Genomic DNA, 54519 nt, shown 5'->3' with positions numbered 1-54519 from the left:
CATAGCGACCATTTTCAGCAAAGCACTTCGCCAAAAGCATGAGGCGCTTATCCGGGTCCGTTTCTTGCCAGGATGCACCGTAATCAGCGATGGTTTTTTGCCACTCCATATTGTCCGCGCTCCCTTAGTCGGTTTGCTCTATCACTATAGCGGGTAAGGCAGGGCAGGGGTAAAGGCCCATATAGTTGGGGTAAAATAATACCCATTTTTTAAGTCGTTGAAATTACACGATTTAAAAGACATTACTGTTGTTGACCTGCGCAGCACTCCCCTCTAAATACGCTCCATCGAATTCGGGCCGCTCTGTCTTTGGGCGGTCTTTCACATCAAACAGGACTATCCTGCCATGAAAACCTTTTCTGCAACACCTGCAGACATCGACAAGAAATGGATCCTGATCGACGCCGAGGGCGTTGTTCTGGGCCGTCTTGCTTCGATCGTCGCCATGCGTCTGCGTGGCAAGCACAAAGCGTCGTTCACCCCGAACATGGACATGGGCGACAACGTCATCGTGATCAACGCTGACAAAATCCAGATGACCGGCAAGAAGCGCGAAGAGAACTTCTACTGGCACACCGGCCACCCGGGCGGCATCAAGTCGCGCACCAAGCAGCAGATCCTCGAGGGCGCACACCCCGAGCGCGTCGTGACCCAAGCGGTCAAGCGCATGCTGCCGGGCAACCGTCTGGCACGCCAGCAGATGACCAACCTGCGCGTCTACGCCGGTGCCGAGCATCCCCATGAGGCGCAAGCGCCCGAAGTTCTGGACGTTAAGTCCATGAACAAGAAAAACACCCGGAGCTAATGACCATGGCTGATCAGATCAATACTCTCGAAGAGCTGAGCGCCGTCGCAGGCGTTGAAGCCGTGGCCGAAGAAGTCATCGTGCGTGAACCCGTACGTGACGAGCTGGGTCGCTCCTATGCCACCGGCAAGCGTAAAGACGCTGTTGCCCGCGTTTGGATCAAGCCGGGTTCCGGCAAGGTCACCGTGAACGGCAAGGATCAGGACAAGTATTTCGCGCGTCCCGTTCTGCAGCTGATCCTGCGCCAGCCGTTTCAGGTTGCCGGCGTAGAAGGTGAGTTCGACGTTGTTGCAACCGTCAAAGGCGGTGGCCTGACCGGTCAGGCCGGTGCGGTCAAGCACGGCATCTCGAAAGCTCTGCAGCTGTACGATCCGTCATTGCGCGGCGCGCTGAAAGCTGCTGGCTTCCTGACCCGCGACAGCCGCGTTGTGGAACGTAAGAAATACGGTAAGCGCAAAGCGCGTCGTTCGTTCCAGTTCTCGAAGCGTTAATCGCTGCGGAATACGAATTTCAAACGGTCGCAAGAAATTGCGGCCGTTTTGCTTTGTCGGGTCAAACGACGACCTATGATAATAAAGCTCCTATGCCTCGGTTTTCTCAGCCGACATTTTGTTCAACGCCGTCTCGGCAACACTGATGAACCTTTCCCTGATCTGATTGATCTTGCGTCTGTTCAAGAACCCAAACCAGCGGCGCACTGGAATGATCTGCTTGCAGCCGAAACTGTCTATCCAAACCCATCGTGCCGATCCGTCAGGAAACGTCTGGTACACAATGTTACCGGTGTTCTTGTTGCTGATCAGAACTTGTTGCTCGATCAACTGGTCAAAGTGTTTGTGCAGTGCGGTCAGATGCACACGTGTGAGGCGCCCACTATTTGCCAGTTCTTTCAGGCTGGGTGACAACTGCCCGTTCGGCTCGGAAATCCGTTCATACATAAGCGCAAGGCCCATATCCGTTTGAACGACGCCACGAACCTCGCAAACCGGAATAGGATCATCTCGGTTTTGATAGCGAACCATCAGGTCAAATGACTCGTGAAACTCGCGCAGGAACCCTTTGAAAACCGTTGATCGACGAAATGTTCGATCAAACCACGTGTCCGTCACAAGATTGGCCCGACCATCCATTGTGTCAGGCTGAGGTATCTTCAGAAGCGTATCCGGCGCCTCAGGATGTTGGTAAACAAACTGCCGGTTCCCTTGCGCAATGACTTCGCAATTGGTGAGCTTCAACATGTTTTCTATTCCAGCGGTTGTCATGCTGCCTGATTATAACAGTTTTGTGACAGCGTAAACTGAGCCGACGCTCGGACAGGCGCCATGAACGCACTGGCAATCCCGCCGGGGATCGACGGGCGCAGTTTCCTGGAAAAGACTTTGAGTGCTGGGGCTTATTCCTCGTAAACCAACTTCCAGGCCCCGCCTTCCACCACGTTGACAAAGACAATATCCGCGCCCTGGTGATCATCCGGACCGTAGGTGAGGCGGTTTCCAACCAATTCGTCGTCATAGTCCAGACTTTCCATGGCCGCGATAAAGCTTTCATGAGTCAGATCGGGGCCTGCGGCCTCCAACGCCCTGACCATCATTTCAGCGGAGGAGTAGCCCAACATGGAAAACCCGACGGGGTCTTCGCCGGTTGCGGCTTTGTATTCCTCGATAAACGCGGCCGGGGCGGGATCATCGGCACGCGCCCATAAATCCTGCCAGGAGGCGGCCGCATAGAACCCGTCCGTCACACCACCCGGAACCTGCGCCACAACAGTCAGGAAACTTGCAGCTGTGCCAAGAAACTTCATATCTGTCAGGCCCATCTTTTTGGCCGTGCCCACAACCGTGATCGCCTGACGCACACCCAGCGCTATCGTGACTATATCGCAGCCTTCTTCCCTGAGTTTGCTCAACGAGCCGACAAAGTCGGTCTCATCCGGTTTGTGCGTCGTCTCAGCGACAAAGGCGATGCCGGCCTCTTCGGCACCGGCTTTGCTGCCTTCCAGAATTTCTTCGCCGAAATCCGTCGGCAGATACATGGTGCAGACGTTTTGCGAGCCGAACTGATCGGCCAGATATTTCACGCCAATACGGCTTTGGTCGAAATAGGTGGAAAACGAGATGAACTTGTTTTTCATCGGTTCCTGCAACATCAAGCTTGAAGCCGTCAGGGGGGCGACGTTCGGAATGCCCTTGGGATCCAGAAGCTTGAACCCGGCAAGGTTCATCGGGGTGCCTAATGATTGCAGCATGGCGAACACCTTGTCGCGGTTCAGCAGCTTGTTATAGCCCTGCATCGCGCGCGGCATCTGATAACCGTTGTCCTCGACCACATAGCGGATGGTGCGACCGTGTACGCCGCCGGCCGCGTTAACCCGATCAAACACCACATTTGCGCCCTTGGTTGCCGGAACGCCAACAGCGGCAAAAATACCGCTCAGGTCATTGACCGAACCGATGACGATCTCATCATCCGTGACGCCCTGCGTCTGGGCATTGGCCACGGTTGCGGACACCGCCAGAGCGGTCGCGGCTGCCAAGCCTTTGATCCCATTGATCATGATTACTCCTCCCTGTGAATTTCATTATTTATACATGTCTTCAATAAGATGCGCGTGCTTCTGTTCCACGAAGCTGCGTTTCAGCTTCATCGTCGCGGTCAGTTCGTCATCATCAGCGGTCAATAAAACGTCGATCAGGCGGAAATCCTTGATCTGCTCAACGCGCGCGAACTCTTTGTTGACCGCCGAGACTTCGACCCCGATCTGATCTTTGACCTCGGGTGCCGCGCAGAGCGAGGCGAAATTTGAGAACGGGATTTTCTGATCCTGCGCGTATTTCTCGACGTTTTCCTGATCAATCATGATCAGGGCGGTTAAGTATTTCCGGGCGTCCCCGATGATCACAGCGTCCGAGATATAGGGACTGAACTTCAACCGGCTTTCGATCTCGGCCGGAGTGATGTTCTTGCCGCCGGCGGTGATGATGACGTCTTTAAGCCGCCCGGTGATGGTGACATATCCCTGATCGTCGATATGCCCCAAATCACCGGTCCGCAGCCAGCCATCGGCGGTGAAGGTCTCGGCTGTTTTAGCATTGTTGCGCCAATAACCCTGAAAGATGTTCAGACCTTTCAGCTGAATTTCCCCGTCGTCCGAGATACGGATGTCATTGCTGGCGATGGCCTGCCCGACAGTGCCGATCTTGTTGGTCTCGACGCTGTTTATCGTCCCCAGCCCCGAGGTTTCGGTCATCCCGAACCCTTCGATCAACGGTACGCCGATGGCCCAGTACCATTTCAGTAAATCGGGTGAGATCGGCGCCGCACCGGTACCGCCCCGCCGAATTTTGTCCAGCCCCAGCATTCGCCGCAGGTTTCGCAGCACAAGACGATCCCACAACCAGAACCGCGCCGAAACGCCTACCGGAACGGATTGGCCCGCGCACAGATACTTAGCCCGCGCAACCCCGGCCTTCAGCGCCATCTGATACGCGGCAAGGCCCGTTGGCGTCGCGTCCTGCGCCATGATCTGGACGTAGGAATAGATCTTCTCCCACACGCGTGGCACGGCAACGAAGGTGGTGGGGGAGACCTCTTGCAGGTTGGCAAAAACGGTCTCGGGGCTTTCGGCGAAATTAACGACGCATTTCGCGGCCAGAGGGAAATAGATCGAAACCGCACGTTCCAGGATATGACAGAGCGGCAGGAAACACAGTTGTTCGTCGGTTTCAAAGGCGGGCAGGGCGCGGGCACCGCTTTCAATGGCGGCCAGAATGTTCTCGTGGCTCAGCATGGCGCCCTTGGGCTTGCCGGTGGTGCCCGAGGTGTAAATCAGCAGGGCCGTGTCCTGGGGGGATGCCAGCGCAAGTTCCGCCTCGAACCGCGTTGGATCATCGGCCTCGGCCTGTTGGCCCAGCTTATAAAGATCGTCGATCATCATGCAGCGGGGATGGGTCAGGTCGTGCAGGCCCTCATCCTCAAGTATGACAACTTTGCGCAGACCGGGCACCTCGGATTCGATCTCAAGAAACTTGTCCAGCTGCTCTTCGTTTTCGACGATCAGGAAGCGGCTGTCGCTGTCATTGATCAGGTATTCCAACTGGTGGCACGAGTCTGTTGTGTAGACGCCCGAGGCGATACCACCGACGGCCTGAATGCCCATGTCGAACCACGCCCATTCCTTGCGGTCTTCGGACAGGATCGAAACGACCTCGCCGCGTTTCAAACCTAGTTTGCGCAGGGCCAGACCGATCCATTTGGCGTGTTGCCAATAGTCAGTCCATGAGTAGGACTTCCAAATCCCAAGGTCTTTTTCGCGATGCGCGGTGCGGTCAGCCAGCGCGGTGCAGCGTTTCTGAAACAGTTGAGTGATGGTGGTGCACTCATCCACATGCACCGGACGCTGACCGGCGGTGGCGTTGAACCAGACGCCGTTGATATTGGCCTGAGGGGGCAGGGTGCTGATATTCAACCGCTCACCTCCACGTCTTTCTGCGTTTCCAGCGGCGGGTTTCCCGCGCGCCTTCCTCCTGTACGCCCAGATAGAAGTTCTGGATGTCCTCGGACTGCATCAACACATCCGCCGCGCCGTCCATGACGATTCGGCCGACCTCCATCACATATCCGTGCTGAGCCAGTTCCAGCGCGGCCTTTGCGTTCTGCTCGACCAGCATCATGGTCATGTTCTGCTCGTCGTTCAGGCGCTTCAGGATGCCAAAGATTTCCTGCACCAGCAGCGGGGACAGGCCCAGTGACGGCTCGTCCAACAGCATGATCTTAGGGTTGGCCATCAGGCCACGGCCAATGGCCAGCATCTGTTGCTGGCCGCCCGACAGAGTGCCAGCCTCTTGCCTCCGGCGTTCTTTCAGGATCGGGAAGTAGGTAAAAACCAGCTCTTGGTGGTGATCGATCCGGGATTTGTCGGCCAATGTATAAGCGCCGAGGTTGAGGTTTTCTTCAACGGTCAGAAGGGGAAAGACCTCACGTCCTTCGGGGACGTGGACGATGCCCATTTCGACGACATTGTGCGGCTCCGACCCCTGTATTTCGATGCCATCAAACGTGATTTTGCCCTTTTCAGGGTCCATCACACCAGAGATGGTTTTCATCAAGGTCGTCTTCCCAGCACCATTGGCCCCAAGGATCGAGACGATTTGCCCGTGATGCACGTCCAGAGACACACCCCGGATCGCCATGATAGGACCGTAAAAGCTCTCGACATTTCGGATGGTCAGGACAGGATCGCTCATGAGGCTTTCCCCAGATAGGCCTCGACCACCGCAGGGTGGGATTGCACCTCTGCGGGCGTGCCAAGCGCCAGTTTCGCGCCATCGGCCATGGCCAGAACCCTGTCGGACACGCCCGAAACCAGTCCCATATCATGTTCGACCATCAGCACGGTGATGCCCATTTGCCGCCGAATGTCGTCGATCCACCAACGCATGTCCGTGGTTTCTTCGACCGACAGCCCCGAGGCCGGTTCGTCCAGCAACAGCAGTTTGGGATCGGTGGCCAGTGCGCGGGCGACCTCAACCACCTTGCGCACGCCATAAGGTAGGCCCGAGATCATCTTGTCGCGATAAGCCTGCAGATCTAGGAAGTCGATAATCTCTTCCACCTTTTCTCGGTTTTCGACCTCTTGCCTTCGGGCGGAGGGTAGGAACAGCACCTCTGACACCATGTTGGTACGGCGATGCCGGTGCCGCCCGACCAAGAGGTTCTGCAGGACGGTGGCGTGTTCGAACAGCTCGATATTCTGGAATGTGCGCGCCACGCCATAGGCCGCCACGCCCGACGGTTTGACCTGCAACAGGTCGTGGCCGTCAAAACGGATCGCCCCCACAAAAGGCTCATAAAACCGCGATATCAGGTTGAAGACGGTGGATTTGCCCGCACCGTTCGGGCCGACGATGGCAAAAACCTCACCTCGGTCAACCGAGAAGGACAGGTCGTTGACGGCAATCAAGCCCCCGAACTTCAGGGTGACGTTTTCGAACTCCATCAGGCTCATCGCAGACGTTCCGTCTTGAGGTAGGATTTCTGTCGTTTGAACATGTCCTTTCGGTAGAAGGGGAACAGCTCGAACCATGTGCGAATTTTCAGCCAGCGACCATAGAGGCCCATCGGTTCGAACAGGATGAAGGCAATCAGGATCATCCCGAAAATGCCGAACTCCAGCCCCGGAATGGCGACCGTGTTGCCGCCAAACAGTGCGCCCACGTATTCCTTCGAGATCGACAGGAACTGCGGCAGAAATCCGATCACGATAGCGCCCAGAAATGCGCCGTGGATCGAACCCAGCCCGCCGATCACAATCATCATCAGCAACTGGATTGAAATCAGGACGCTGAAAGTTTCGTTGTTGAACGCGCCCGCGTACATGCCCATCAGCGCACCCGCCCAGCCCGTGACGGCGCAGGAAAGGGCAAACGAGATCATCTTGGTGCGCGCGATATCGATGCCCATCGCCTGCGCCGAAATCTCGGAGTCACGCACCGCGATGAAGGCCCGCCCCAATGGTGCGCGCAGCAGGTTGATATAGCCGAGGGTGACCAGAACGGCCACGCCCAGAACCAGCCAGAAAAACTGATCGGGTGTGGCCCAGCGATCGACCAGATGGCCGAAAATCTCGACACCGCCCAGATACTTGCCCGCCACGCCACCGGTGAGCGGTTCCGCCAGAACGATCACGTCATCCATCAGGATCGACAGCGCAAGGGTGAAGATCGCTAGATAGATTCCGTGCAGTCGCAGGGCAGGGATAGCGACCGTCACACCGGCAATCCCCGTCAGGACACCGGCCAGAGGGAAGGCGACCAGAAATGGAACACCCGCTTCGATCAGAATGACGTTCGCATAACACCCAAAGGCCAGAAAGGCGGCATGGCCCAGGCTGACCTGCCCGGTATGGCCGGTTAGAACCATCAAACCCAGCCCGGCGATGGCCCAGATTAGGACGTTCGTCAGTTCTCCGAGGTAGAAATCATCCAGCCACCTCGGCGCCAGGGCGACGAGTGCCAGCAGGATCAGGTAGAGGATGAGCTGATAGCGATCCTTCCAGGGGCGGATATCCTGCATATAGTCGGTTTTGAACACGATCCGCATGGGCCTAGACCTTCTTGACCCGAACCTGACTGAACAGCCCGTTGGGGCGGAAAATCAGTACCGCCAGCAGCAGCGCGTATGGTGCGATCTGACTGTAGCCCGCAGCGATATAGCGGCTGGCAAAGGGTTCGATGACGCCGACGATCAACCCTCCGGCTAACGCGCCCGGAAGGCTGCCTAACCCGCCAATTACAGCGGCAGCGAAGGCTTTGATCCCCAAAAGGCCGGTTGTCGGGTCGACCGCGCCCTTGGCGGCGAATAACACGCCCGCAATACCGGCCACCACTCCGGCCAAGGCCCAGATGAACCCCTGAACGCGTTTGACAGGAATACCCATGTAGTAGGCCGCTAACTGGTTCTGCGACGCACCCTGCATTGCCAGCCCCAGCTTGGTTCGGTTGAAGAACACGTACATCCCCCAAGTCAGCAATACGGTGACAATGATGACCGCCACATCCTCCATTCCCAGAACAATACCTCCGAAACGGAATTCCTTTCCAGCCAGAGGGTTCTGCAAAGTTTGCGGCTCATGTCCCCAAATCAGGCCCGCAGCAAACCGGATCACGAAGCCCAAAGCGATTGTCAGGATCACCACTGCGGTCTGGCTTTCCCCAAACAGGCGGCGGATGATCAACCGGTCTAAAAGATACCCCAGCGCCCCCATGATCCCCAGCGAGATCGGAAGGGCCAGCCAGAAGGGCAGTCCCATATATTCGGTATTGGTAAGCCCTAGGGTGACAAAAGCGCCCAGCATCATGAAATCGCCCTGCGCGAAGTTCACCGCCTCGGTTGCTTTGTAGATCAACACGAAACCAAGCGCGATCAGGCCATAGACACAGCCATTTGCCAGCCCGCTGATCAGCAGCTGCGCGTTGTCCAATTTCACCCTCCCACGCCGGTGCGCCCGGCGTATTGAACGCCCCGGGGGTCCTCCGTCACCCGGGGCTTTGTTCTACTATGGCGTGATAATCACCTTCCCGTCACTCTTTTTCAGCGCTTCGGCCAGATTTGGGATTAAATCCTTCAACGCAAGTCGTTCGGATATATCGGTTTTCCAGCGACCATCAGCAAACCGGGCCTGCACCTCGGCCACGACACGCGCCTGATCTTGCGGTGGGGTTGAGGTGACCCAATTGGTAAGCCAGAACCCTTCGATCTGCTTGCCCATAAAGATCAGCTGGCCCATCTGCGTCAATTGCGGCAGTTCGGCGCTGAGCTTACCGTAGCAGACCCAGCGCGCCTGGTTGGGCATGGCGCAGAACACCTGCTCGGATAATTGGTCGGCCACGGCATCCAGGAACACGCGGGGTTTCAGTGCCTGGCTGACTTTGGCAAAGTTCTGAGCAACGTCCGGATCGGTGGTCACCAAAACCTCAGCAGCTCCGAGATCTTTCAATGTGTCGACAGTTTCCCCGCGCCGGACCAGCGCGATGGGTTTCAGCCCGAGGTCGCGCCCGAGACCGCACATCAGCTTGCCCAACTGGCTGGTGGCGGCCGAGATCACAAATGCATCCCCGGCGCTCCGCGCGATATCAACCATGGCCATGGCGGTCAGAGGATTCACGATCTGCGCCGCACCATCTTCGTCGGAAATCTCGGGGCGCAGAGGGATGCACATCATTGCCGGAGCAAGAACGTATTCCGCCCAAGCGCCTGAACTGGCGGTGATAAATGCAACGCGGTGACCCTGCAGCGCCTCTGCGCCTTTTCCGGTTGCAACCACGTCACCACAGCCCTCAAACCCGGCGGCGGCCCCTTTGAGGCGGGGCTGCCCGTATTCACCTTTGATAAAGTGGATATCGGACGGGTTCACCGATGCCGCGCGCAGCTTGACCAGAACCTGTCCGGGGCCGGGTTCAGGAACCGGCAGCTCGGCCTCGGCCAGCCAGTCAGCAGCGTCACGGATATAAGGGCCGGTGGCTTCGCCGGAATAGCCGTCGTGCAAAAGAACAGTTGCGAACATAGTCGAGGGCAGGGTGGTCATAGTCGTTCCTTGTTTCTGAACTGATCGTATCGTTGATGAAACCCGGCCACTGGCGGCTACTCATAACCGCGTCGTGAAATGCATGGATTTGGGTTTGTTCCAACTTGATGACAGCCAAACAAATGAGCCGTTGCGCGTCAATCGGCCGACGCCCTGACGTGGATGGAACCTGCGCCACGCCCGCAAGGTGGGCCGCCCGAACCGGGCGACCCGACTGCTTCACTGTCCCGACAGCAGGTCGCGGAGTTCCTGAAACTTCACCGCGATTGTCTCTGGCGAAGCCTTGATGTCGTCCAGAATTTTGATGGCCTGGGTTTTCAGGTCCTGCGCCAGCTCGCTTTCCTGAATCGAAGCCACCATCGTGTCATAGTCGAAATTCTCAAGGCTCAGCGCGCCGTTCTCGACCCACGAATTCAGCAGGTCCTGACCCTGGTTCGCCAATGCAGCAACTTCTTCACCGGCCTGATTGGCCAGATCCGTGGCCGCTTGACCGGCCTGCTCGGCCGCATCATTGGCCTGTTCCGCGATGGAGGAGGCGCCTTCGGTTGCTTGATCCGCGACCGAGCTTGCGGCCTCGCTGACAGCATCGGTTGCATCCTGGGCTGCCTCGCTGACCGCGTCGCCAGCGTCTTGTGCCGCCGATTGCAATTGCTCGGCTGGTGTGGGTTCAGGTTGAGTAAAGTAATAATACGCGCCAGCGCCGATGGCGGCGATGGCTACAGCTAATAGGATAGTGCGCGACATGTGTCTCTCCTTTGGAAAATGTGTCGCCGAGATGGGTTAAATCTAACCGGATGCAAAGGGGAAATCCCGGAAGTTCTTTTCAAATCCGTGGATTGAGCCATGCTATGCCTATCCGTTGAACCGCAATGGCAATAACATGCCACAACACTTTGTCCGAGCACGGGCTGCTTGTGATTGTTGGAAATGTACTATCGGTTCCGTTGCCACTTTGGTGATCGGAAGCGCCGTTCTTCTCGAAGATCGCGCAAACTTCTTGCGCTCTTGGACGTCAGCCGATCTCAGAACGGCGTTCGAAGTGAGTGTTCCTGCCTCGAACAAGCAGCTTTGGCTTGATGCCTTTCGTACGAGCGTATTGCGCATAGTATGGATAGCCTGTTTTGACCGAGTAAACTCAGAATCTATTCCTGACTCAGCCCGCATACTTCCTCGATTTCGAAGCCAGTTCACTAAGCGCGATCAGTTAGCCAATTGAGATTGGCATTGCACGCGTAGTCAAAAGCAAAGTGATCACCGGATCGCGTCTCATCAAACCCCATCCTGATTGGGACGCGGCGGGCTGGTCGGACGCCAGTGTACGAATCCACGGATTAAGCCGCGCTTATCTTGAAGCAGAGGGCGACGATCCCCAGAGGGTTGCGCAATGGTTCAAGGCAAAAAGCACCGGAATTGCTGTAACGGACAATCCAGAGTTTGAGCGGCGGTGGCTCATACGGCTGCTGGAACCGGATACCCTTCTCTGCATCTGTTGCCTTGCGGTTCCTGTCGGGCCTGATGCTTATGGGCGCCGCGCGCCGAACGGCGGGAAACACAAGCCATGATCAAGATGACGGTGCGACCCTACAGATCATCGGTCTGTTCATAATCGCCCTGATCTATCAGCTGTCCTTCCGTTGGTTTGGCTACTTGCCGCCCACGGCCGTGGTTGCACCGATCATCCTTTACTTCTTCGGTGTACGCAGCTGGATAGGGCTGGGTTTGTCTGTTGTTCATTGCCCGCCGGTCTTCCACTTCATCTTTTTCGTCTTGCTTGGCGTCTTCCCGCCCTACGGCAAGGTTTTTGACCTGCCCACCTGGATTCAGGGGTAAAACACCATGGAAATCTTTCCTGCACTTCTTTCGGTGATTACCAATCCCACGCTGCTCTTTGCCATCGTCCTCGCCGCAGTTGTGGGCAAGATCGTCGGCGCCACGCCCGGCCTGACTGCTTCGGCGGCTCGATCGCAGCCATTCTGTTCAATACGCCCGGGACTGCGGCCAGCGCCGCAACGCAGATCGACGGTTGCCGGTTTGCGCGTGCCGGTAAGGCTGGCAAGGCAATGAAGGTCGCCACGATCTCGTCGATCATCGGTGACCTGATGGGGGATATTCTGCTGGTCATTGACGTCGGTTTCATCGCGGCCATCGCCCTGAAGTTGGGTCCTCCCGAGACCTTTGCAATCTACTTTGCCGCCTTCGTCGTCATCGGCTCTGTCATCGGGAATTTCATCGTCAAGGGTCTGGCATCGGCGCTGATGGGTATCCTGATCGCCATGGTCGGGATTGATCCCATCTCGGGTGAAGAGCGCTATACGTTTGGGCCGTTCGAGCTGTCCAACGGCATTGGCCTTGTGCCACTGATGATCGGCGTGTTCGTTCCGGGCGAAGTCTTTGTCCAGTTGGAAACGCGCCGCAAATCTACAGGCGAGACCGAAGAGAATGAAAGCACCGAAGACGGTAACACACCGACCTGGGAAGAATATCGGCTCTGCCTGCCGCATGCTAATCGTGGCGCCTTCATCGGTGCTGGCATCGGTGTATTGCCCGACCTGGGCTCGGCCATCGCAGCATTCATCTCTTACGGTGAAGGCAGGCGGCGCGCAAAAAATCCCGAGATGTGGGGCAGGGGTGCACTGGAAGGTGTCGCCGCGCCCGAGGCCGCCAACAACGCGGTTTCCGGTCCTTCGATGGCGCTGCTGCTGTCGCTGGGCATTCCGGGCTCGACCATCGGGGCGATCCTGCTGGGTGTTTTCCTGATCCATGGTGTTCAAGTTGGCCCGACCCTGTTTTTGACCGACAAGGAACTGGTCTACAAACTGTCCGCCTGCGGTATGCTGGGAATCCTGGCCTACGGTCTGATCGGCTATTTCGGCGCTACTCAGGTCGCGCGTCTGATCCTAAGGATACCGACCAATGTTTTATATCCACTGATCTTCCTGACAGCCTTTGTCGCGGCGTATTCGGCGCGCGGATCCAAGTTCGACTTGACGGTCATGACAATTGTGGGATTTGCCTGCTGGTTGATGCGATAATACGACTTCAACATCGCGGCTTTCGTGATCTCGTTCGTGCTGCCAAAGGGCCGAGGAGACCTTCCGCCAGTCGCTGCTGATGTCCGAGGGCGGCGCAATGATCTTTGTTAAGCGCCCGATTGCCTTGGCCTTCCTGATTGTCGGGCTTGCCGCCATGGCGTTCCGAATCCGTGGGATCCTCAAGGAACGGCAGATCGCACAAGGAGGACTGGAAGATGCTTGAGTATGGTATCTATCGGGACTGTTTTTCCAGTGCCTACACGCGCGCCATCTGGTCGGAACACGCCACGATGTCTGCCTGGCTCAAAATCGAACAGGTTCTTGCCTCGCATCAGGCCTCATCCGGGCTGATCCCGAATGAAGCTGCTAAGGCGATCGAAGCGGTTTCAATCTGTGAGCTAAACCAGGCCGAGTTGCAGGCAGAGATGAAGCTTGTCGGTCGCCTAATCGTTGGGCTGATCCAGCAGTTGCGCAAATTGCTGCCGAATTATGCGGCTCATGTACATTTTCGCGCGACAACGCAGGACATTTTGGACACCGCGATGGTCCTGCAGATGAAACTTGGGCTTGAGCCAGTCCAAAGCAGTCTTTCCAACGTTGTGGCGTTGATCGACGATCACATCTCAGCCGGGGCGCACCAACGGTAAGCACGCTGTTCCAATCTATTTGGCGACGAAGCTCAAGGTTTGGCGATCCGAACTGGAACGCCGATCTCAGGCGTTGGATGCAACGGCGGAACGTAGCTTGAATGTTCAGATCGGTGGCCCCGTGGGTGACCTGCGCGGGTACGAAAACGGCACTGGCCCGCAAGTCAAACAGGGTGTTGCGGCCTCACTGGGGTTGAACGTGATCGAGCCACATTGGCAGAACGCGCGAGACGGGGTGGCTGACATCATCAAGGCTATGGGGGGGGCTGTGCGGGACTCTTTGCAAAATCGCTCATAACGTCAATCAGCTTTCATCGTCCGACATTGGTGAGTTTACCGAAGTGTGTGAGCCGGGCAAAGGTGCATCCTCTGCGATGACACACAAAAAAACCATCGGGCTTCGGAATTCGGCGAAGCGGTTGCCCGTCTGGGACGCCAACGTGCTGAACAGATTGGCGACCAGACCCTGCAAGAACATGAGCGGTCTGGCGGCGTCTGGATCGGAGAGCGGGTCGTCGTACCTGAGACGTTTCTTTTGACTTCGGGCGCATTGCAGTGGTCCGAACGGATGTTGAAGTCGCTGGTTGTCGACCCCGTCGCGATGCAGAGGTTGGTAGCAGGTAAACCTCGCTTGAAAACCTCCAATGCATAGTTTCGGCTTAGCTTAGCAGGACTTTTCTGTTCCTAGGACGGTTTCGCCTTAGTAGCTGGTTCAAGAAGTTTATTGTCACCATTGACAAAGTAGCATTGATCGTTATTTGTCAATGGTGACAGTTTATGAGGCCGAAATGCCAAGACCTTCGCTGAAAGACCAAAGATCACAAGAGATTCTGGACGCTTACCTCACATGTGTAGCGCGGTTCGGGCTCGATGGTGCGACTCAGGAACGGATTGCAGAGGAAGCTGGCGTCAAGCGTCCTCTTTTGCGTCATTACCTTGGAAACAAGGATGAAATGATAACCGCACTGGCCGACCACACCATCGCCGGCTTTGCCGCTTCGCTGGAAGGGCTACGTCAGGCACTGCCAAACAATGCAACGCCTTCAGATCTTGTGGACGCTCTGTTTTCAGAAGGGGTTGGAACCGATCCCCGATTGATGCTGGCCTATCAGGCGTTGGTAACGGTGGTTCCTGACCGGCCGGATCTTCGCCACGGCCTGATGGACAGCCTCACGGATTTCTTTGATTTGGTCGAAGCAATCCTTGCGCGGGCAGCCCCTACGGTGCCTGACACACGTATCCGCGCGGTCACTCAGGGAATATCGGCGATCTTTGTGAGTATGGATGCTCTGACCCCACTGAATCCGCCTGAAGAATGGCGCTCTGAATTGAGACAAGCCGCCACGCTTCTGGCTTCGGTTCTGGAGGCCAAGCAATGAGTCTCGCGAGAACCACTAACTACATTGCCTTGCCCATCCTGTTGGTGGCCGCAGCGCTTGGTCTCTACTGGGTATGGGGGTTGCTTTTCCTTTGGTGGGTCGCCCCGTCACTAATGAGCGGACGGGCTTTTTTGATGTTTGAGATTAACCGGGACGACGACCCGTTTCTCTACTGGGCCATTGTCTGCCTTTGGGCTTTGTCGGGGGTGATGATGATCGCCGCAAGCCTGTTTCCCAAATACGCCTATCTGCTTACCTGAGGGACTGAGATGACCAAAATGTACCACCACCTACCGGTCGAGGCCTACACCTCGCAGGATTGGTTCGAGAGGGAACAAAACCTAATCTTCTCGCGAACCTGGCGGTTTGCCGGTCTTGTCGAGGATATTGAGGGGCCGGGGAACTACCTGTCGGTTCAGGCAGGCCTGAACAACCTTTTCATCGTAATGGGACGCGACCACCGCCTGCGCGCCTTTCACAATATCTGCCGCCACCGGGGCACCCAGTTGATCCGGGCGGTTGGCAAAACGCAAAAGGTGCTGACATGTCCGTATCACGACTGGACTTACGATCTGGAAGGCAACCTGATTTCGGTTCCCGATGAGCCATCCGAGTTTCCAAACGGTATCGATAAATCCTGCCTTGGCCTCAAACCGGCCAGCGTTGATGTCTGGCGCGGAATGTTGTTCGTTCACCCCGACCCGGATGCGCCGACTTTGGCGGAATGGTTCGGGGAAATTGACCCGAATCTCGGGCCTCACAAGCCGGAAGAACTGGTCGAATTTGCCGAAGGGCGAAATACCTACGAGATCAAGGCCAACTGGAAAATTGTCGTCGAGAATTACATCGACATCTACCACCTGAGCCATCTGCATTCGAATACGCTGCACATGTATGACCATGCCAAGGCCGAATACGGGTGGAAGGGGCCGCACTATCATTTCTGGGAGCCCCCATCGGCCGCTTATGCGAAGGGACACGAAGCCAACCTGCCGATGCCGCGCACGATCCCCGAACCTCATGTCGGTGCTTGGGTTCCGATGCTTTTTCCGGGCATTGGCATCGGTGCAAGTGAGGAAAGCTGGAACCTGTTCATCATCACACCGCTTGCTCCCGATCTGACACGTGTCGAGAACCGCACAAAGCTGGCCAACGTATCGGATTGGGCTTTTCAGAAGCAACAGTGGAAGAGCTTGGGCTTCTGGAAGGATTTTGGCGGTGCGAAATACCAAGAGGACGATGCCACCGGTGCAGACGACCCTATGGCTTCCGGTGACTTCACAGCTGAGGATATCTACGCCTGCGAACAGCAGCAGAAGTCTCTGAAAAGCCCTTACTTTGAGGTCGGTCCTGCCGGGATTGGCGAAGGCCCGGTTACTCAGCACCAGAAAACGGTGCTGAGTTTCATGCAGGAAAACCAGAGCCGCGGAGAGTGATCATGAAGCCTGTTCAAGCCACTCTGATTGGCGTTTTACTCGCGTCCTCTCTGGTTCTGACAGCCCAAGCGGACGCGCCCAAAGATGTTGTCGCGCGTATCCTGCAGGCAAAGGACGAACAAAGCCTGCTGGCCACGTGGGACGACTGGCACCCCGAGGCCACGCATCAAATCATCCTCAAATACGGAATGCGGCAACCGGATGACGTCTTTTCGTACAGGGTCACAGAGAAGAGCGATCTGGATGACCCCGAGACCGCAAAGGCATTGGAAGGGTATACGGAAACCGCACGATCGGCGCCCGAGATTTCATCGCGGCTCGAAGATGGCGTGTCCCATGTCACCGCCGTGACCCATGTCGATTATGACTGGCAGAGCTATTCGGGCAAAATGCGTCAGACGGACGAGTTCGTTTTTGCATCCTATCTTGGCGGGGCCGTGATCCGGTCATTGACCACGACCTACGATTACCGGTGATTGGAAACCTTCATGCAACGTGACTTTTATCCACTGATGGTATCCGAAATCCGCAAAGAGATCGGCGGCGCGGCCACCACTGTCATCTTCGACATTCCATCCTCTCTGACGGGCTTGTTCCAATGGACGGCCGGGCAACACCTGACCGTCAGGTTTCTGATCAAAGGAGAGGAGCACAGGCGCAGCTACACTATCTCGAACCTGCCGGGGGCCGCGTTGCGTATCACTGTCAAACGCGTCAAAGGGGGAGTCGTCTCGAACCACATCGGCGACACTCTTAAGGCAGGGGATAGAGTCGAGGTGATGCCCCCCTTCGGAAAGTTCACGCTGTCGCCCGGTGCCCTGAAACGGCGTACCCATTACTTTTTTGGGGCCGGCAGTGGAGTTACTCCGCTCTACGCGATGATCAAGGCAGTTTTGGCAGATGAGCCGCATTCTGCAGCGCACCTGGTCCTTGGCAACTCGGACGCGAACAGCATTATTTTCCGGGAGGAGCTGGAGCAACTGCAAGCGCAATACCCGCAGCGGTTCACCCTCCGCCACGTTCTGTCCCGGCCTTCCATGTTCAGTTGGTTCACCCCTTGGCGCACGGGGCGGTTGGAGGCAAACGCCATTGAGGCCGCTATTGCCGAAGCACCCCCGGTTGCACAAGACGCCCAGTACTGGATCTGCGGTCCCGGTAGCATGAACACCGATATTCGGAGGGCGTTACAAAATCTGGACGTTCCCGATGGTCGCATTCATATAGAGAGCTTCGGTGGAGATACCGAAAGCGACCTAAGCGTGTCGGGGATCGCCGCAACGGCCCGGATAAAACTAAACGGTGCTTGGCAAGACGTTCCGGTTGCTGCCGGTCAAACCATACTAGAAGCCGCCCGATCAGGCGGACTAAACCCGCCATTCAGTTGCCAGTCTGGCGTCTGTGGCGCCTGCATGGCCCGTCTGACCGATGGAACCGTCCATATGCGGAGCCGTATTGCACTTGAAGACAATGACATCGCCAAGGGTTTCATACTGTGCTGCCAAAGTGTTGCCACGCAAAAGAACATCGAACTGGTTTTTGAGGGCCAAGTTTAGACAAACGAAAATAATAGTCCGTCACGTGCTGAACCTATGTGGTGATTGGAACGGCTTTCAGCATTGAGGAACGTTGGTAGCCTCAGTAACTCCAAGCCTCATACAAAAACACTATGAGGTTCTGAAGCTTAGTGGCGGAGAGACAGGGATTCGAACCCTGGGTGGGCTTGCACCCACAACGGTTTTCGAGACCGCCCCGTTCGACCACTCCGGCACCTCTCCGCGGGGGTCTGTGAGGGGGGGATTTAGTGAGGAACGCACGGGGGTGCAAGCAGAAAATTCCGGAAATTCACCAACAAGGGATTTTCCATTGCCAGATGGCATAAAACACCTAGGCTTCTGAGTATGACATATCACCTTCGCCGCTTCGCATTGACCTTTTTTCCGTTGCTATTCACGCTTGCCACGCTACCTGCGCAAACTTTTGCTGCCGAACGCGACCGGGTAGAGGCCTTTCTGACCACCACCGGCTTTGACGTGGCACTGGAAAGCATAGCGCTTGCGTCAGCCTCGGCCCCTCGGATGCTGGGAATCGATCCCGAAGGGTTCGGCTCGGACTGGGCACGCCTGACCGAAGAGGTGTTTGATACCCACGACATGCACGAAACCGCCGTTACCATCCTGGAACAGACGCTGAGTGACGCCGCGCTGAACCATGCGGTCGAATTCTATGCCTCGGAACTGGGACAGCGGCTGGTCGTGGCAGAAAATGAGTCTCACATGGCCGAAGACGACGACGCCAAACTGCAGCAGGGGCAGGAAATCGTGGCCGGTCTGATCAAGGACGGGTCTAGGCGGGTCGAGAGCCTTAAGCGCATGAACGCTGCCATTGATTCCAGCGGCACGGCGTTGAGGGCATTGCAGGAAGTCCAATTGCGCTTTCTGCTGGCTGCCAGCGCATCCGGAGTGATCGACCTGCAACTGGGCGCGGATGAGCTGCGACAAATGATGAAGCAGAACGAAACCAGTATGCGGCAAGCGCTGCAACTATCCGCGCTTGCAGGGGCCGCATACACCTATCAGGATTTCTCGGACGCCGATGTCATCACCTATGCTGAGGCGTTGGAGCAGCCGCTCATGCAGGAGGTCTATGAGCTACTCAACGCAGTTCAATACGAAATCATGGCCATGAAGTTCGAAGTTCTGGCCTCACGAATGGCCGAACTGCACCCGGCACAGGATATTTAATGCGACTGATTTTGGTGTCTGCTGCACTGTTTTTGTGGTCCGTGCCACTGCAGGCCGAAGAAAAGGTCGAACGCCTGCTGCAAGCCCTGCAACTGGATGAGATCATCGAGATTCTGCGGAATGAAGGTGGCATGATGGGCAAAACCCTTCAGGAAACCTTTCTGAACAACAATGGCGGGCAGGTTTTTCAGAAACAGGTCGACCGGATTTACGACGCTGACAGGATGCGCAATCAGGTTGTGGAGGTCTTCGATCAGACCCTGACCGAAAGAGAACTGGACCGCGCCATCCTGTTTTATGAAAGCGATCTGGGCCAGGCCATCGTGTCGCTTGAAATTACTGCCCGCATCGCACTTGCTGATGAAACCATCGAAGAAATGGCGCAGGACACTTATGCGAACGGTGACCGAGAGTCAGTGTTTTACCGCCTGGTTGATGAGTACATTCGGGTCAACAACCTGATTGAAGAAAACGTTCAGAACTCCATCAGCGCCGATTACAACTTTTTCCGCGGGATGGACTTGGGTGGTGATGTGGATGATGCCGAGCTTTTAGCCCAGCTACTGACGCAAAAGGACAGCATGAGTGAAGAGACCCAGACCTGGCTGTATTCCTTCTTTCTGCTGGCCTATCAACCGCTGAGCGAGGCCCAGATACGCGAGAATATCGCGTTTTCCCGAACCGAGGCGGGCAGGGCGATCAATGATGCCCTGTTCGAAAGCTTTGACCAGATGTTCGACAATATCTATTTTCAACTCGGCCAGGCCGTCGCGCAGGTGCTGCAAGGGTCCGATCTTTAAACCAGTATTAGATGTTGACTTTCCCCTGCAATCTATGGATAAGCGCGCATCCCGGCCGGTTTTCCGCGCCGGGTCTCGTTATTGTTGACCCATAGGGCGTGTCCCAAGGGTCGTCACACAGCCCGAAAAGGGCGCGCTGTTCGAGGTGGCTGAGGCCGGCAACACCCAAACGGGGACCACAGAACGCGGGTTAGAAAAGGAAAGACGCATGTTTGCGGTCCTAAAGACTGGCGGCAAGCAGTACAAGGTTCAGGCGGGCGATGTGCTCCGCGTTGAAAAGCTGGCTGCCGACGCAGGTGAAAAAGTTCAATTCAACGATGTTCTGATGCTGGGCGGTGACGCTCCGGTTGTCGGCGCACCTTTCGTTGAAGGCGCAGGTGTACAGGCCGAAGTGATCGAACAGGTCAAAGGTGACAAGGTCATCAAGTTCGTCAAGCGCCGTCGTAAGCACAGCTCGAAGCGTACCGTTGGCCACCGTCAGAAGCTGACCCTGGTCAAGATCACCGACATCCTTTCGTCGGGCGCCGACAAGTCGGGCATCAAAGCTGCAACCGGTTCGGCACCGGCTGGCGAAGCTGCTCCGGCGGCGAAAAAGCCTGCCAAGAAAGCTGAAGCCAAAGCAGAGGCACCCGCCGCTGCTGCTGCCGCGGACGATCTGACCAAGCTGAACGGTGTCGGCCCTGCCGCCGCCAAAAAGCTGGTTGAGGCCGGTATCGAGAGCTTTGCCGCTCTGGCTGCCTTGTCGGACGAGCAGATTGCTGCTATCGACACCATCAAAGTGAAGCCCGAGTGGGTTGAGCAAGCCAAAGAGCTGGCTCAAGGCTAAGGAGAGAGAGAATGGCACATAAAAAAGCTGGCGGTTCCTCCCGTAACGGTCGCGACTCAGCTGGTCGCCGCCTTGGCGTTAAACTGTATGGCGGCCAGGCTGCCATCGCAGGCAACATCATCGTGCGTCAGCGCGGTACCAAGTTCTGGCCGGGCGAAGGCGTGGGCATGGGCAAAGATCACACCATCTTTGCAACTGTTGATGGCGCCGTGAAGTTCCACAAGGGCCTCAAGAACCGCACCTTTATTTCGGTCCTGCCAGTGGCGGAGGCCGCAGAGTAAGCCGAAACCCATAAGGTTTGAAACATTCCTGGGGGACCGGCAGAAAATGCCGGTCCCCTTTCTCGTTTTAACGCAATTTTGAACAATGGCTCCAATGACAAACTCAGCAAGCATAATCCCGTTCCTGATTCAGGGCAGGATCGCCCCTGCGGTTGAAGATCGGATGGGCCAGAAATATCTGATGTGGACGTTAATTGGTTTCACCGTTGCGTCCGCGATTTACGTGTTGTTCGGAGGAGGAACGAACTCATGAAACTTGAGACGATAATAAACCAGCCGGTCATAGAAACCGAGCGGTTCGACCTGCGCCCCCTGCGTCGGTCGGATATGGGTCTCATCGAATATTACGCAGGCGACGAGCGTGTGGCGCGCATGACAACCAGCATCGCGCATCCGTTGCCGCCCGGCTCGACCGAGGCTTTCGTGACCCGGTCCATGTCCGAGGAACGCGACGAGGACGTCTGGGTCATGGATGCCACCAAGGATGGGGGCCCTGAACTGATCGGTCTGATCACGCTGACACGACTGGATCGCAACCAGTCCGAGGTCGGCTATTGGGTCGCACCAGTGTATTGGAACACCGGTATCGCATCGATGGCCGTAGAGGCGCTGGTCAATGCAAACCCGCTGGAGAACGCCACCATGTTTGCCAGCGTTTTTCAGGACAATCCGGCCTCGGCCCGGGTTCTGACCCATTGCGGGTTCCAGTACCTTGGTGATGCCGAAAACTACTCGGTAGCGCGTGATGCAAACGTGCCCACCTGGACATACAGTAAAAAACTCTGACTTGTGGCCGATGGGGCCTTTGCAGTAGGGGACAGTCATGAAATTTCTCGATCTTGCAAAGGTCTACATCCGGTCTGGGGCCGGAGGTGGCGGCTGCGTCAGCTTCCGGCGCGAAAAGTATATCGAATACGGCGGTCCCGACGGCGGCGACGGCGGCAAAGGTGGGTCCGTCTGGGCCGAGGTCGTGGACGGGCTGAACACTCTGATCGATTTCCGCTACCAGCAGCATTTCTTTGCCAAGAACGGCCAACCCGGACGGGGGCAGCAACGTACAGGCAAGGATGGCGACGATATCGTCCTGCGCGTACCCGTTGGCACCGAAATTCTGGATGAAGACGAGGAAACGGTAATCTGCGATCTGACCGAGGTCGGCCAGCGGGTCTTGCTGGCCAAGGGCGGCAATGGCGGCTTCGGTAACCTGCATTTCAAATCGGCCACCAACCAGGCCCCGCGACGCGCCAACCCGGGGCAGGCGGGGATCGATCGCACTATCTGGCTGCGGCTGAAACTGATCGCGGATGTGGGCCTGTTGGGTATGCCCAACGCGGGCAAGTCGACCTTTCTGGCGGCAACGTCCAACGCGCGCCCGAAGATCGCCGATTATCCGTTTACGACGCTGCACCCCAATCTGGGCGTTGTTGGCGTCGATAACGTGGAATTCGTCGTGGCTGATATCCCCGGTCTGATCGAAGGCGCGCATGAAGGCCGCGGAATCGGCGACCGGTTTTTGGGTCACGTAGAACGCTGCGCCGTTCTGTTGCATCTGGTTGATGGAACTTCTGAGACCGTTGCCGACGATTATCGAACCATCATCCATGAGCTTGAAGCCTATGGTGGTGAACTGGCTGAAAAGCCCCGCATCACGGTCCTGAACAAGGTCGATGCGCTGGACGATGAAGAGCGCGATCTGGCCAAGGCCGAGTTGGAAGAAGCCGTTGGCGGCCCCGTCATGACCATGTCTGGCGTGGCACATCTGGGCGTAACCGAGGTGCTGCGGGCGCTGCGCGCTCAGATCGACGAAAACCGCCTGCGGCAGAAGCCCGCTGAGGAGGCGAAGTCGTGGCAACCCTGACCTCGGCCAAACGTTTGGTGGTCAAGATCGGGTCCGCATTGCTGGTGGATCGGAATACGGGGTTGTTGCGGTCGGAATGGCTGCACTCGCTGGCGCAGGATGTGGCGTGGCTCAAGGGGCAGGGGACGGATGTCATTCTGGTTTCATCCGGGTCAATCGCCCTGGGGCGCGGGGTGTTGAACCTGCCGATGGAGGCATTGGCGCTCGAGAAATCTCAGGCAGCCGCCGCCGTGGGTCAAATTCGGCTCGCGCGAGCCTATGAAGAAGCATTGACCCCGCACACGATCACCACAGCACAGGTGTTGGTGACGCTGGAAGACAGCACCGATCGGCGCCGCTATCTAAACTCACGTGCGACGCTCGAGACATTGCTGAGCCTCGGTGTGGTGCCCATTGTCAACGAAAACGATACAGTTGCGACAGATGAAATCCGTTACGGCGACAATGACCGTTTGGCTGCGCAGATCGCAGTCACCGTTGGAGCGGACCAGCTGATCCTGCTTTCGGACGTGGATGGGTTCTATACCGGCAACCCGAACGAAGACGCCTCAGCCACGCGTTTTGACGTGATCGTCGACATCACGCCTGAGATCGAAGAGATGGCAGGCGATGCCGGATCGGGCCTTTCCAAGGGCGGCATGAAGACAAAGCTGCTGGCCGCCAAAATGGCCACGGCGGCAGGCTGCGACATGGCGATCACCGAAGGATCGCCCTTGAACCCGTTGAAAACCCTTGCGAACGGCGCGAACTGCACCTGGTTTACGGCCACGCTGGACCCACATGCAGCACGCAAGCGCTGGATTTCGGCGATGAAGCCGCGGGGAGAGATCGTGGTGGATGCAGGCGCCGCCCGGGCACTCGGTAATGGTAAAAGCCTGTTGCCCGCTGGCATCGTCGAAGTGACCGGAGATTTTGGTCGCGGTGATCCCGTGGCCATCCTTGACCCAAACTCGCGCCGACTGGCGCAAGGCCTCAGCCGCTATACCGCGCAAGAGGCGGATGCGATCAAAGGTCGGAAGTCCTCGGAAATCGAGGCAACTTTGGGCTATCCGGGCCGGGCCGTTTTGATCCACCGGGACGATTTGGCGCTGTAGGCGCGCGATGTTAGAACACCAAAAGACCGATCGAAAGGCACATGAGATGAAGGATTTCGACAGCATTCCCACCTTGATGGCCGATCTTGGAAAGCGCGCCAAGGCGGCCTCGGCCGATCTGGCCTTTGCCAGCGCCGAACGTAAACACGCCGCGCTGATAGCGGCAGCGGACGCAGTTTGGGCAAACCGGTCCAACATCATCGAGGCTAACAAGAAAGACCTGGAGTTCGGCAACGAAAAGGGCCTTAGCCCGGCGATGATGGACCGCCTGATGCTGGACGAGGCGCGTATTCAGGGCATGGTTGACGGTTTGCGTACCGTGGCAGATCAGGCCGACCCGGTTGGTGAGGTGCTGACCGAATGGGACATGCCCTCGGGCCTGAACATCCAACGCGTGCGCACACCTTTGGGCGTGATCGGCGTGATCTACGAAAGCCGTCCGAACGTGACAGCGGATGCAGGAGCACTGTGCCTGAAATCCGGCAATGCCGTGATACTGCGCGGCGGCTCGGAAAGCTTTCATTCCTCTGGCGCGATCCATGCTTGCCTGGTCGAGGGCCTGAAGGCCGCAAACCTGCCCGAGGACGCCATCCAACTGGTGCCGACGCGCGACCGAGCAGCGGTTCAGGAACTCCTGACCCTGACAGACTATGTGGACGTCATCGTACCGCGCGGGGGTAAAGGTCTGGTCGGTCTGGTGCAGCGCGAAGCCCGCGTGCCGGTCTTTGCACATCTTGAAGGCATCGTGCATATCTATATCGACAAGTATGCCGACCCGCAGAAAACGCTGGATGTGGTGCTGAACGCCAAGACCCGCCGGACCGGAATCTGCGGTGCCGCTGAATGCCTGCTGATCCATCAGGACGTGGCCGAAACGCTGGGTCGGGACGTGGTTGCGGCTCTGCTGGCTGCAGGCGTCGAGGTTCACGCCGAAGGGGCGCTGGCCACGGAAAGCACGGTCGCCGCCACGGATGACGACTGGGGCAAGGAATTCCTCGACAGTATCATCGCCGCCAAAACGGTCGCGGATATCGACGCGGCCATCGAGCATATCCGTCAGTATGGCTCGAACCACACCGATTGTATCATGACCGAAGATGCGGACGCTGTCGCGCGGTTCTTTGAGCGGCTCGACAGCGCAATCCTAATGCACAACGCCTCGACCCAGTTTGCCGATGGGGGAGAGTTTGGCATGGGTGCCGAGATCGGTATCGCCACCGGGAAGATGCACGCACGCGGCCCCGTGGGTGCCGCGCAGTTGACCAGCTTCAAGTATCTTGTACGTGGGAACGGAACGACCCGGTCCTAGAACCGGATCACAATGCGGGTTGAGGTGGTTTCAGCCGCAACCCGCCGCCCCATCGACGCGGCGGTCTCGGGCAACAGGGCAAACTGCACCTGCGCAGGGGTGACTTTATTGGCAAACCGACCCAGAGGCAGGTTCTTCCACAGATCATTGTCCAGATTCAGTTTGTCGGCCGATCCGATAACCGTCCAGCCATCCCCAGTATTCGCGATCGTGACCTCACCGCCGAAAGGCATCGCGCTTTCGCAGCACATTAATGCCAGAAACGCCAATTTCACCTGATTGCGTGGCACAGCTTCGGTCAGGTGCCAGTTGACCCGCACTCGACCCGCGCGTTCAACATCCTTCAGCAGGTCCGACACCTCGGTCCGCCCCAAGGGCTGATCGCTGGCCGAGCCGAATGCGACGCGGAAAAACCGTATCCGCGCCCTGGCACTGCCGACACTGCCCGAAATCAGCTCCATCTCGGGGCCCTGAGTGCCCCCAACCATCTCAAGCAGCTCCAGACCGTTGGTGATCGCGCCGATGGGGCTGATCAGATCGTGACAGATCCGAGCACCGATCAACTCGGCCAGGTTGACTGTGGTGTCGCTCATGCGTACCTCCTGCTGCATCTGCCGCCGGACCGGAGCCCAGACATGTCAGACCTCAATGCCATTCTTGCACCGGGCATGTATGTCCACCACCCCGATTTCCCCGACTGGGGCGTTGGACAGGTTCAGTCCAACATCCGGGGCAAGATCACCGTCAACTTTCGCGAGCAGGGGAAAGTGGTGATTGACGGAACACGCATCGCCCTAGTGCCGGTCTTTGATCCGTGAAACTGGTTTAGGAATGGTTAACATCCCGGAAAATCCGCTCTTGTTGCCATCCCCCCGGAAACTGCGGTATCAGCGCAAAAACAAGAACGGAAACACCGATGCCGGATGCAGGCCCTTCCTTTACCGTCAAACTCGCCGAATCCGAGGACGAGCTGCACGCTGCCCAACGGCTGCGTTATGACGTGTTCGTTCGCGAATTGGGTGGTGGCGGAGAGATGGTCGATCACGAGACCGGGTTGGAGCGCGACAAGTTCGATCCGTATTTCGACCACATGCTGGCGATTGATGACCTGACCGGGGAAACTGTTGGCGTTTACAGGCTGTTACCGGGCGAACGTGCAGCAGAACTTGGGCAGTTCTATTCCGAGGACGAATATGATCTGACCGTTCTGAAACAAAGCGGCCGCAAGTTGTTGGAATTGGGTCGATCCTGCCTGCATCCCGATTATCGCGGCGGCACGGCCATGTATCACCTGTGGAACGGGTTGGCGGCTTATGTCTCCGAACGAGAGATCGAGGTTCTGTTCGGTGTTGCCAGCTTTCACGGCACGAACGTTCAGGATCTGGCGCAGCCTTTGTCGATGCTGCATCACAACCATCTGGCGCCGCCGGACCTGCGGGTGAGGGCACAACCAGACGCGTTTCAATCCATGGACCTTGTGGCACCGGACAACCTCGATCGTCGCGCTGCGATGGTGCAGGTTCCGGCGTTGATCAAAGCCTATCTGCGGCTGGGTGGTTTCGTGGGCGAGGGGGCCTTCATCGACCACGCCTTCAACACGACTGACATTTGCCTGATCCTCGACATCGCCCGGATGAACGAGCGGCAGAAACGCATTTATGGCGGAGCGTAGCCCGGTGAACGACGCGCTGTGGAACAGTGAGGATGCGCCGGACCCAATCGATCTGGGTCTGGTGGGTTGGATTTTGGTCGTCCTGAGGGGTGTGCCCCTCGCCCTTCTGGTGTTCGGTGGTCTGATCATCCTTTTGACCATTCGTCTGATCGAACTTCCGTTTTTTGGCGTGCGCCGTCCGATTACACCATTCATCAGTCAGTTTGTGTGCCGCAATGCGTTTCGTATCCTCGGGATGGGCTTTCGAACCTCGGGAGAACTGATGTGGCAGCGAGGGGCGGTTGTTGCGAACCATACGTCCTGGCTGGACATTTTTGCATTGAACGCGCGAAAGCGTGTGTACTTTGTGTCCAAGGCCGAAGTTGCGAAATGGCCTGGCATCGGATGGTTGGCCCGCGCAACCGGCACTGTGTTCATCGAGCGGGACCGCAAGAAAGCCAAAGAACAGACGAAAGTGTTCGAGACCCGCCTGAAAGCCGGTCACAAATTACTGTTTTTTCCCGAAGGGACGTCGACGGACGGATTGCGTGTTTTACCTTTTAAAACTGCACTCTTTGCTGCGTTCTTCGTGGAGGAACTGCGTGACTTTATGTATGTCCAACCGGTCTCGGTGATCTTTCATGCACCCGACGGTCAGCCTGACAGGTTCTATGGCTGGTGGGGCGACATGGAGTTCGGGCCGCATCTACTCAAAACACTTGGCGCGCGCAGACAGGGTTCCGTGGAACTGATCTATCACACACCGGCCAAGGTCAGCGACTTTGCGAACCGCAAGGCGCTCGCCGCGCATTGCGAACGGGCGATACGGAATTCACATGCTGCTGTTCGAGCCCGAGTTTGAGAGCGATATCCAGTTCTGAGAAAAACACTGAATCAGGCTACTGGTTCTCAATTTGATCTTCTTCGACTTGCGAGGAGACCGTATTTGTCTCCGGTCGTTTTCGGATCACCAAAACACCCGGGGTGAAACGATTTGGATCACCCCAGAACTCCACTTCGTCCCCTTTGCGGATTGCAACCGCTGCATTATCAAAGGCTGCCACCGTTACCGCCCATAACTCGCAGCTCAGAGAAGGTGGTAGAGGGCCCCACTTACATTTTCTGGGGTCTCCCGGCTCCTTGTCGTAGAACGCGTCAGAACTGAGTAAGGTGCCGATATCGTAAAGCGTTGAGTTTCCACTTGTTCTGACAAAATTTACCCATCCATTCCAGTCGTATAGCATCACGATCCGGCTCGTGCTTTTGTCGCTGGCGACACTGTTTATGCTATAGGCCAATCTACCAGGAGCGTTTTCTGCTGGTTCGTAATCACGAGGCTGTAGAATCCTCGGTCCAACCTGTACGGCATCGGGGCATGCGTCCAGGCGTGACTTATAGTAATCAATCTGTTCGGCGCTACTTTTCGTTTCTTTCCCGGACAAATTAATTGGCGCCAAGTCTCCCAAATAGTTGAAAGTGAATTTTTGGTTTGGAAAATTAATGCCCACTATCAGAGGCACTTGAAAAGGATATCTATTCTTACGGGGGTCGCCGACGTCATCCAAGCAAAGAATAGTGTCTAAATTGCTGGCGCTGAACAGTCCCCTGAACAGCTTACCGTCTATTTTCCGGTAACCAACGATGCGTGGTTCACCCGCAGTTCTGGCGAAACCCATTGGTACCAGCGCCACGACGGACTTGTCCTCCTGAAAAGCTTCCCAAGCTTGCAGTACGCTGGCTTGAATCGCCCTGTATTGGCCCGTGCTCTTGTCAAATACAAAGCCATCTTTAGTTTTTTCCGGGAATGCAGTGTCGAGTAACCTCTCAAGATCCAATAACTCATAGGAGTAACGGGATCGATCAAACCTCAACGCGGAATACTGAAACTGCCTTTTGGCATTATCCTTCGGAATAAAACGAGCACCTTCTTTTGTCCAAAATGCGCTATCTTCATTCGTCTCTGTCCACTTTCCTGTTTCAGCACTAACAGCGCTCGAAAAAAAGAAAAGCAGTGCAAAAACGGCCAATATTAGCTGCATATCTTCCGCCCTTTTTTCGCCGCGACAATTACTGTGATGTCAAATCCGCCTTTGGGAATGGGTGCGCGCGTTACTCCGTCTTGCTCGGCAACACCGGCCTCCAATCGGACAAATCCCGACGGAGATGTCAGAATTTTGCGAACCTCGCATGTAATATCCCTTGCTGATAAAGCGCCATTGCGAATTATTCTGGGACGCTCGCTGCCCAATTTCAAAAACAGCGCCCGATTGTGTTGTTCAACCACCTCGTCAAAGTGATCAAAGGCGTTGACATCGACTTCCAGCGAGTAAATCTGATTTCTGCTGGCATAAAATCGATCTACAGTGTTTGCATCCGGGTTCTCTTGCTCGTTTTCTCCATATTTGAAGTACATCCTTCTGACGTGAACATCATCTACTTGCTGCACGACTGTTTGCGAAAGATCGGAAACTTGGCTTTGTAACCAGCTTTCAACTAAGTCTTTATTGGCATGTTCATTCAGTACCTCATTCACTTTTTCTTCTTGTCTGTTTAGCAACGCCATCAAAATTTCTCTTAGAAATTGCTGCCGGAACTCGGGAGAAGAAAAAAGAACAGTCATGTCTTCTGAAGTCGGAGATCGATCCAGGCGCTCGATAATTGGACCAGAGTGATTCATCCACTTTTGCACCACGTCGTCATCATAGTTGGACAGCGTCATTAGAACAAATTCTGTGGTCAGCTCATCGTAGGCTTTTTCTTCGTCTTTATCCCGAAGTTCCTCGAATAGCTCGGAAGCCAGCCACGGCCGGACAACCCCTGTCCACGTTAACGCCAGAATGAAAATAGCTGGGGTTGCAACAACAGCAAGAATGATCCCTGCGTCCTTAAGGAAACCGGCAAGGCTGGCCATTCGTGAACGCCAAACTGATCCTGTTCGGTTTTCGTCGTTCGCTTTCTTTCTCGTAATTCGGCGACCCATCTATTGTTCTCCGAGAAAAATGTAACGGTATGAAATTCAGGCAATTGATTTACTCGTAATAATAATGCCCCCAAAAGCCTTTGCTCGTCGGGGATGAGTTTCAATGTAGCACATCGGGTAAAATTCTCCAAAATCCTGGAGAATTTGAAACTTCGCTTGCACTGCCTCAAAACCTGCCGTATACGCGCGCCATTCAAACCCGCAGGCGGGGTTTGGGCTTTGTAGGGGAGACATCCCTATCTGGCCCGCCGGTTGGAGCATCCGCTTCTTTCACCCCCGCCGAGGCGTAAACCGGAAAAGGAAAGTAAAGCATGGCTCTTCCCGAGTTCACCATGCGTCAGCTGCTGGAAGCTGGCGTTCACTTTGGTCACCAGACACAGCGTTGGAATCCCCGCATGGGTCCGTTCATCTACGGCTCGCGCAATGGCATCCACATCATGGACCTGACCCAGACCGTTCCGATGCTGGACCAGGCGCTGCAGGCTGTTCGTGATACCGTCGCTAAAGGTGGCCGCGTTCTGTTCGTTGGTACCAAGCGTCAGGCCGCTGGCCCGATTGCAGAAGCTGCTGAAAAGTCGGCTCAGTACTACATGAACCACCGCTGGCTGGGCGGCACCTTGACCAACTGGAAAACCGTTTCCCAGTCGATCAACCGCCTGAACCAGATCGACGAAGCCATGGAATCGGGTGCCGAAGGCCTGACCAAGAAAGAGCGTCTGGGCATGGAACGTGACCAGGGCAAACTGCAGGCATCGCTGGGCGGTATCCGCGAAATGGGCGGCGTTCCGGATCTGCTGTTCGTCATCGACGTCAAGAAAGAAGCACTGGCCATCGCCGAAGCCAACAAACTGGGTATCCCGGTTGTGGCTGTTGTCGACACCAACTGCTCGCCCGATGGCGTAGACTACATCATCCCCGGCAACGACGACGCAGCGCGCGCAATTTCGCTTTACTGCGACCTGGCCGCGCGTGCCGCTCTGGACGGTATGACCGCACAGATGGGTGCAGCAGGCGTTGACCTGGGTGCGTTCGAAGAAGCACCGGTCGAAGAAGTCGTTGCGGAAGAGCCCGTCGCAGAAGAAGCCGCGCCGGAAGCCAAAGCCGAAGCGTAAGCTGCCCGTCACGTAAATGACATATGGGGCAGGGTAGACCTGCCCCAATTCCGTTTGAATTGAGGAGAGCCTAAAGATGGCAATCACAGCAGCAATGGTTAAAGAACTGCGCGATCAGACCGGCGCAGGCATGATGGACGCGAAAAAAGCGCTGACCGAAACCGGCGGCAACATGGACGAAGCCGTTGACTGGCTGCGCACCAAAGGCCTTGCCAAAGCGGCCAAGAAATCGGGCCGTACCGCAGCCGAAGGTCTGGTTGCAGTTCACGTCAACGGTGGCAATGGTGTTGCTGTCGAAGTGAACTCGGAAACCGACTTTGTTGCGAAAAACGCCGATTTCCAGGAAATGGTCGGCAAGATCGCCTACGCTGCAGAAGGCGTCGACAATGTCGAAGCGCTGCTGGCTGCCGATCTGGGCGGCAAGAACGTTGCCGACACCCTGACCGACAAGATCGCCACCATCGGCGAGAATATGTCGGTTCGCCGCATGGCCAAACTGTCGGGCGACACGGTTGTGTCCTACGTCCACAATGCGGCCACCAACGGTATGGGCAAAATTGGTGTTCTGGTTGCTCTGACCGGTGGTGACGAAGCGATCGGCAAGCAGGTTGCGATGCACATCGCGGCTGTTAACCCGGCGGCTCTGTCCGAAGCGGACATGGATCCGGCCGTTGTCGAGAAAGAAAAGCAGGTTCAGATGGACATCGCCCGCGAATCCGGCAAACCGGAGCAGGTGATCGAAAAGATGATCGAGGGCCGCATGAAGAAATTCGTGGCTGAATCGACCCTGTTGAACCAGCAGTTCGTTGTGAATCCTGACCTGACCGTGGAAGCAGCGGCCAAAGAAGCAGGCGCAACCATCACCGGCTTCATCCGCCTAGAAGTTGGCGAAGGCATCGTGGTCGAAAAAGAAGACTTTGCAGCCGAAGTTGCCAAGGCCGCTCAGGGCTAAGCAATACCTCCGGACCTCGCAAGAGGTCCGGACATGAAAATGTCGGAACCGGTTGCGCAAGACGTAGCCGGTTTTTTATGTGTAGAAACAAAAAAAGACGCCGAAGCGTCTTGGCATTCGTAGATTGGATTGAGGGGCCCCGCATGATGGGGATGGTCGAGGCCCCCCAAAATTCCGGCAATTAGACGCGGACAAATTGGCGCCTTATTGTCAGAGCGGCTGGAGAGCTCTGGAATTGCAAAGATCCAACCAAATGTTCCCTGGCTAAAGCCACCACTCACGGAACTATCTCACTTTGCAACCCCGCCTCTGGAATGGAAAGTCATGTTTTCCTTACCTAGGGTAAATTGACGCAATTTGGCGTCAGATTCCGGGGCGCTAGGCCTCCATTACGAACATCTGATTCTGCAAAGACGCCTTCAGGACGGCCTGCGCCGTGGTCTCGACGGAAAGGGCCTCACGTGCGAGGCGCAGGTGCTTTTCAACCGTTGCCGATGTCAGCCCCATCAGTAGCGCAATGTCCTGCGTGGTTTTGCCGTCTCCGACCCATTGCAACGCTTCGCGCTGGCGTTTGGTCAGGGCCCGGTTGGGGGCGTTGTAGGGCAGGGTGAGGATTTTCAGATGCGCAACGTTGTTCATCAGCAGGATGTCGTCACCGTGTTCAGCCCACGTCGCGTCCACTTCGGCCTGACTGGCCGCGTCCCCGGCCGACAGGGAAATCGCCCCTTTAGACCGCATCGAGACCGAGGTGAAGCTGACCGTGTACCCGAAGGTCACGCCCTGCGATCGGTTGAACTCGAGCACGTCTAGTTCTTTTGCAGTCAGCTTTCCGTTCGCCACCATCTCCTGCGCGATACTCCAACTGGCCGCGCCTTCATTGTGCAGCGCCCATTTCAGCATCGGAGCGTGGAAGTACATCCCGTCCCGCAGAAACCCATCCAGGTAAGCTTTTTCGTGATTGGTCAGGATCACGAAATCTTCGGGGTCACCAAGTGAGGTTTCAGTACGGTACTGAGTGTGACCATAGATCAGGCGATCAAATCCGAAACTCGCCATCTGGCGACAATGGGCATCCCAAAGCTCTTCCAGAGTTTTGGTGTAGCTGAGAAAGTGCAGGTATTCACTCAGCTTCATTCAGATGACCCGCTTTTCAGATGTGCGGCTAATGCATCCAGAGCCAGAACATATCCCTGCGCACCAAAGCCACAAATCTGGCCGACAGCCACCTTTGAGATATAGGACACGTGCCGGAATGTCTCGCGCGCGTGGATGTTGGACAGGTGCACCTCGATCACCGGAAGCTCGACCGACGCAATGGCGTCCATCAGTGCAATCGAGGTGTGCGTATAAGCCCCGGCGTTCAGAACGATCCCGTCCTGATCCCCTTTGGCTTCATGGATGGCATCGATCAACGCACCTTCGTGGTTGGACTGAAAGCACGACACTTGAACCCCGATGGAAGACCCATGGCTCAGGCACAAGTCCTCAACCATTTCCAAAGTGGTGCCGCCGTAGACCTCGGGCTGTCTTGTACCCAGGAGGTTCAGGTTCGGACCGTTCAAAATCAGAGCTTTGTGCATTATTTCACTGTTCCCATTGGAAATTCATAGACGCTAACTGGTGTCAATGTCCACCGGCCAGCGCGCGCATAGGGCGAGTTGGGGAAGCTACGTCACTCACCTTCGGCGTGAACCGGCATTGTCACCACGGTCTTACCCAGAGCGGAACGGCTTGTCATATGCGCCAAGGCCTCGGACGCACGGTCCAGCGGGTATCGCGCATGGATCTTTGGTTTAATCTTCGCTTCGCCGTATAACCTGAACAAATCCCTCACGTTTTCCGAATGCCCAACGGGATCGCGCATCACCGAAGCACCCCAAAACACGCCCATAATCTGACACCCCTTGAGGAGCGGAAGGTTCAGCGGGATTTTGGGGATGCCAGCCGGGAAGCCAACCACCAGATAGCGCCCATTCCAGGCCATGCTGCGCAACGCGGGTTCGGCATAGTCTCCACCAACTGCGTCATAGACAACATTCACCCCCAATGGCGCGGACAGGTCCTTGATTTCTGTAGTGAATTTCTTCTGAGAGTCCTTGTCCATGTCATGCGCGTACAGAACTGTTTCGTCCGCCCCTAGGCTCCGGCAGAAATCCGCCTTGTCCCGCGAGGATACGGCCGCAATTACCCGCGCGCCCATAGCCTTGCCCAACTCGACCGCAGCGGACCCGACACCACCCGCGGCGCCAAGCACTAACAGCGTCTCGTCGGGCTGCAGATCGGCCCGATCCTTCAGGGCGTGATAAGAGGTGCCGTAGGTGAAAATAAAACAGGCCGCGTCTTCAAACGGTATGGTGTCGGGGAACTTGATTGCGGTAGCTGACGGGACGTTCAGATGCGTAGCGAACCCACCATGCCCGGTCAGTGCCAGAACGCGGTCACCGACTTCGAAGCCGCTTACACCTTCACCGATGGCCAGTACTTCCCCCGCAATTTCACCGCCCGGAGCAAAGGGGCGCGGCGGCCTGATCTGATATAGGTCCTGTATGATCAGTGTGTCCGGAAAATTGACGCCCGCCGCCCTGATTCCAATCAGTAATTCACCGCGTCCCGGAGTAGGATCGGGTAGGGTGGTCAGTTCCAGTGTTTCCGGTCCACCCGGCGCGACGCTGAGTAAAGCTTGCATATCAGACCCGTTATCCTTGTTATTCGGTTAGTACGAGCTTTGGTGCAGCAATTGGTCTTGTCAAGAAACCACCGGTTTCGACGACGCACCAATTCCCGAAAAGGGTATGCGCCCGCCACAAATAAACAGGAGCAGACAATGACCCCCGAAACGCTTTTCTCATTGCATGGCAAGACTGCGCTTGTCACCGGTGGGGCGACCGGGATCGGTCGCATGGCTGCCGAAGCGCTGGTGTTGGCCGGGGCGCGAGTTCTGATCGCGTCGCGCAAGACCGAGGCCTGCGAAGCCGTCGCGGCGGAACTGAATGCGTTGGACGCCTCGGGTCAGGCCGTTGGATTCGGCGGCGATGTCGCGACCAAAGAAGGTGTCGAAGCACTTGCATCCGAGGTCAGGGATCGCACGGATCGGCTTGATATCCTGATGAATAATGCAGGCGTCAGTTGGGGTGCGCCGATGGGTCAATTCCCTCATGAAGCGTGGGACAAAGTCATGTCGGTCAATGTCGCGGGCCTGTTCGACCTGACCCAAAAACTGTTGCCAGTGTTGATGAATTCTGGCTCGGCTGACGATCCGGCTCGGGTTATCAATGTAGGCTCGGTCATGGGGGAGGTTCCCATGGGTGACGGCGCCTACAGCTATTCGGCGTCGAAAGCGGCTGTTCTGCACCTGACGAAGATCATGGCCAAGGAGTTTTCACCTTACCACATTACGGTCAACGCGCTGGCGCCTGGGCCTTTTGTCTCGCGCATGACTGCCTTTGCCACAGGCGACAAAGAAACACGGGAAAAAGTTGGTAAATCCGTTCCCTTGGGCCGGGTTGGTCGCGAAGACGATATCGCCGGCTGCATGTTGTTTCTGTGCGGTCGCGGCGGCAGTTATGTGACCGGCGCGGTTATTCCGGTGTCGGGCGGCATCAATGTGGTGACGGCCGGGAACATCTTTGCCGAAGCTTTATAAGCAGAGACACGGAGGCGCAGGATGAGCAGCACGCAATTGGACATCGCAGCCGTTGACACCTATCTCAGCACCCATCTTACGGGGTATCGAGGCCCGCTGGAGGCAAACAAGTTCTCGGTCGGCCAGTCCAACCCGACCTTTCTGCTGCAAACCCCTGAAAAAGCGTATGTTTTGCGTCGAAAACCCCAGGGAGTGCTGCTGAAGTCCGCACATGCGGTGGACCGCGAATATCGTGTACAGACAGCTTTGGCCGACAGTGCTGTACCGGTCCCGCGGATGCATCTGTTGTGTCAGGATGACAGCGTGATCGGCTCGGACTTTTATGTCATGGAGCACCTTGACGGACGCATCTTTCTGGAACCCACCATGAAAGGCGAAAGCAACGAGACACGCACCGCCGTTCTGGATGAAATGAACCGGGTTCTGGCCGCGCTGCATATGGTCGATATCGAGGCTTCCGGGCTTTCGGATTATGGCCCGCCCGGAAACTATTTTGAACGTCAGATTGCACGATGGACCAAACAGTACCGCGCCTCTGAAACTTCGGAAATCCCCGAGATGAACGCGCTGATTGGCGCGCTAGAGCATGCAGTGCCAGAGGATGACGGGCAAAGGACGCTCGTGCATGGCGACTATCGCATCGACAATCTGATGTTCGAGAAACACGGAACCCGGTGCATCGGTGTACTGGATTGGGAGCTTTCGACCATCGGACACCCTTATGCGGATCTGGCTGCCGTGATCATGCAATGGAGAATGCCGCCCGGTACTGAAGGTCGCGGTCTGGCGGGCATTGATCGGGACAGCGTGGGCCTGCCGACAGATCAGGCTTTCATCGATCAGTATTGCCAGCGTCGCGGCCTTTCCGGCATCGACAATTTCGGATTTTATCTGGCCTTCAACTTCTTCCGAATGGCGGGAATTCTGCAGGGTGTCTTCAAACGTGCGCAGGATGGCAACGCCTCGGACCCGAAGCGCGCCTTGGTTCTTGGTTCCTATGTCCCGATATTCGCGCAACATGGTCTGGCCGCGCTAAAAGCCTAGGATTCCTTTGAAAGCTCCAGTTCCAGATTTCCCAGACTGTTCTTGCCAAAGAACATCTCGGCACCCACGAACATGCTGGGAACACCAAACACGCCACGTTTTACGGCGGCCTTGGTCTGATCCTTGAGCTGCTGCTTGACTTCAACGCTGGTCATCGCTTCGCGGAGCTTGCGTACCGGCAACTTATTCTCCTGCATGATTTCGGTAAGAACACCAACCTCATCGACCTTTTGGCCATGCACCCAGATGGCATCAAATATGGAATCTATGTACTTGGATTCCCAAGATTTGCCAGACGCATACACGGCCCCGCGCATGGCGAATCTGGTATTGACCGGAAAGTGCGGGCTCATGTGAAAACTCAGGCCACGGGTCCGCGCAAACCTGTGCAGGTCATGGGTCAGGTATGCCGTTTTCTGGCGGTTTTCCGAGAACGCCTGAAACGGGCTCTGGTTGTTAGTAGCCTTGAAAACCGTAGCCAGCAGAACTGGAATAAGCGTGACCTTGGCGCGATGCTTGGCAGCAAGTGCGGGCAGGACCTTATAGGCGAGAAAGGCATTCGGACTACAGAAATCATACAATAATTCAATACGTTGCGTCATATTTATCCTCCGGGAAGGTTGGGTGGCGAAATGTCTCCAACTCGTAACCAGCGAATCCGCTACCCACTCAGTGTATCAGCCGATGGGCCGGGCGTACCGCTACGGTCGAATTCCCTGTCAATTCAGCGCTTAACATCGCAAGATCTGGACTATAATGCAGAGGGCAAATCAAAGATGGCTGCGTTCGACCTCAATCGCCTGAACCGTATCACCGACTGGATGCAACGCTACGTCGATGAGCGGAAATATGCGGGCAGTTCCTTACTGGTAAAACACGAAGGGACCGAGTTGTTTTTCCACGCCTGCGGTCAAAGAAACGTCGAAAACGATCTACCGTTTCAGCGCGATACGATCGCACGCATCTACTCAATGACTAAGCCGGTGACCACGGTAGCACTTATGATGTTGGCCGAGCGCGGGTTGCTTCACCTCGACGCACAACTATCGGATTTCCTTCCGGAATTTCGGAACATGCAGGCTCTGCTTCCAGGGGCGGAACGATTGGACCAGACCGAGGATGCTCCGACACCGACGCTGCATCAGTTGCTGACCCATACGAGCGGTCTCAGCTATCCGTTCAATCCCGGAGTTCTGCCCAGGGCGATGGATGAGCAGAACCTGATGTTTAAACCAAATCAGGGCCTTCTTGCTGACCGTGTGGTCGATCTGGCGGACCTTCCGCTGGCATTTCAACCCGGTGCTCGCTGGGAATACTCCGTCGGCATAGATGTTCTGGGCCACGTGATCGAGGTGGTCACGGGTCAGTCGCTGGATAAGTTCTTCGCGCAGGAAATTTTCGAACCGCTGGGGATGCAGGAAACCGGATTCCGGGTGCCACCGGGGGCAGGGGATCGATTTGCCTCGCTCTACACGCCATTGGCCGGGGACGCGATGGCGCTGAACTCTGCCGAAGCCGGCAGCGAAACCCTGCGGCTTGTTGATCAGGCCGGAGAATCGCCGTTTGAACACACCACCACATTCTCGGGCGGTGGTGGTCTGGTCGGGACAATCGACGACTATTCCCTGTTTGCCGAAATGTTGCGGAACCGAGGGCTGGGTAACGGACAATACCTGCTGGGCCCAAAAACCGTGGACTATATGCTGCGCAACCACTTACCGGGCGATATTGCCTCGATGGGACCGCAGAGCTTTGCTGAACAACCCATGGAAGGCACCGGGTTCGGGCTGGGTGGCTCGGTGGTGCTGAACCCAGGTCGAACCCGGGTGCCGGGCTCTGTTGGCGATTTCAGCTGGGGCGGCATGGCCTCGACCTTTTTCTGGATTGATCGGGTGAATGATTTGACAACGGTCTTCTTCACGCAGCTGTCGCCGTCCAGTTCATACCCGTCGCGGGCTGAGTTGAAAGCGGTTGTCCTTGGGGCAATGATTGAATGATCATTCCGGCGCTGATACCCAAGCCCGATACGACCAACCGGAGACCCCAGTATGACCGAAGCAGAACGCATCCTTCTGGACCTTTTGAACATCGAAAGGCTTGAGGTCGACCTGTTTCGCGGCACGGGATCAGGCGGCGAGACTCCAACCCGCATTTTCGGTGGTCAGGTTATTGCCCAAGCTCTGGCGGCCGCTTATCAAACCGTAGAAGATCGGTTGTGCCATTCTCTGCACGCCTATTTCATTCGCGCCGGCGACCCATCCATTCCCGTTATATATCAAGTTGATAGAGCACGGGATGGGGGCTCCATGACAACACGGCGCGTGGTCGCGATCCAACACGGCAAGCAAATCCTAAACATGTCGGCCTCATTTCATGTTCAGGACGAAGGGTGGAACCACCAACATGACATGCCGCAGACCGAGGCCCCGGAGAACTACCTAGAACGATCAGAATTGCGGCAGCGTTACGTGGATCTGGTTCCTGAAAAACTGCGCGGAGAGCTGTTGCGTGAACGGCCAATCCAGGTGCGTGAAGTGAACCATCTGAATCCCTTCAGCCCCGAAAAATCTGACGATCACAATCAGATCTGGTTCCGCATGGGCGCTGCCGCAGGTGCCGACCCGGTGACCCAGCATCTTCTTTTGGCTTACGCGTCAGACATGTACCTGATGACGTCAGGATTGCGGCCGCATGGGCTGAGTTTGTTCAGTAGTGAGGTCAATTTTGCCAGCCTAGATCATGCGTTGTGGTTCCACGCGCCGGTTCACTTTGAAAACTGGCATCTTTATGCGATGGAATCGCCCTGGAGCGGGCAGGGACGCAACTTCAACCGCGGCTCGATTTTCGCACAGGACGGCACCCTGGTCGCGTCGGTCGCACAGGAAGGTCTGATGCGGAAAGCGCGCAAGTAGCCTTAGCTGTCTTCGGTAAATTGCTGATTTAGCTTACGCATCCCGCCAAGCCAACGGTCATAGTCTCCGGTTTTGTGGCGGATGTAGTCCAAAACCTGAGGATGTGGCAGCACCAGAAACTGCTCGGACCTGATGGCCTCGACGCAGGCTTGCGCCACGTCTTCAGGTTCCAACATGCCATCAATCGACGCGACCGAAACCTCGTGTCCACGCGTCATGTCGGACCGTACGGCCTGCGGACACAGGACCGACACGCGCAAACCTTTGTGCCCGTAGGTCAAGGACAACCACTCGGCAAACCCGACCGCTGCATGCTTCGTCACGCCGTATGGCGCTGCGCCGGGCTGGTTCAGTAATCCCGCAGCAGAAGCCGTGATCATGATGTAACCTTTGCCACGCGCAATCATACGCGGCACGAGGTGCCGCGCGGTCCAGACGTGGGACATGACATTGATCTTCCAGGTCCGGTCCCAATCGTCGTCAGGAACTTCCGGGCCACCAAGCGTCAGAATGCCAGCATTGGCACAGAACAAATCAATCGGGCCAATGGTATCCTCAACAGTCTCGATCATCATCCTGATGTCAGCTTCTTGCGAAACATCGCAAACCAATGCGTGGCCGCCAATTTCCTCAGCCACACGCTGAACGCCATCGGCGTCGATATCAGAACAAACGACAACGGCACCGTCGCGGGCAAAACGTTCAGCCAGTCCTTTGCCGATACCCTGAGCGGCTCCGGTGACAATCACAGTTTTTCCACTCAGTTCCATATCACAACCCCAAACGTTGGTTCGGGTTCACACCGTAACTTGTTAGACTTGTTGTGCAATCGGGTATTTGGGCTTTATCGTTTTTAACCATAATACCAATTACACGTTGTCTTCAACAGAATGCCTGTAACCCAGTCTGCGCCCGCCCCAAGATCAGCGCGTGAACGTCATGCGTGCCTTCATAGGTGTTCACGGTCTCAAGATTGACCATGTGTCGAATGACGTGGAACTCCAACGAGATGCCGTTGCCCCCGTGCATGTCGCGCGCCATCCGCGCAATATCCAGCGCCTTGCCGCAGTTGTTGCGTTTGACGATCGAGATCATCTCGGGCGCGGCTTCGGCCTGATCCATCAGGCGACCGACACGCAAGCTCGCTTGCAGCGCCAAGGCGATTTCGGTCTGCATGTCCGCCAGCTTTCGTTGAAACAGCTGTGTCTGTGCCAATGGTCGATTGAACTGCTTCCGATCCAAGCCGTATTGCCGTGCGGCGTGCCAACAGCTTTCGGCAGCCCCCATGACACCCCAACTGATACCGTAACGCGCGCGGTTCAGACAGCCGAACGGTCCCTTCAGGCCCTGAACATTCGGCAGCAACGCGCTTTCATCGACCTCAACACGATCCAGGACGATTTCGCCGGTGATCGAGGCGCGCAGGCTCAATTTGTTCTGAATTTTCGGGGCACTCAGACCTTTTAGCCCCTTATCAAGAACAAAGCCGCGGATCTTGCCGTCATGAGCATCGGACTTGGCCCAGACAACAAACACATCCGCAATCGGCGCGTTGGAAATCCACATCTTGCTGCCGGTTAGACGATAGCCACCGTCAATCTTCTCGGCCTTAGTCTTCATGCCGGCCGGGTCCGAGCCTGCATCAGCCTCGGTCAGACCGAAACAGCCGATCCATTCACCACTGGCCAGTTTCGGCAGGTATTTCCGGCGCTGTTCTTCACTGCCATAGGCATAGATCGGGTACATCACCAGAGAGCTTTGCACTGACATCATCGAGCGGTATCCGGAATCCACACGCTCGACCTCGCGCGCAACCAGACCGTAGGAGACGTACCCTGCCCCAAGGCCACCGTATTCCTCAGGAATCGTGGTGCCCAACAGGCCCATTTCGCCCATCTCGCGGAATATCTCGGGGTCGGTTTCCTCGTTTTGAAACGCCTCAGTCACCCGTGGCTGCAGCTTTTCCTGCGCGTAAGCCTGCGCACTGGCCGCAATCATCCGTTCGTCTTCGTTCAGTTGATCGGACAGACGAAACGGATCATCCCACGCGAACTTGCCCATGTCGGGCGCATCTTTAGCACGCAATGCGGGCTTGGTGTCTGGGGCGTTCATAGTGCTTCTCCGCTCAGTCAGCTTCGACGCAACCTAACCCGGCCCCTCGTCAAAAGACAGTAAGAGTTTCGCATCCGACCATGAGCAAAACTCATACCCCTGCCCCGGTTTCTACCCCAGTGCATATCCTGCGCCGCGCACCGTACGCACCGGGTCTTCGCCGCCATGTTGAGTCAGTGCTTTGCGCAGACGTCCGATATGAACGTCAACCGTGCGCGTATCTACATAGATATCACGGCCCCAGACCCGATCCAGCAATTGCTCACGGCTCCAGACACGGCCCGGCTTTTCCATGAAAGTGCTCAGCAGGCGGAACTCGGTCGGACCCAGTTTCAAAGGTTTGCTGTCGCGGCTGACCTTGTGCGTTTCGGAATCCAAAACGATGTCGTCGAACTCCAACCGCAAACCAACGGTTGCCGGGCGCACGCGGCGCAGCTGAGTACGCACCCGCGCCATCAGTTCAACCACCGAATACGGCTTGATCACATAGTCATCTGCACCGGTTTCCAGACCACGCACCTTGTCGACCTCTTCGGTGCGGGCCGACAGCATGATGATCGGGATCGACCGCGTTTCTGGGCGGGATTTCAGGCGGCGGCAAACCTCGATCCCGCTGAGGTTGGGCATCATCCAGTCCAGCACGATGATGTCCGGGTGCTCCTCGTCGACCAACAGCATGGCTTCGTCGCCGCTGGCGGCCTTGGACACGCGAAAACCTTCGGCTTCGAGGTTATAGGCCAGCACTTCACGCTGCGCCGGTTCATCTTCAACGACCAGAACGGTGGGCTGATCCGCAGACATTTGTCAGATCTCCTGAGGGGTATGCGAAGTTACATCAGCTTTCGGGCGCGCCTCGGTCGGGCGTTCCCCGGTCACGAGATAGACAACCTGTTCGGCAATTGCGGTCACGTGGTCACCCATGCGTTCGATGTTTTTGGCAATGAAATGCAGGTGCATACAGGACGAGATGTTGCGCGGGTCCTCAGCCATGAAGGTCAGGAATTCGCGGAACAGGCCATTGTACATCTGATCCACTTCTTCGTCGCGGTTGATGACATCAGTCGCCAATTCGGCATCGCGTTGAATGTAGGCGTCCAGCGCATCGCGTAGCATCCGTTCAACCTCACGCGCCATGCGACGCAGGGCGGCGGCGCTGCCGTTGATTTCGCCCGCATTGACCAAAACCGTAGTCCGCTTGGCGATGTTCTTGGCGTAATCGCCGATCCGTTCGAGGTTGCCGGACACTTTCAGGACAGACAAAACCAGGCGCAGATCACTGGCGGTCGGTGCGCGCAATGCGATCAGACGAGCGGTTTCTTCGTCGATCAGCTCTTCCAGCGCGTCGATGGCCTTGTCACCCTGACGGACCTGCTGTGCCAGTTCCTCGTCGCGGGATTCCAGTGAACGTGCGGCGCTCATGATGGCGGCTTCGACCAGCCCGCCCATCTTCATGATATGGGCCTGAATGGCTTCGAGATCGCGGTCGAAAGCGGATGCTATATGTTGTTCGCTCATGATTCAGTACCTGTTGTCAGCCGATCCGGCCGGTGATGTAGCTTTCGGTGCGGGGGTCTTCGGGGTTGGTGAAGATCTGACCCGTCTCGCCAAATTCGACGAGATTCCCAAGGTGGAAGAATGCCGTCTTCTGGCTGACCCGCGCGGCCTGCTGCATCGAGTGTGTCACTATCACCACCGAATAGCGCGAGCGCAGTTCGTCGATCAGCTCTTCGACCTGAGCGGTCGCAATCGGGTCCAGCGCCGAGCATGGTTCGTCCATCAACAGAACTTCGGGTTCAGTCGCAACTGCACGGGCGATGCACAGGCGTTGTTGCTGACCACCAGACAGGCCGGTGCCGGGTGCATCCAGACGGTCTTTGACCTCATCCCAGATCGCGCCGCGACGCAGGGATTTCTCAACGATGTCATCAAGTTCCGCCTTGTTTTTGGCAAGGCCGTGGATGCGTGGGCCGTAGGCCACGTTGTCATAGATCGACTTTGGGAAAGGGTTCGGTTTCTGGAACACCATGCCCACCTTGGCGCGCAGTTGCACCGGATCGACGCGCTTGTCATATATATCTTCGCCGTCCAGCAGGATGTCACCTTCAACACGGCAGATATCGATCGTGTCGTTCATCCGGTTCAGGCAGCGCAGAAAGGTGGACTTGCCGCAACCTGACGGGCCGATGAATGCTGTAACAGTCTTGTCTTCGATCTGAACATCAACGTCTTTGATGGCGTGGGTGTCACCGTAATAGACCTGAACCTTGTTCGCGGCGATCTTGATTGCTTTGGAGTCCACGGTTCTCTCCACTCGTGTCATGTCGTTCATATTAAGCCCCTTTACCAGCGGCGTTCAAAGCGGCGGCGCAGGATGACCGCGATGGTGTTCATTGTCACGAGGAAGATCAACAGGATGATGATGCCCCCCCATGCGCGTTCGTAGAAGGCCGGATCGGCGCGTTTGGACCATTCGTAAATCTGCGCCGGCATGGCCGAGTTCGGAGACAGGAAACCCGCAACAACGCCATCCGGCGGGTTCGAGGCAATAAAGCCTACCATGCCGATCAATAGCAGCGGCGCTGTTTCCCCCAGCGCCTGCGCCAGACCGATGATAGTGCCGGTCAGGATACCGGGCGCGGCCAGTGGCAGAACGTGGTGGAACACCGCCTGCATTTTCGAGGCCCCTACCCCAAGTGCCGCGTCACGGATCGACGGCGGTACCGCCTTCAGCGACGCTCGGGTCGAAATGATGATCGTCGGCAAGGTCATCAGTGTGAGCACCAGACCACCTACCAGCGGCGCCGAGGTCGGCAAGTGCATATAGTTGATGAACACGGCCAGACCCAGGATACCGAACACGATCGACGGAACAGCAGCCAGGTTCGAGATGTTGACTTCGATAATATCTGTAAGGCGGTTTTGCGGCGCGAATTCCTCAAGATAGATCGAGGCCGCAACGCCAATGGGTAGAGCCAGCGCCAGTACTACGAACATCATGAAAAGCGAGCCCAGCATCGAGACACCGATCCCAGCTGCCTCGGGCCGTTGGTCAGAGGCATCCGCGCCAAAGATGAAGTCCGGGTTGAAGGCCTTGTACAGGACACCGGCGTCTCGCAATTGATCCACGAAATCCAGCTGCTCGACTGAGATGCTCTTGTCATTGGCAATCGACTCGCGGGTGACGCGACCCTTCATGTAGCCATCTACACGGCTGTTGACCAAAAAGCGGAAGCTGACCGTTTTGCCGATCTCGTCGGGGTTGGCGATCACATAGTTCCGCAACTCGGCCTGAGCGGCTTTGGAAAGGATCTTGCCCATTGCCTTGGGTTTCAGGTCGGTCTGAATGCCCAACTCCTGGACTTCGCTTTCCAGAGCCGAGGCAATGAGTGGCGCATAACCGAAGGTCGAGACCTTCTTGATGTCTTCGATATTACGGTTGCCCTTCTTGTCCAGCTTTTCTTCTTTCAGTTCGACGTTCAGTTCAAGAAAGCTCTGTTGGAACGCACCTGTACCGGCGGTGACGATGTTGGTCACCAGAACGACCAGCATCAGCAGACCGATACCGATAGCGGCGATGCCGTACAGTTTGAACCTGCCTTCGGCTGCGTTGCGGCGTTTGGTGCGCAAGTCCTTTTCGAACAGCGACCCGCCCTTCGGCTTCGCAGCAGGAGCAGCGCCAGGGTTTTGGGAAATATCGGTCATTCGTACTGCTCCCGGTATTTGCGTACGATGTAGAGGGCAAAGATGTTCAGCCCCAGCGTAATGATGAACAGGGTCAGACCCAGGGCAAAGGCCACCAGCGTTTCAGGGCTGGCGAAATCGGTGTCGCCGGTCAGCTGACTGACGATCCGGGTGGTGATGGTGGTCATCGCCTCGAACGGGTTACCCGAGAATTTGGCAATGGCACCGGCGGCCATCACCACGATCATGGTTTCACCGATGGCGCGGCTTGCTGCCAGCAGGATCGCCCCCACGATGCCCGGCAGCGCGGCAGGCAGAACCACCTGTCGCACCGTTTCGGATTTGGTTGCGCCCAGCCCAAGCGAGCCATCGCGCATCGACTGCGGCACAGCGTTAATGATGTCGTCCGATAGCGACGATACAAACGGGATCAGCATGATACCCATAACCAGACCGGCCGTCAGAACCGCATTGGAACTGGCCATCCAGCCAACGCCCAGCATACCGCCCTCACCAAACATCGACACCAGTGCCGGACCCACGGTCAGCAGCGCGAACAGACCATAAACAATGGTCGGAATACCTGCTAGAATTTCCAGCAATGGCTTGGCAATGGATCGGGTCGCGCCTGTCGCATACTCAGACAGGTAAATCGCAGCGAACAGGCCAATCGGCACGGCCACAAGCAGTGCGATCAGCGAAATATACAGTGTCCCCCACAGCAGAGGCAGGATTGAAAGCTCGCTGCCTCCGCGAAAGTTCGGAGCCCAGGTGCTGCCGAAGAAGAAGTCCTTCCACGAGTGCAGCTGGAAGAAGTTCATCGTCTCGAACAGCATCGACAGCACGATGCCGACTGTGGTCAGGATGGCGATTGACGCTGCCAGCAGCAAAAGCGCCAGAACGCCCTGCTCGACCACGTTTCGCGCGCGGAACTCCTTGTGCGTCCGCACATAGGCAAAAGCTGCGCCCAACAGGGCCAACGCCAATACGACTACCTGCATCGCAACCGACCCGGTCCCGGTCATGCTGCGGTATTTCTGAGCCGCAACCAGAATGGGTTGGGTGATATCCTGCGTCAGAACCTGACCCGCGTCCTTCAGAGCCGACGTCAGCGCGTCAATATCCGCGTTCGCATCCTGTGCCTGGGTCTCGGTCAATGCTCCGGTGGCCACGGCGCCGTTCAAGCCATTAGAAACGCGGCGCACTTCGCTCATGATCAGGCCGCGATCCGATCCTTCGGGAACCGCCTGATCGGGAATGAGACCGGATACGGTACTGTTCACGATCATCGGCTGCACCAGAAGCCAGACAATCAGTACGCCCAACGCCGGAACCAAGGCCGTCATGGCGACGTTATAGCCATAGTAGGACGGTAGAGAGTGCAATTCGCGGGCATCACCTCCCGCGCTTGCCAGGGCACGGGACCGACCCGTGAAATATCCGATCACTGCCAGCGCAAGCAGGATAAGCAAAAGCCAGGATAACGCCATGATAACTCCGTGGGGATGGCAGAGATGGAGTCAAAAAGAACCGGGGCGCGCATAAAACGCCCCGGTTCCGTTCACAAGGGTGGTTAGGAACCGCCGCCCAGAACGGCTTCGTTGGCAACAGCGTCCTGAACCTTTGCCAATTCCGGATCGGAGACCAGACCGTATTCGGCCAGCGGGCCGTCAGGACCTGCGATCTCGTCAGCGACGAAGAACTCAGCATATTCTTTCAGGCCGGGGATCACGCCGATATGGGCTTTCTTGACGTAGAAGAACAGCGGGCGCGAAACCGGGTATTCGCCGGTCGCGATCGACTCGGTCGAGGGTACAACGCCGGACATGGTCGCAACCTGCAGCTTGTCGGTGTTGTTTTCGTAGAACGCCAGACCGAAGACGCCGATGCCGTCCTTGTTGCTGTCGATGCGGGCCAGAGTCTCTGTGTAATCGCCGTCGATGTCGACCGAAACGCCGTCAGTACGCAGAGCGATACAGGCTTTCTCAGCCGCTTTCTTGTCGTCGCCGTTGGCAGCCTTGTAGACATCGAAGTCACCCAGATGCTCACAGCCGGCCAGTATCACCTTGTCTTCGAACACTTCGCGGGTGCCGTGCTTGGTCCCCGGGATGAACGCCGCGATCGGCTGCGCCGGGAAGTTCGGGTTCACGTCGGCCCAGGTTTTGTTCGGGTTGTCGACCAGCTGGCCGTCAACAACGATCTGCGCGGACAGGGCTTTGTACCAGTCTTCCGGCGTGAACTCGAACGAGTTGCCGTTGATGTCTGATGCAAAAACGATGCCGTCATAACCGATCTGAACTTCGATGATATCGGTGACGCCGTTGTCGGCACAGGCTTTAATCTCTTTTTCACGGATCTGGCGCGATGCGTTGGCAACGTCGATGGTGTTTTCACCAACCCCTTCACAGAAACGCTTCAGGCCTGCCGAGGAACCACCCGATTCAACAACCGGCGTCGGGAAGTCAAAGTTCTCACCGAAGGCTTCTGCAACGATCGAGGCGTAGGGTAGGACGGTCGAGGAACCGGCAACCTGAACCTGATCACGAGCAGCGGCCGCAGTGGCCGAGACAGCAGCGATAGCAAGAGCCGAAGCCGACAGTTTTACAAAGGACATCTCAGTCTCCTTGAGAAAGTAGTTTGTGATCACCCCCATGATGATCTTGCAGGCACCTCTAAGGTCTGCGCGTAAGCCTTTTGTGACAGGTTTGTAACAGCTATATGACAGTCCGCAGAATTTCTTACCGAAACGACGCAATGCAGACATGCAGCTTTCACATAGGTAAACGAAGCCGCTCTGACGGCTTTGAAACTTCGAGGTCACCGTGGAAGAATTACGGTGAACGTCGCCCCTTTGCCCAGTTCGCTTTCAACCCGCAGTCGCCCGCGATGGCGGTTGATAATGTGTTTCACGATGGCAAGGCCCAGCCCCGTCCCTCCCAGTTGCCGCGATCTGTGACTGTCGGCGCGATAGAATCGTTCAGTAAGACGCGGCAGATGAACCGCATCAATGCCCGGCCCCTTGTCGATCACCTGAACCCGGACCGCGGGGCCCCGCATTGCGGAATCGCGCTCGGATGGAAGCACGCGTATTTCCACACTCCCGCCGCTGCCGCCGTATTTGATGCCGTTTTCGATCAGGTTTGTGAACACCTGACGCAGTTGGTCGTTGTCCCCTATCAGCGAGACGGGTTCGTCTGGCGCCATCAGCGTCAACTGCACGTCCGCATCCTCGGCCAGTGGACGCAGCGAGTTCAGCGTGGATTGCAACAGGCCCGTCAGTTCAAGCTGCTCTTTCGGTCGTACTCTCTCTTCGCTTTCGACGCGATTCAGGGACAGCAAATCCCCAACCAGCCGGTTCATCCGGTTGGCCTCATCGGCCATGATCTGCAGGAAACGATCGCGGGCTGCGGCATCGTCATGAGCCGGACCGCGCAGCGTTTCGATGAATCCCATCAAAGCGGTCAGAGGTGTGCGCAACTCATGGCTGACATTGGCGACAAAATCCCGGCGCATCTGGCTGGCCTGATCGACATGCGTGACATCCTGAAAAATTGCCAGCAAAGCCCCGCCGGACACCGCGCCAACACCGGTCATATAGCGGCATTCGACCTCGAAGGTGGTGTCCTGCGCGCCATCATTGGACAAGTGGCGCGTCTTGGTGGGACCTTTAGTGCGAAGGCCCTGCTCTATCGCCTCAATAACCTGAGGTTGCCGCAGGATCGTCGCGAAATGCCGACCGACGATATTCTGTGTTAGCAGGGTCTTAGCATCGGCATTCGCGGCAATAATTCGCTCGGTCTGGTCGACCATCAAGGCAGGCATCGGAATGGCTGCGACAAATTCGGCGAGCAGGTCGTGAGACATATCCTCGATCTTTCCGGGCGTTTCAGGACACGGGCTTCATCTCATCACGGAACCGGCGCATGTTCTGCTGATAATGCAGTGCACTGAGGGTGATTTTCTGCGCCGCTGCCTCATCCAGTTGTCGCACGACCTTGCCGGGCGTACCCATGACAAGCGAATTGTCGGGGATTTCCTTGCCCTCGGTGATTAAGGCCCCTGCCCCGATCAGGCAGTTCTTTCCAATCCTGGCCCCGTTCAGAACAATGGCCCCCATCCCGATCAGAGTGTTTTCCCCGATCGTACAGCCATGCAACATCACCTTGTGCCCAATAGTGCAGTTCTTGCCGATGGTCAGCGGAAACCCGGCGTCGATATGCATGATGCAGTCTTCCTGCACATTGCTGCCTGCGCCGACGCGAATCTCTTCGTGATCGGCGCGGATGGTGCAGCCGAACCAGACCGAGGCGCCCTGCTCCAGCACGACCTTGCCGATCAGGTTGGCGTCGGGTGCAACCCAGGTGTCCTCGTGGATTTGCGGTGTGTGTTCACCCAAAGCGTAGATGGTCATGACAACCCCTCGAATTCATTTTGCAGGGTGCGCACGTGGTTTTGCAGTTTCGGTTGCTGAATGCGGCGCATCCGTTCGGCGCTGACGATGGTTTTCAGCTTTTCTTCGGTCGCATCCAGATCGTCATTAACCAGAACATAGTCGTAATAGCCCCAGTGGCTGATCTCGTCCCAGCTCTTCAGCATCCGCTTGGCGATTACGTCCTCGCTGTCCTGCCCGCGCGTTTCCAGCCGGCGGCGCAACTCGGGGATCGAGGGCGGCAGGATAAAGATCGACAGCGCGTGCTTACCCAGATCCGAGTTTCGAATTTGCACCTCGCCCTGCCAGTCGACGTCAAACAGTACATCCCGGCCGGAATTGATCGATTCCCGAACTGGACCGGCAGGAGAACCATAGAAGTTACCGAAAACGTGCGCGTGTTCCAGCATCTGCCCATCGGCAACCTGCTGTTTGAACTCATCCTCGGACAGGAAGTAGTACTCGCGCCCGTGCTCCTCGCCTGGACGAGGCGCACGCGTTGTGGCCGAGACCGAAAACTCCAGACCTTCGTCCCAAGCCATCAACCGACGAGCCAGCGTGGATTTTCCTGCGCCCGAAGGCGAAGACAGGATGATAAGTAGGCCGCGGCGATCTGCCATTTCAGTCGTTCCCATAGTCATTCAACATTCTGCACTTGTTCGCGCATCTGGTCTATTATCGCCTTCAACTCAAGCCCTACCGAGGTCAGATCGGCGCTTTGCGCTTTCGAACACAAAGTGTTGGCCTCGCGGTTGAACTCCTGCATCAGGAAATCCAGCTTGCGCCCGACGGCTGCGTCCTGTGATAACAAGTTCCGCGCGGCCACGACGTGCGCTTTCAGGCGGTCGATCTCCTCGGTGATATCCGATTTCACTGCAAGCAGCGCCAATTCCTGCGCCACCCGGTCCGGGTCGGCGCCCTGCGCATTAGCCAACACGCGCGCCAGGTTTTCCCGCAGCGCCTCGGCTGTTTTGTCCTTGCGCTGCTCGGCGAGTTCCGCCGCCTGCTCGGTCAGGTGAGAAACCTGCGACAACTGCCCGTCAACTATGTCGGCCAGCGCCTTGCCCTCCGTCTGGCGCATGTCGACAAAGGCAGCCAAAAGCGCGGAAAATTCCTTGGTCAGGTGCTCGACCAGCGGCGCGGGGTCATCGATCTCACTGCCTGCCTCCAACATGCCCTTGATGCCGATCAGGTCAGCTGCCGTCGACGGCGCCAGCGTGACACCGCTGGCGGCTGCCATCTCCTGCGTGCGGGCCAGTGCGGTCAACACGGCGACCATGGCCGTTTCGTTCAGGGCAAGATCGGGCGCAGTTTCTTCGCGGCTCAGCTTCAGCGACAGGGTGACGTTGCCCCGGCTCAACGCTTGCGAGATTTGCGCGCGCAGGGCGGATTCGAGCCCGATCAGCCAATCGGGTACGCGCAGGCGCATATCCAGCCCCTTGCCGTTCACACTGCGCAGTTCCCACGTCCAGCTATGGGGGCCAAAAGCCCCCTTGCCCGAGGCGAAACCGGTCATTGATCTGATCATGCCTGCCCTTTCCGTCGCTGCTCTTTTTTGCTTGCTTGCCGCACCTAAAGCCATCGGCAGGCACAGAGCAAGAGTTTGCTCACTGTAAGCCGTTCTCCAGAAGTTAACCATTCGTTAAAGAATTCCTCCAAAATTGACTTAACCCGTGTCAATCTGACCTGAGCTGGAGGCTGGTCGGGCAAAAATAGTCCCGGTATCTGGCATTTTAGGAAAATGACGGTCAATCGACGCTAGGGTGATGAAAATGAAAACCTTTTTCGGAAACGGCTCCGGGTCAAGTTTTGGAAAGATCGTCGCAATGGATCGTTTTGACAGCGGGCGCAGCCTCTCGCCCATCCGACAGGTCGAAGCGTATTGGACCGCGTTGCTGACAGGTGACGGCGTGCCCCGGCGTTCGCAGATCGATCCGCGTGGTCTTGAGAACGTTCTGGAATACACGTTCATTCTTGAACGCATCGCGCCTGGGCTTGCCCGGTTTCGTCTGGCCGGTAGCCATCTGAACAAACTGGCGGGCATGGAAGTCCGCGGCATGCCCCTAACTGCGTTTTTCGAACCCAACGCCCGCGACCAGATCTCTGACGTTCTGGAACAGGTCTTCGCCCGGCCCGCGATTGCCGAGCTTGGTCTTGTGTCCGCTGGCAGGCTGGGGCGGACTCAATTGCAGGCCCGAATGATCCTGTTGCCGCTGAAAAGCGATCTCGGTGATGTCAGCCGCGTGCTGGGTGTGTTGGTCAGCGACGGCACAATCGGCGCAACGCCGCGCCGGTTCACCACTCCGGACACCCGCGTTCGGGCGGTATCCGACGTGCAGGCGCCGCTGCGACAGGTGGAACGCGAACTTGCCGGATTCGCCGAAAATCAGGATGCGTTCAAACGCCCCGGGTCACATCTGCGACTGGTCTCGTCCCGCGACGACTGATCCCAACGAAAAAGGCGGACCGAATGGCCCGCCTTTCTTGTTTCATAAGGCCCGAACCTTAGCTGGCCGCGCGTTTGTTGCCATTGCGGCGCAGATTGGTCAGCTCCTCGGCGACAAGGAAGGCCAGTTCTAGCGATTGCGACGCGTTCAGACGCGGATCGCAAGCGGTGTGGTAACGGTCCGAGAGGTCCTCTTCGGTCACAGCCCGCACGCCGCCGGTGCATTCGGTGACGTCCAGACCGGTCATCTCGAAATGCACGCCGCCGGGGATGGTGCCCTCGGCCTGGTGCACGCCAAAGAAGTCGCGCACCTCGCGCAGCACGGAATCGAACGGACGGGTTTTATAGCCGGTCGCCGACTTGATCGTGTTGCCATGCATCGGGTCACAGACCCAGGTCACCTTGGCGCCTTCTTCCTTGACGGCCTGAATCAGACGCGGCAGGTGCTCACCCGCTTTGCCCGCACCAAAGCGCGCAATCAGGGTCAGGCGACCTTCTTCGTTCTCAGGGTTCAGTTTGGACATCAGAACCTTGAGGTCTTCGGCTGTGGTCGTCGGACCACATTTCAAACCAATCGGGTTCAGCACGCCGCGGCAGAACTCAACATGTGCACCGTCCGGCTGACGTGTGCGGTCGCCGATCCAGATCATGTGACCAGAACCAGCCAGCCAGTTGCCCGACGTCGAATCAAGACGGGTCAACGCCTCTTCATATTCCAACAGCAGGCTTTCGTGGCTGGTATAGAACTCAACGGTCGAAAATTCATGCGTGGTGTCCGCCGTGATCCCGGCAGCGTTCATGAAATCGATCGTGTCCTGAATACGGTCAGCGATTTCCGAGTATTTGCTGACATCCTGTTCGTCGGTGAAACCCAACGTCCAAGAATGCACCATGCTCATATCCGCGAAACCACCGGTCGAGAACGCGCGCAGCAGATTCAGCGTTGCGGCGGCCTGTGTGTAGGCCTGAAGCATTTTGCCGGGATTCGGAATGCGCGCCTCGGGCGTAAAGGCCAGTTCGTTGATGATGTCACCGCGATAGCTGGGCAGTTCCACACCTCCAACAACCTCAGTCGGCGCACTGCGCGGCTTTGCAAACTGCCCCGCCATACGACCAACTTTTACAACCGGCACTTTGGCGCCGTAGGTCAACACCATTGCCATCTGCAGCATCACCTTGAAGGTGTCACGGATAGCGTCCGCACTGAACTGTTCAAAGCTTTCAGCACAATCCCCGCCCTGCAACAGGAAAGCCTCGCCGCGACCGGCGGCACCCAGATGTTGCTTGAGACGCCGTGCTTCGCCAGCAAAGACCAGCGGGGGATACTGTGAAAGCTGGGCCTCGACCTTGGCCAAAGCGGCCTCGTCGGTATAGTCTGGCATCTGAACCCGGGGCTTATTGCGCCAGTTCGTTTTTTGCCATTCGGTCATAGCTTTGATCTCCGCTGAAGTAGTCAGGTCGTCTCTATACAAAATGCATTGAAGACTGACCATATCCGATTTGGGCCTCTTGACGCGGGAAACAAGCTTTGATCATGGTGGCTGCCAAATCTGTCGCCGGACGTAACGTCATAAAGCGCCGAATCAAGGACACCTCGCCATGCAAGAGCAACGCCAAGTTGTCACGGTGGAAGACACTGCGGCTAACCCCCGCAATTTCGTATTTGTCCTGCTGGACAAATTCTCGCTGCTGTCATTCGCTTCGGCGTTGGACAGCTTGCGGATTGCCAACCGTATGGCGGACAAGACGCTGTATACATGGACCCTGATGGGCGAAGGTGGCGAAACGATCAATTGTTCGGCTGGTACGACATTCGAGTTAGACGCGGACCTGATCGAACTACAGCGCGATGATGTCGTGTTGATCTGCGGCGGCGTTGACGTTCAGGCGGCGACCACCAAAAGGGTGTTGAACTGGGTGCGACGCGAGGCACGCCGGGGCCTGCGCATAGGTGGCCTGTGCACTGCAGCTTACACGCTGGCCAAGGCCGGGCTTCTGGACGGCAAGCGCGCCACGATCCACTGGGAAAACGCCGACAGTTTCGTTGAGGAGTTTGACGAGGTCGAACTGACCAAGTCTGTCTTTATCCTCGATGCGAACCGGATGACCACAGCGGGTGGCACCTCGTCCATTGACCTGATGTTGAAGATAATCGCCGACGATTATAGCGAAGATCTTGCCAATGCCGTGGCGGATCAGATGATTTACTCCTCGATCCGCACCGATCAGGACACGCAGCGCCTGTCGACTCCGACGCGCATTGGGGT

Annotated in this window: 62 protein-coding genes and 1 tRNA gene (2 of these 63 running past the window's edge); 32 read left to right on the top strand and 31 right to left on the bottom strand. The window is 56.9% G+C overall.

Annotation, left to right across the window (positions count from 1 at the left end; translation table 11 throughout):
- Positions 1-109: the 5' portion of a nuclear transport factor 2 family protein gene (locus ACR0IK_RS03110; protein WP_480590938.1), read on the bottom strand. Its footprint begins 254 nt before the window's first position; 109 of the gene's 363 nt are visible here — the first part of the coding sequence; it begins with the start codon at positions 107-109; its stop codon lies beyond the left edge, outside the window.
- A gap of 237 nt (positions 110-346) precedes the next feature.
- On the opposite strand from ACR0IK_RS03110, the gene rplM reads away from it, so the two are divergent.
- Both rplM and rpsI read left to right on the top strand, forming a co-directional pair.
- A complete protein-coding gene (gene rplM / locus ACR0IK_RS03105) occupies positions 347-805 on the top strand; it encodes a 50S ribosomal protein L13 (RefSeq protein WP_039536983.1) in 459 nt (152 codons plus the stop codon).
- A gap of 5 nt (positions 806-810) precedes the next feature.
- Entirely contained in the window at positions 811-1296 is a 486-nt protein-coding gene (gene rpsI / locus ACR0IK_RS03100; protein WP_480590939.1) for a 30S ribosomal protein S9, read from the top strand.
- 90 nt (positions 1297-1386) lie between these two features.
- Here the strand turns inward: rpsI and ACR0IK_RS03095 are convergent, their stop codons facing one another.
- The 9 genes from ACR0IK_RS03095 to ACR0IK_RS03055 all read right to left on the bottom strand — a co-directional run bounded on the left by ACR0IK_RS03095 (position 1387) and on the right by ACR0IK_RS03055 (position 10631).
- Positions 1387-2043 carry a YrbL family protein gene (locus ACR0IK_RS03095; RefSeq protein ID WP_480640416.1) on the bottom strand — a complete coding sequence of 219 codons (657 nt, stop codon included), beginning with the start codon at positions 2041-2043 and terminating at the stop codon, positions 1387-1389.
- A 155-nt stretch (positions 2044-2198) separates the two neighbouring features.
- Positions 2199-3359 (bottom strand): ABC transporter substrate-binding protein, encoded by a 1161-nt coding sequence (locus ACR0IK_RS03090; protein ID WP_480640415.1) that lies wholly within the window; start codon positions 3357-3359, stop codon positions 2199-2201.
- 24 nt (positions 3360-3383) lie between these two features.
- On the bottom strand, positions 3384-5270 hold the full coding sequence (locus ACR0IK_RS03085) for an AMP-dependent synthetase/ligase (RefSeq protein WP_480640414.1): 1887 nt from the start codon (positions 5268-5270) through the stop codon (positions 3384-3386).
- A gap of 4 nt (positions 5271-5274) precedes the next feature.
- A complete protein-coding gene (locus tag ACR0IK_RS03080) occupies positions 5275-6048 on the bottom strand; it encodes an ABC transporter ATP-binding protein (RefSeq protein WP_480640413.1) in 774 nt (257 codons plus the stop codon).
- Complete coding sequence (locus ACR0IK_RS03075) at positions 6045-6809, bottom strand: ABC transporter ATP-binding protein (RefSeq protein ID WP_480590951.1); 765 nt, start codon at positions 6807-6809, stop codon at positions 6045-6047. Before ACR0IK_RS03075 ends, ACR0IK_RS03080 begins: the two co-directional genes overlap by 4 nt.
- Positions 6806-7903, bottom strand: coding sequence for a branched-chain amino acid ABC transporter permease (locus tag ACR0IK_RS03070; RefSeq protein ID WP_480640412.1), 1098 nt, complete (start codon positions 7901-7903; stop codon positions 6806-6808). The genes ACR0IK_RS03075 and ACR0IK_RS03070 overlap by 4 nt, the downstream gene beginning before the upstream one ends.
- Before the next feature lie 4 nt (positions 7904-7907).
- Positions 7908-8783: a branched-chain amino acid ABC transporter permease gene (locus tag ACR0IK_RS03065; RefSeq protein WP_480640411.1), complete on the bottom strand. Its 876-nt coding sequence runs from the start codon at positions 8781-8783 to the stop codon at positions 7908-7910.
- Positions 8784-8858: 75 nt separating this feature from the next.
- Positions 8859-9887 (bottom strand): alcohol dehydrogenase catalytic domain-containing protein, encoded by a 1029-nt coding sequence (locus ACR0IK_RS03060; protein WP_480640410.1) that lies wholly within the window; start codon positions 9885-9887, stop codon positions 8859-8861.
- Positions 9888-10106: 219 nt separating this feature from the next.
- Entirely contained in the window at positions 10107-10631 is a 525-nt protein-coding gene (locus tag ACR0IK_RS03055; protein ID WP_480640409.1) for a hypothetical protein, read from the bottom strand.
- A 690-nt stretch (positions 10632-11321) separates the two neighbouring features.
- On the opposite strand from ACR0IK_RS03055, the gene ACR0IK_RS03050 reads away from it, so the two are divergent.
- The 11 genes from ACR0IK_RS03050 to ACR0IK_RS03000 all read left to right on the top strand — a co-directional run bounded on the left by ACR0IK_RS03050 (position 11322) and on the right by ACR0IK_RS03000 (position 17934).
- The gene (locus ACR0IK_RS03050) at positions 11322-11717 is read left to right on the top strand and encodes a tripartite tricarboxylate transporter TctB family protein (protein WP_480640408.1); all 396 of its coding nucleotides are present in this window, start codon (positions 11322-11324) and stop codon (positions 11715-11717) included.
- Positions 11718-11723: 6 nt separating this feature from the next.
- A complete protein-coding gene (locus ACR0IK_RS03045; RefSeq protein ID WP_480640407.1) occupies positions 11724-11951 on the top strand; it encodes a hypothetical protein in 228 nt (75 codons plus the stop codon).
- Positions 11849-12919, top strand: coding sequence for a tripartite tricarboxylate transporter permease (locus tag ACR0IK_RS03040; RefSeq protein WP_480640776.1), 1071 nt, complete (start codon positions 11849-11851; stop codon positions 12917-12919). Before ACR0IK_RS03045 ends, ACR0IK_RS03040 begins: the two co-directional genes overlap by 103 nt.
- Positions 12920-13016: 97 nt before the next feature.
- Positions 13017-13142: a hypothetical protein gene (locus ACR0IK_RS03035; protein WP_480640406.1), complete on the top strand. Its 126-nt coding sequence runs from the start codon at positions 13017-13019 to the stop codon at positions 13140-13142.
- A complete protein-coding gene (locus tag ACR0IK_RS03030; protein WP_480640405.1) occupies positions 13135-13566 on the top strand; it encodes a lyase family protein in 432 nt (143 codons plus the stop codon). The genes ACR0IK_RS03035 and ACR0IK_RS03030 overlap by 8 nt, the downstream gene beginning before the upstream one ends.
- Positions 13567-13585: 19 nt before the next feature.
- Positions 13586-13864: a hypothetical protein gene (locus ACR0IK_RS03025; protein ID WP_480640404.1), complete on the top strand. Its 279-nt coding sequence runs from the start codon at positions 13586-13588 to the stop codon at positions 13862-13864.
- A 490-nt stretch (positions 13865-14354) separates the two neighbouring features.
- Positions 14355-14945 carry a TetR/AcrR family transcriptional regulator gene (locus tag ACR0IK_RS03020; RefSeq protein ID WP_480640403.1) on the top strand — a complete coding sequence of 197 codons (591 nt, stop codon included), beginning with the start codon at positions 14355-14357 and terminating at the stop codon, positions 14943-14945.
- Positions 14942-15205, top strand: coding sequence for a hypothetical protein (locus ACR0IK_RS03015; RefSeq protein ID WP_480640402.1), 264 nt, complete (start codon positions 14942-14944; stop codon positions 15203-15205). The genes ACR0IK_RS03020 and ACR0IK_RS03015 overlap by 4 nt, the downstream gene beginning before the upstream one ends.
- Before the next feature lie 9 nt (positions 15206-15214).
- A complete protein-coding gene (locus ACR0IK_RS03010) occupies positions 15215-16381 on the top strand; it encodes an aromatic ring-hydroxylating oxygenase subunit alpha (RefSeq protein ID WP_480640401.1) in 1167 nt (388 codons plus the stop codon).
- A gap of 2 nt (positions 16382-16383) precedes the next feature.
- Complete coding sequence (locus ACR0IK_RS03005) at positions 16384-16857, top strand: hypothetical protein (RefSeq protein ID WP_480590973.1); 474 nt, start codon at positions 16384-16386, stop codon at positions 16855-16857.
- 12 nt (positions 16858-16869) lie between these two features.
- Positions 16870-17934: a 2Fe-2S iron-sulfur cluster-binding protein gene (locus ACR0IK_RS03000; protein WP_480640400.1), complete on the top strand. Its 1065-nt coding sequence runs from the start codon at positions 16870-16872 to the stop codon at positions 17932-17934.
- A 132-nt stretch (positions 17935-18066) separates the two neighbouring features.
- Here the strand turns inward: ACR0IK_RS03000 and ACR0IK_RS02995 are convergent.
- A tRNA-Ser gene (locus ACR0IK_RS02995) sits at positions 18067-18156 on the bottom strand.
- 123 nt (positions 18157-18279) lie between these two features.
- Between ACR0IK_RS02995 and ACR0IK_RS02990 the strand changes: the two genes are divergently transcribed.
- The 8 genes from ACR0IK_RS02990 to ACR0IK_RS02955 all read left to right on the top strand — a co-directional run bounded on the left by ACR0IK_RS02990 (position 18280) and on the right by ACR0IK_RS02955 (position 25290).
- Positions 18280-19122 carry a DUF2059 domain-containing protein gene (locus tag ACR0IK_RS02990; RefSeq protein ID WP_480640399.1) on the top strand — a complete coding sequence of 281 codons (843 nt, stop codon included), beginning with the start codon at positions 18280-18282 and terminating at the stop codon, positions 19120-19122.
- Complete coding sequence (locus ACR0IK_RS02985) at positions 19122-19922, top strand: DUF2059 domain-containing protein (protein ID WP_480640398.1); 801 nt, start codon at positions 19122-19124, stop codon at positions 19920-19922. Before ACR0IK_RS02990 ends, ACR0IK_RS02985 begins: the two co-directional genes overlap by 1 nt.
- Before the next feature lie 208 nt (positions 19923-20130).
- Positions 20131-20748: a 50S ribosomal protein L21 gene (locus ACR0IK_RS02980; RefSeq protein ID WP_480640397.1), complete on the top strand. Its 618-nt coding sequence runs from the start codon at positions 20131-20133 to the stop codon at positions 20746-20748.
- 11 nt (positions 20749-20759) lie between these two features.
- The gene (rpmA, locus tag ACR0IK_RS02975; RefSeq protein ID WP_010440093.1) at positions 20760-21029 is read left to right on the top strand and encodes a 50S ribosomal protein L27; all 270 of its coding nucleotides are present in this window, start codon (positions 20760-20762) and stop codon (positions 21027-21029) included.
- A gap of 249 nt (positions 21030-21278) precedes the next feature.
- Entirely contained in the window at positions 21279-21815 is a 537-nt protein-coding gene (locus ACR0IK_RS02970; protein ID WP_480591001.1) for a GNAT family N-acetyltransferase, read from the top strand.
- Between the two features lie 37 nt (positions 21816-21852).
- Positions 21853-22887: a GTPase ObgE gene (gene obgE, locus ACR0IK_RS02965; protein ID WP_170427712.1), complete on the top strand. Its 1035-nt coding sequence runs from the start codon at positions 21853-21855 to the stop codon at positions 22885-22887.
- Complete coding sequence (gene proB / locus ACR0IK_RS02960; protein ID WP_480640396.1) at positions 22875-23981, top strand: glutamate 5-kinase; 1107 nt, start codon at positions 22875-22877, stop codon at positions 23979-23981. Before obgE ends, proB begins: the two co-directional genes overlap by 13 nt.
- A gap of 46 nt (positions 23982-24027) precedes the next feature.
- Positions 24028-25290, top strand: a complete 1263-nt coding sequence (locus ACR0IK_RS02955) for a glutamate-5-semialdehyde dehydrogenase (protein WP_480640395.1) — start codon at positions 24028-24030, stop codon at positions 25288-25290.
- Here the strand turns inward: ACR0IK_RS02955 and ACR0IK_RS02950 are convergent.
- Positions 25287-25883: a histidine phosphotransferase family protein gene (locus tag ACR0IK_RS02950; protein WP_480640394.1), complete on the bottom strand. Its 597-nt coding sequence runs from the start codon at positions 25881-25883 to the stop codon at positions 25287-25289. The two genes, ACR0IK_RS02955 and ACR0IK_RS02950, sit on opposite strands and share 4 nt — an antisense overlap.
- A gap of 42 nt (positions 25884-25925) precedes the next feature.
- Between ACR0IK_RS02950 and ACR0IK_RS02945 the strand changes: the two genes are divergently transcribed.
- The 3 genes from ACR0IK_RS02945 to olsA all read left to right on the top strand — a co-directional run bounded on the left by ACR0IK_RS02945 (position 25926) and on the right by olsA (position 27803).
- On the top strand, positions 25926-26108 hold the full coding sequence (locus ACR0IK_RS02945) for a DUF3553 domain-containing protein (protein ID WP_480640393.1): 183 nt from the start codon (positions 25926-25928) through the stop codon (positions 26106-26108).
- Between the two features lie 98 nt (positions 26109-26206).
- Complete coding sequence (gene olsB / locus ACR0IK_RS02940; protein ID WP_480591017.1) at positions 26207-26962, top strand: L-ornithine N(alpha)-acyltransferase; 756 nt, start codon at positions 26207-26209, stop codon at positions 26960-26962.
- Positions 26949-27803 carry a lyso-ornithine lipid O-acyltransferase gene (olsA, locus tag ACR0IK_RS02935; RefSeq protein WP_480640392.1) on the top strand — a complete coding sequence of 285 codons (855 nt, stop codon included), beginning with the start codon at positions 26949-26951 and terminating at the stop codon, positions 27801-27803. The genes olsB and olsA overlap by 14 nt, the downstream gene beginning before the upstream one ends.
- Before the next feature lie 37 nt (positions 27804-27840).
- On the opposite strand, the gene ACR0IK_RS02930 is transcribed toward olsA, so the two are convergent.
- Positions 27841-28980: a hypothetical protein gene (locus tag ACR0IK_RS02930; RefSeq protein WP_480591022.1), complete on the bottom strand. Its 1140-nt coding sequence runs from the start codon at positions 28978-28980 to the stop codon at positions 27841-27843.
- The gene (locus ACR0IK_RS02925) at positions 28971-29852 is read right to left on the bottom strand and encodes a hypothetical protein (protein ID WP_480591024.1); all 882 of its coding nucleotides are present in this window, start codon (positions 29850-29852) and stop codon (positions 28971-28973) included. The genes ACR0IK_RS02930 and ACR0IK_RS02925 overlap by 10 nt, the downstream gene beginning before the upstream one ends.
- A 380-nt stretch (positions 29853-30232) precedes the next feature.
- Between ACR0IK_RS02925 and rpsB the strand changes: the two genes are divergently transcribed.
- Both rpsB and tsf read left to right on the top strand, forming a co-directional pair.
- Positions 30233-31033 (top strand): 30S ribosomal protein S2, encoded by an 801-nt coding sequence (gene rpsB, locus ACR0IK_RS02920; RefSeq protein WP_480591026.1) that lies wholly within the window; start codon positions 30233-30235, stop codon positions 31031-31033.
- A 76-nt stretch (positions 31034-31109) separates the two neighbouring features.
- Complete coding sequence (tsf, locus tag ACR0IK_RS02915) at positions 31110-31985, top strand: translation elongation factor Ts (RefSeq protein ID WP_480591028.1); 876 nt, start codon at positions 31110-31112, stop codon at positions 31983-31985.
- A gap of 378 nt (positions 31986-32363) precedes the next feature.
- Here tsf and ACR0IK_RS02910 read toward each other — a convergent pair whose 3' ends face one another.
- From ACR0IK_RS02910 to ACR0IK_RS02900, 3 genes are all read right to left on the bottom strand, one after another.
- Entirely contained in the window at positions 32364-33119 is a 756-nt protein-coding gene (locus ACR0IK_RS02910; RefSeq protein WP_480591030.1) for a helix-turn-helix transcriptional regulator, read from the bottom strand.
- Positions 33116-33565: a type II 3-dehydroquinate dehydratase gene (aroQ, locus tag ACR0IK_RS02905; RefSeq protein WP_480591032.1), complete on the bottom strand. Its 450-nt coding sequence runs from the start codon at positions 33563-33565 to the stop codon at positions 33116-33118. Before aroQ ends, ACR0IK_RS02910 begins: the two co-directional genes overlap by 4 nt.
- A gap of 92 nt (positions 33566-33657) precedes the next feature.
- Positions 33658-34671: an NADPH:quinone oxidoreductase family protein gene (locus ACR0IK_RS02900; protein ID WP_480640391.1), complete on the bottom strand. Its 1014-nt coding sequence runs from the start codon at positions 34669-34671 to the stop codon at positions 33658-33660.
- Between the two features lie 138 nt (positions 34672-34809).
- Between ACR0IK_RS02900 and ACR0IK_RS02895 the strand changes: the two genes are divergently transcribed.
- Complete coding sequence (locus tag ACR0IK_RS02895; RefSeq protein WP_480591037.1) at positions 34810-35628, top strand: SDR family oxidoreductase; 819 nt, start codon at positions 34810-34812, stop codon at positions 35626-35628.
- Positions 35629-35649: 21 nt separating this feature from the next.
- Positions 35650-36672, top strand: coding sequence for a phosphotransferase family protein (locus ACR0IK_RS02890; protein WP_480640390.1), 1023 nt, complete (start codon positions 35650-35652; stop codon positions 36670-36672).
- Here the strand turns inward: ACR0IK_RS02890 and ACR0IK_RS02885 are convergent.
- Entirely contained in the window at positions 36669-37274 is a 606-nt protein-coding gene (locus tag ACR0IK_RS02885; RefSeq protein WP_480640389.1) for a DsbA family protein, read from the bottom strand. The genes ACR0IK_RS02890 and ACR0IK_RS02885 overlap by 4 nt on opposite strands.
- A 174-nt stretch (positions 37275-37448) precedes the next feature.
- Here ACR0IK_RS02885 and ACR0IK_RS02880 point away from each other — a divergent pair, with 174 nt between their 5' ends.
- A complete protein-coding gene (locus ACR0IK_RS02880; protein ID WP_480640388.1) occupies positions 37449-38669 on the top strand; it encodes a serine hydrolase domain-containing protein in 1221 nt (406 codons plus the stop codon).
- A gap of 51 nt (positions 38670-38720) precedes the next feature.
- Positions 38721-39584 carry an acyl-CoA thioesterase gene (locus tag ACR0IK_RS02875; RefSeq protein ID WP_480640387.1) on the top strand — a complete coding sequence of 288 codons (864 nt, stop codon included), beginning with the start codon at positions 38721-38723 and terminating at the stop codon, positions 39582-39584.
- 2 nt (positions 39585-39586) lie between these two features.
- On the opposite strand, the gene ACR0IK_RS02870 is transcribed toward ACR0IK_RS02875, so the two are convergent.
- The 12 genes from ACR0IK_RS02870 to ACR0IK_RS02815 form a co-directional block, all read right to left on the bottom strand.
- On the bottom strand, positions 39587-40354 hold the full coding sequence (locus tag ACR0IK_RS02870; RefSeq protein ID WP_480640386.1) for an SDR family oxidoreductase: 768 nt from the start codon (positions 40352-40354) through the stop codon (positions 39587-39589).
- A 112-nt stretch (positions 40355-40466) separates the two neighbouring features.
- The gene (locus tag ACR0IK_RS02865; protein WP_480640385.1) at positions 40467-41696 is read right to left on the bottom strand and encodes an acyl-CoA dehydrogenase; all 1230 of its coding nucleotides are present in this window, start codon (positions 41694-41696) and stop codon (positions 40467-40469) included.
- 111 nt (positions 41697-41807) lie between these two features.
- On the bottom strand, positions 41808-42497 hold the full coding sequence (phoB, locus tag ACR0IK_RS02860; protein WP_480640384.1) for a phosphate regulon transcriptional regulator PhoB: 690 nt from the start codon (positions 42495-42497) through the stop codon (positions 41808-41810).
- A gap of 3 nt (positions 42498-42500) precedes the next feature.
- On the bottom strand, positions 42501-43211 hold the full coding sequence (gene phoU, locus ACR0IK_RS02855; RefSeq protein ID WP_480591053.1) for a phosphate signaling complex protein PhoU: 711 nt from the start codon (positions 43209-43211) through the stop codon (positions 42501-42503).
- A 16-nt stretch (positions 43212-43227) separates the two neighbouring features.
- A complete protein-coding gene (pstB, locus tag ACR0IK_RS02850) occupies positions 43228-44025 on the bottom strand; it encodes a phosphate ABC transporter ATP-binding protein PstB (RefSeq protein WP_480591055.1) in 798 nt (265 codons plus the stop codon).
- A gap of 11 nt (positions 44026-44036) precedes the next feature.
- Positions 44037-45398: a phosphate ABC transporter permease PstA gene (pstA, locus tag ACR0IK_RS02845; protein ID WP_480591057.1), complete on the bottom strand. Its 1362-nt coding sequence runs from the start codon at positions 45396-45398 to the stop codon at positions 44037-44039.
- On the bottom strand, positions 45395-46867 hold the full coding sequence (pstC, locus tag ACR0IK_RS02840) for a phosphate ABC transporter permease subunit PstC (RefSeq protein WP_480591058.1): 1473 nt from the start codon (positions 46865-46867) through the stop codon (positions 45395-45397). Before pstC ends, pstA begins: the two co-directional genes overlap by 4 nt.
- Positions 46868-46950: 83 nt before the next feature.
- Positions 46951-47991 (bottom strand): substrate-binding domain-containing protein, encoded by a 1041-nt coding sequence (locus tag ACR0IK_RS02835; RefSeq protein ID WP_480591060.1) that lies wholly within the window; start codon positions 47989-47991, stop codon positions 46951-46953.
- Positions 47992-48194: 203 nt separating this feature from the next.
- Positions 48195-49241, bottom strand: coding sequence for a sensor histidine kinase (locus ACR0IK_RS02830; RefSeq protein ID WP_480640383.1), 1047 nt, complete (start codon positions 49239-49241; stop codon positions 48195-48197).
- Between the two features lie 22 nt (positions 49242-49263).
- On the bottom strand, positions 49264-49788 hold the full coding sequence (locus tag ACR0IK_RS02825; protein WP_480640382.1) for a gamma carbonic anhydrase family protein: 525 nt from the start codon (positions 49786-49788) through the stop codon (positions 49264-49266).
- The gene (gene gmk / locus ACR0IK_RS02820) at positions 49785-50426 is read right to left on the bottom strand and encodes a guanylate kinase (protein ID WP_480591067.1); all 642 of its coding nucleotides are present in this window, start codon (positions 50424-50426) and stop codon (positions 49785-49787) included. Before gmk ends, ACR0IK_RS02825 begins: the two co-directional genes overlap by 4 nt.
- Positions 50427-50443: 17 nt before the next feature.
- Positions 50444-51334, bottom strand: coding sequence for a YicC/YloC family endoribonuclease (locus ACR0IK_RS02815; protein ID WP_480640381.1), 891 nt, complete (start codon positions 51332-51334; stop codon positions 50444-50446).
- 244 nt (positions 51335-51578) lie between these two features.
- On the opposite strand from ACR0IK_RS02815, the gene ACR0IK_RS02810 reads away from it, so the two are divergent.
- Complete coding sequence (locus tag ACR0IK_RS02810; protein WP_480640380.1) at positions 51579-52253, top strand: PAS domain-containing protein; 675 nt, start codon at positions 51579-51581, stop codon at positions 52251-52253.
- 58 nt (positions 52254-52311) lie between these two features.
- Here ACR0IK_RS02810 and ACR0IK_RS02805 read toward each other — a convergent pair whose 3' ends face one another.
- Positions 52312-53682 (bottom strand): class II 3-deoxy-7-phosphoheptulonate synthase, encoded by a 1371-nt coding sequence (locus tag ACR0IK_RS02805; RefSeq protein ID WP_480591072.1) that lies wholly within the window; start codon positions 53680-53682, stop codon positions 52312-52314.
- Between the two features lie 169 nt (positions 53683-53851).
- On the opposite strand from ACR0IK_RS02805, the gene ACR0IK_RS02800 reads away from it, so the two are divergent.
- Positions 53852-54519, top strand: the 5' portion of a protein-coding gene (locus ACR0IK_RS02800) for a GlxA family transcriptional regulator (RefSeq protein WP_480640379.1). 337 nt of this gene lie beyond the right edge of the window; 668 of the gene's 1005 nt are visible here — the first part of the coding sequence; it begins with the start codon at positions 53852-53854; the stop codon falls past the right edge of the window.

Source organism: Ruegeria sp. BF7, assembly GCF_056538605.1.
Note: the sequence above shows the minus strand (reverse complement) of the source record. Positions and strands in the feature narration are given on the sequence as shown.

Excerpts from the sequence above, each read along its gene's own strand:
- rplM (WP_039536983.1), top strand. The coding sequence starts at position 347 with ATGAAAACCTTTTCTGCAACACCTGCAGACATCGACAAGAAATGGATC.
- rpsI (WP_480590939.1), top strand. The coding sequence starts at position 811 with ATGGCTGATCAGATCAATACTCTCGAAGAGCTGAGCGCCGTCGCAGGC.
- ACR0IK_RS03095 (WP_480640416.1), bottom strand. The coding sequence starts at position 2,043 with ATGTTGAAGCTCACCAATTGCGAAGTCATTGCGCAAGGGAACCGGCAG.
- ACR0IK_RS03090 (WP_480640415.1), bottom strand. The coding sequence starts at position 3,359 with ATGATCAATGGGATCAAAGGCTTGGCAGCCGCGACCGCTCTGGCGGTG.
- ACR0IK_RS03080 (WP_480640413.1), bottom strand. The coding sequence starts at position 6,048 with ATGAGCGATCCTGTCCTGACCATCCGAAATGTCGAGAGCTTTTACGGT.
- ACR0IK_RS03075 (WP_480590951.1), bottom strand. The coding sequence starts at position 6,809 with ATGAGCCTGATGGAGTTCGAAAACGTCACCCTGAAGTTCGGGGGCTTG.
- ACR0IK_RS03070 (WP_480640412.1), bottom strand. The coding sequence starts at position 7,903 with ATGCGGATCGTGTTCAAAACCGACTATATGCAGGATATCCGCCCCTGG.
- ACR0IK_RS03060 (WP_480640410.1), bottom strand. The coding sequence starts at position 9,887 with ATGACCACCCTGCCCTCGACTATGTTCGCAACTGTTCTTTTGCACGAC.
- ACR0IK_RS03055 (WP_480640409.1), bottom strand. The coding sequence starts at position 10,631 with ATGTCGCGCACTATCCTATTAGCTGTAGCCATCGCCGCCATCGGCGCT.
- ACR0IK_RS03045 (WP_480640407.1), top strand. The coding sequence starts at position 11,724 with ATGGAAATCTTTCCTGCACTTCTTTCGGTGATTACCAATCCCACGCTG.
- ACR0IK_RS03035 (WP_480640406.1), top strand. The coding sequence starts at position 13,017 with ATGATCTTTGTTAAGCGCCCGATTGCCTTGGCCTTCCTGATTGTCGGG.
- ACR0IK_RS03030 (WP_480640405.1), top strand. The coding sequence starts at position 13,135 with ATGCTTGAGTATGGTATCTATCGGGACTGTTTTTCCAGTGCCTACACG.
- ACR0IK_RS03020 (WP_480640403.1), top strand. The coding sequence starts at position 14,355 with ATGCCAAGACCTTCGCTGAAAGACCAAAGATCACAAGAGATTCTGGAC.
- ACR0IK_RS03015 (WP_480640402.1), top strand. The coding sequence starts at position 14,942 with ATGAGTCTCGCGAGAACCACTAACTACATTGCCTTGCCCATCCTGTTG.
- ACR0IK_RS03010 (WP_480640401.1), top strand. The coding sequence starts at position 15,215 with ATGACCAAAATGTACCACCACCTACCGGTCGAGGCCTACACCTCGCAG.
- ACR0IK_RS03005 (WP_480590973.1), top strand. The coding sequence starts at position 16,384 with ATGAAGCCTGTTCAAGCCACTCTGATTGGCGTTTTACTCGCGTCCTCT.
- ACR0IK_RS03000 (WP_480640400.1), top strand. The coding sequence starts at position 16,870 with ATGCAACGTGACTTTTATCCACTGATGGTATCCGAAATCCGCAAAGAG.
- ACR0IK_RS02990 (WP_480640399.1), top strand. The coding sequence starts at position 18,280 with ATGACATATCACCTTCGCCGCTTCGCATTGACCTTTTTTCCGTTGCTA.
- ACR0IK_RS02985 (WP_480640398.1), top strand. The coding sequence starts at position 19,122 with ATGCGACTGATTTTGGTGTCTGCTGCACTGTTTTTGTGGTCCGTGCCA.
- ACR0IK_RS02980 (WP_480640397.1), top strand. The coding sequence starts at position 20,131 with ATGTTTGCGGTCCTAAAGACTGGCGGCAAGCAGTACAAGGTTCAGGCG.
- rpmA (WP_010440093.1), top strand. The coding sequence starts at position 20,760 with ATGGCACATAAAAAAGCTGGCGGTTCCTCCCGTAACGGTCGCGACTCA.
- ACR0IK_RS02970 (WP_480591001.1), top strand. The coding sequence starts at position 21,279 with ATGAAACTTGAGACGATAATAAACCAGCCGGTCATAGAAACCGAGCGG.
- obgE (WP_170427712.1), top strand. The coding sequence starts at position 21,853 with ATGAAATTTCTCGATCTTGCAAAGGTCTACATCCGGTCTGGGGCCGGA.
- ACR0IK_RS02955 (WP_480640395.1), top strand. The coding sequence starts at position 24,028 with ATGAAGGATTTCGACAGCATTCCCACCTTGATGGCCGATCTTGGAAAG.
- ACR0IK_RS02950 (WP_480640394.1), bottom strand. The coding sequence starts at position 25,883 with ATGAGCGACACCACAGTCAACCTGGCCGAGTTGATCGGTGCTCGGATC.
- ACR0IK_RS02945 (WP_480640393.1), top strand. The coding sequence starts at position 25,926 with ATGTCAGACCTCAATGCCATTCTTGCACCGGGCATGTATGTCCACCAC.
- olsB (WP_480591017.1), top strand. The coding sequence starts at position 26,207 with ATGCCGGATGCAGGCCCTTCCTTTACCGTCAAACTCGCCGAATCCGAG.
- olsA (WP_480640392.1), top strand. The coding sequence starts at position 26,949 with ATGGCGGAGCGTAGCCCGGTGAACGACGCGCTGTGGAACAGTGAGGAT.
- ACR0IK_RS02930 (WP_480591022.1), bottom strand. The coding sequence starts at position 28,980 with ATGCAGCTAATATTGGCCGTTTTTGCACTGCTTTTCTTTTTTTCGAGC.
- ACR0IK_RS02925 (WP_480591024.1), bottom strand. The coding sequence starts at position 29,852 with ATGGCCAGCCTTGCCGGTTTCCTTAAGGACGCAGGGATCATTCTTGCT.
- rpsB (WP_480591026.1), top strand. The coding sequence starts at position 30,233 with ATGGCTCTTCCCGAGTTCACCATGCGTCAGCTGCTGGAAGCTGGCGTT.
- tsf (WP_480591028.1), top strand. The coding sequence starts at position 31,110 with ATGGCAATCACAGCAGCAATGGTTAAAGAACTGCGCGATCAGACCGGC.
- ACR0IK_RS02910 (WP_480591030.1), bottom strand. The coding sequence starts at position 33,119 with ATGAAGCTGAGTGAATACCTGCACTTTCTCAGCTACACCAAAACTCTG.
- aroQ (WP_480591032.1), bottom strand. The coding sequence starts at position 33,565 with ATGCACAAAGCTCTGATTTTGAACGGTCCGAACCTGAACCTCCTGGGT.
- ACR0IK_RS02900 (WP_480640391.1), bottom strand. The coding sequence starts at position 34,671 with ATGCAAGCTTTACTCAGCGTCGCGCCGGGTGGACCGGAAACACTGGAA.
- ACR0IK_RS02895 (WP_480591037.1), top strand. The coding sequence starts at position 34,810 with ATGACCCCCGAAACGCTTTTCTCATTGCATGGCAAGACTGCGCTTGTC.
- ACR0IK_RS02890 (WP_480640390.1), top strand. The coding sequence starts at position 35,650 with ATGAGCAGCACGCAATTGGACATCGCAGCCGTTGACACCTATCTCAGC.
- ACR0IK_RS02885 (WP_480640389.1), bottom strand. The coding sequence starts at position 37,274 with ATGACGCAACGTATTGAATTATTGTATGATTTCTGTAGTCCGAATGCC.
- ACR0IK_RS02880 (WP_480640388.1), top strand. The coding sequence starts at position 37,449 with ATGGCTGCGTTCGACCTCAATCGCCTGAACCGTATCACCGACTGGATG.
- ACR0IK_RS02875 (WP_480640387.1), top strand. The coding sequence starts at position 38,721 with ATGACCGAAGCAGAACGCATCCTTCTGGACCTTTTGAACATCGAAAGG.
- ACR0IK_RS02870 (WP_480640386.1), bottom strand. The coding sequence starts at position 40,354 with ATGGAACTGAGTGGAAAAACTGTGATTGTCACCGGAGCCGCTCAGGGT.
- ACR0IK_RS02865 (WP_480640385.1), bottom strand. The coding sequence starts at position 41,696 with ATGAACGCCCCAGACACCAAGCCCGCATTGCGTGCTAAAGATGCGCCC.
- phoB (WP_480640384.1), bottom strand. The coding sequence starts at position 42,497 with ATGTCTGCGGATCAGCCCACCGTTCTGGTCGTTGAAGATGAACCGGCG.
- phoU (WP_480591053.1), bottom strand. The coding sequence starts at position 43,211 with ATGAGCGAACAACATATAGCATCCGCTTTCGACCGCGATCTCGAAGCC.
- pstB (WP_480591055.1), bottom strand. The coding sequence starts at position 44,025 with ATGAACGACATGACACGAGTGGAGAGAACCGTGGACTCCAAAGCAATC.
- pstA (WP_480591057.1), bottom strand. The coding sequence starts at position 45,398 with ATGACCGATATTTCCCAAAACCCTGGCGCTGCTCCTGCTGCGAAGCCG.
- pstC (WP_480591058.1), bottom strand. The coding sequence starts at position 46,867 with ATGGCGTTATCCTGGCTTTTGCTTATCCTGCTTGCGCTGGCAGTGATC.
- ACR0IK_RS02835 (WP_480591060.1), bottom strand. The coding sequence starts at position 47,991 with ATGTCCTTTGTAAAACTGTCGGCTTCGGCTCTTGCTATCGCTGCTGTC.
- ACR0IK_RS02830 (WP_480640383.1), bottom strand. The coding sequence starts at position 49,241 with ATGTCTCACGACCTGCTCGCCGAATTTGTCGCAGCCATTCCGATGCCT.
- ACR0IK_RS02825 (WP_480640382.1), bottom strand. The coding sequence starts at position 49,788 with ATGACCATCTACGCTTTGGGTGAACACACACCGCAAATCCACGAGGAC.
- gmk (WP_480591067.1), bottom strand. The coding sequence starts at position 50,426 with ATGGCAGATCGCCGCGGCCTACTTATCATCCTGTCTTCGCCTTCGGGC.
- ACR0IK_RS02815 (WP_480640381.1), bottom strand. The coding sequence starts at position 51,334 with ATGATCAGATCAATGACCGGTTTCGCCTCGGGCAAGGGGGCTTTTGGC.
- ACR0IK_RS02810 (WP_480640380.1), top strand. The coding sequence starts at position 51,579 with ATGAAAACCTTTTTCGGAAACGGCTCCGGGTCAAGTTTTGGAAAGATC.
- ACR0IK_RS02805 (WP_480591072.1), bottom strand. The coding sequence starts at position 53,682 with ATGACCGAATGGCAAAAAACGAACTGGCGCAATAAGCCCCGGGTTCAG.